At 39.7% G+C, this 57671-nt stretch carries 39 protein-coding genes, 16 tRNA genes and 3 rRNA genes (2 of these 58 only partly in view); 10 read left to right on the top strand and 48 right to left on the bottom strand.

The window, feature by feature from the left end:
- Nucleotides 1–1600, top strand: the 3' portion of a protein-coding gene (gene glmS / locus IGI49_RS03375; protein WP_429963344.1) for a glutamine--fructose-6-phosphate transaminase (isomerizing). It extends 209 nt beyond the left edge of the window; the window shows 1600 of its 1809 coding nt (coding positions 210–1809); its start codon lies off the left edge, out of view; the stop codon is at nt 1598–1600.
- A gap of 86 nt (nt 1601–1686) precedes the next feature.
- Here glmS and glmM read toward each other — a convergent pair whose 3' ends face one another.
- The 4 genes from glmM to nifJ form a co-directional block, all read right to left on the bottom strand.
- Nucleotides 1687–3042 carry a phosphoglucosamine mutase gene (gene glmM, locus IGI49_RS03370; protein ID WP_429963343.1) on the bottom strand — a complete coding sequence of 452 codons (1356 nt, stop codon included), beginning with the start codon at nt 3040–3042 and terminating at the stop codon, nt 1687–1689.
- A gap of 26 nt (nt 3043–3068) precedes the next feature.
- Nucleotides 3069–4157, bottom strand: coding sequence for a CdaR family protein (locus IGI49_RS03365; protein WP_429963342.1), 1089 nt, complete (start codon nt 4155–4157; stop codon nt 3069–3071).
- Between the two features lie 3 nt (nt 4158–4160).
- Nucleotides 4161–5042, bottom strand: a complete 882-nt coding sequence (gene cdaA, locus IGI49_RS03360) for a diadenylate cyclase CdaA (protein WP_207701626.1) — start codon at nt 5040–5042, stop codon at nt 4161–4163.
- Nucleotides 5043–5176: 134 nt separating this feature from the next.
- A complete protein-coding gene (gene nifJ / locus IGI49_RS03355) occupies nt 5177–8845 on the bottom strand; it encodes a pyruvate:ferredoxin (flavodoxin) oxidoreductase (protein ID WP_429963341.1) in 3669 nt (1222 codons plus the stop codon).
- Nucleotides 8846–9004: 159 nt separating this feature from the next.
- On the opposite strand from nifJ, the gene IGI49_RS03350 reads away from it, so the two are divergent.
- Nucleotides 9005–9520: a thioredoxin domain-containing protein gene (locus IGI49_RS03350; protein WP_429963340.1), complete on the top strand. Its 516-nt coding sequence runs from the start codon at nt 9005–9007 to the stop codon at nt 9518–9520.
- Between the two features lie 82 nt (nt 9521–9602).
- On the opposite strand, the gene whiA is transcribed toward IGI49_RS03350, so the two are convergent.
- The 7 genes from whiA to uvrB all read right to left on the bottom strand — a co-directional run bounded on the left by whiA (nt 9603) and on the right by uvrB (nt 19468).
- Complete coding sequence (gene whiA / locus IGI49_RS03345) at nt 9603–10538, bottom strand: DNA-binding protein WhiA (RefSeq protein ID WP_207701629.1); 936 nt, start codon at nt 10536–10538, stop codon at nt 9603–9605.
- 15 nt (nt 10539–10553) lie between these two features.
- A complete protein-coding gene (locus tag IGI49_RS03340; RefSeq protein WP_429963339.1) occupies nt 10554–11552 on the bottom strand; it encodes a gluconeogenesis factor YvcK family protein in 999 nt (332 codons plus the stop codon).
- Nucleotides 11549–12436, bottom strand: a complete 888-nt coding sequence (gene rapZ, locus IGI49_RS03335) for an RNase adapter RapZ (RefSeq protein WP_429963338.1) — start codon at nt 12434–12436, stop codon at nt 11549–11551. The genes IGI49_RS03340 and rapZ overlap by 4 nt, the downstream gene beginning before the upstream one ends.
- Nucleotides 12437–12547: 111 nt before the next feature.
- A complete protein-coding gene (locus tag IGI49_RS03330) occupies nt 12548–13261 on the bottom strand; it encodes an amino acid racemase (RefSeq protein WP_429963337.1) in 714 nt (237 codons plus the stop codon).
- Between the two features lie 3 nt (nt 13262–13264).
- Nucleotides 13265–14521: a carboxylate--amine ligase gene (locus tag IGI49_RS03325; protein ID WP_429963336.1), complete on the bottom strand. Its 1257-nt coding sequence runs from the start codon at nt 14519–14521 to the stop codon at nt 13265–13267.
- Between the two features lie 94 nt (nt 14522–14615).
- Complete coding sequence (gene uvrA, locus IGI49_RS03320; protein ID WP_429963335.1) at nt 14616–17444, bottom strand: excinuclease ABC subunit UvrA; 2829 nt, start codon at nt 17442–17444, stop codon at nt 14616–14618.
- A gap of 32 nt (nt 17445–17476) precedes the next feature.
- Nucleotides 17477–19468 (bottom strand): excinuclease ABC subunit UvrB, encoded by a 1992-nt coding sequence (gene uvrB / locus IGI49_RS03315; RefSeq protein ID WP_429963334.1) that lies wholly within the window; start codon nt 19466–19468, stop codon nt 17477–17479.
- Nucleotides 19469–19725: 257 nt separating this feature from the next.
- Here uvrB and IGI49_RS03310 point away from each other — a divergent pair, with 257 nt between their 5' ends.
- Nucleotides 19726–21888, top strand: a complete 2163-nt coding sequence (locus IGI49_RS03310; protein ID WP_429963333.1) for an amino acid ABC transporter substrate-binding protein/permease — start codon at nt 19726–19728, stop codon at nt 21886–21888.
- A gap of 1 nt (nt 21889) precedes the next feature.
- Nucleotides 21890–22627, top strand: coding sequence for an amino acid ABC transporter ATP-binding protein (locus IGI49_RS03305; protein ID WP_429963332.1), 738 nt, complete (start codon nt 21890–21892; stop codon nt 22625–22627).
- 42 nt (nt 22628–22669) lie between these two features.
- Here IGI49_RS03305 and IGI49_RS03300 read toward each other — a convergent pair whose 3' ends face one another.
- Together IGI49_RS03300 and tuf are read right to left on the bottom strand one after the other, a co-directional pair.
- On the bottom strand, nt 22670–23707 hold the full coding sequence (locus IGI49_RS03300; RefSeq protein ID WP_429963331.1) for an iron-containing alcohol dehydrogenase: 1038 nt from the start codon (nt 23705–23707) through the stop codon (nt 22670–22672).
- Between the two features lie 87 nt (nt 23708–23794).
- Entirely contained in the window at nt 23795–24982 is a 1188-nt protein-coding gene (tuf, locus tag IGI49_RS03295) for an elongation factor Tu (RefSeq protein WP_207701639.1), read from the bottom strand.
- Nucleotides 24983–25204: 222 nt separating this feature from the next.
- On the opposite strand from tuf, the gene IGI49_RS03290 reads away from it, so the two are divergent.
- Genes IGI49_RS03290 through IGI49_RS03275 form a run of 4 tightly spaced genes read left to right on the top strand, consistent with a single transcriptional unit; the run spans nt 25205 to nt 27620 of the window.
- Nucleotides 25205–25915, top strand: coding sequence for a DNA alkylation repair protein (locus IGI49_RS03290; RefSeq protein ID WP_429963330.1), 711 nt, complete (start codon nt 25205–25207; stop codon nt 25913–25915).
- Between the two features lie 33 nt (nt 25916–25948).
- On the top strand, nt 25949–26209 hold the full coding sequence (locus tag IGI49_RS03285; protein WP_207701641.1) for a hypothetical protein: 261 nt from the start codon (nt 25949–25951) through the stop codon (nt 26207–26209).
- Between the two features lie 18 nt (nt 26210–26227).
- Nucleotides 26228–26881: an ABC transporter ATP-binding protein gene (locus IGI49_RS03280; protein WP_429963329.1), complete on the top strand. Its 654-nt coding sequence runs from the start codon at nt 26228–26230 to the stop codon at nt 26879–26881.
- The gene (locus IGI49_RS03275) at nt 26862–27620 is read left to right on the top strand and encodes an ABC transporter permease (protein WP_429963328.1); all 759 of its coding nucleotides are present in this window, start codon (nt 26862–26864) and stop codon (nt 27618–27620) included. Before IGI49_RS03280 ends, IGI49_RS03275 begins: the two co-directional genes overlap by 20 nt.
- Nucleotides 27621–27668: 48 nt before the next feature.
- On the opposite strand, the gene ilvA is transcribed toward IGI49_RS03275, so the two are convergent.
- The 7 genes from ilvA to IGI49_RS03240 all read right to left on the bottom strand — a co-directional run bounded on the left by ilvA (nt 27669) and on the right by IGI49_RS03240 (nt 37808).
- Complete coding sequence (ilvA, locus tag IGI49_RS03270; protein WP_207701644.1) at nt 27669–28925, bottom strand: threonine ammonia-lyase IlvA; 1257 nt, start codon at nt 28923–28925, stop codon at nt 27669–27671.
- Between the two features lie 20 nt (nt 28926–28945).
- A complete protein-coding gene (ilvC, locus tag IGI49_RS03265; RefSeq protein ID WP_207701645.1) occupies nt 28946–29941 on the bottom strand; it encodes a ketol-acid reductoisomerase in 996 nt (331 codons plus the stop codon).
- 51 nt (nt 29942–29992) lie between these two features.
- Nucleotides 29993–30469 carry an acetolactate synthase small subunit gene (gene ilvN / locus IGI49_RS03260; RefSeq protein WP_034694235.1) on the bottom strand — a complete coding sequence of 159 codons (477 nt, stop codon included), beginning with the start codon at nt 30467–30469 and terminating at the stop codon, nt 29993–29995.
- A gap of 1 nt (nt 30470) precedes the next feature.
- Nucleotides 30471–32180 (bottom strand): biosynthetic-type acetolactate synthase large subunit, encoded by a 1710-nt coding sequence (gene ilvB / locus IGI49_RS03255; protein ID WP_429963327.1) that lies wholly within the window; start codon nt 32178–32180, stop codon nt 30471–30473.
- An 11-nt stretch (nt 32181–32191) separates the two neighbouring features.
- A complete protein-coding gene (ilvD, locus tag IGI49_RS03250) occupies nt 32192–33874 on the bottom strand; it encodes a dihydroxy-acid dehydratase (protein ID WP_207701647.1) in 1683 nt (560 codons plus the stop codon).
- 405 nt (nt 33875–34279) lie between these two features.
- Nucleotides 34280–36085 (bottom strand): ABC transporter ATP-binding protein, encoded by a 1806-nt coding sequence (locus IGI49_RS03245; RefSeq protein ID WP_429963326.1) that lies wholly within the window; start codon nt 36083–36085, stop codon nt 34280–34282.
- On the bottom strand, nt 36066–37808 hold the full coding sequence (locus tag IGI49_RS03240; RefSeq protein ID WP_429963325.1) for an ABC transporter ATP-binding protein: 1743 nt from the start codon (nt 37806–37808) through the stop codon (nt 36066–36068). The genes IGI49_RS03245 and IGI49_RS03240 overlap by 20 nt, the downstream gene beginning before the upstream one ends.
- 75 nt (nt 37809–37883) lie before the next feature.
- Between IGI49_RS03240 and IGI49_RS03235 the strand changes: the two genes are divergently transcribed.
- Nucleotides 37884–38717, top strand: coding sequence for a MerR family transcriptional regulator (locus tag IGI49_RS03235; RefSeq protein WP_429963324.1), 834 nt, complete (start codon nt 37884–37886; stop codon nt 38715–38717).
- Between the two features lie 403 nt (nt 38718–39120).
- On the opposite strand, the gene IGI49_RS03230 is transcribed toward IGI49_RS03235, so the two are convergent.
- The 27 genes from IGI49_RS03230 to dnaE form a co-directional block, all read right to left on the bottom strand.
- Nucleotides 39121–39204 (bottom strand) — tRNA-Leu (locus tag IGI49_RS03230).
- Nucleotides 39205–39274: 70 nt separating this feature from the next.
- Nucleotides 39275–39346, bottom strand: a tRNA-Gln gene (locus IGI49_RS03225).
- Between the two features lie 8 nt (nt 39347–39354).
- Nucleotides 39355–39427 (bottom strand) — tRNA-His (locus tag IGI49_RS03220).
- Between the two features lie 51 nt (nt 39428–39478).
- Nucleotides 39479–39562, bottom strand: a tRNA-Leu gene (locus tag IGI49_RS03215).
- A 20-nt stretch (nt 39563–39582) separates the two neighbouring features.
- Nucleotides 39583–39653 (bottom strand) — tRNA-Cys (locus tag IGI49_RS03210).
- Nucleotides 39654–39687: 34 nt separating this feature from the next.
- Nucleotides 39688–39759 (bottom strand) — tRNA-Gln (locus tag IGI49_RS03205).
- Between the two features lie 8 nt (nt 39760–39767).
- Nucleotides 39768–39840: transfer RNA gene (locus IGI49_RS03200), tRNA-His, on the bottom strand.
- Nucleotides 39841–39851: 11 nt separating this feature from the next.
- Nucleotides 39852–39922, bottom strand: a tRNA-Trp gene (locus IGI49_RS03195).
- Nucleotides 39923–39930: 8 nt separating this feature from the next.
- Nucleotides 39931–40011 (bottom strand) — tRNA-Tyr (locus IGI49_RS03190).
- A 1-nt stretch (nt 40012) separates the two neighbouring features.
- Nucleotides 40013–40088 (bottom strand) — tRNA-Phe (locus IGI49_RS03185).
- A gap of 31 nt (nt 40089–40119) precedes the next feature.
- Nucleotides 40120–40195: transfer RNA gene (locus IGI49_RS03180), tRNA-Asp, on the bottom strand.
- A 3-nt stretch (nt 40196–40198) separates the two neighbouring features.
- Nucleotides 40199–40271: transfer RNA gene (locus IGI49_RS03175), tRNA-Val, on the bottom strand.
- A gap of 12 nt (nt 40272–40283) precedes the next feature.
- A tRNA-Glu gene (locus IGI49_RS03170) sits at nt 40284–40355 on the bottom strand.
- A gap of 15 nt (nt 40356–40370) precedes the next feature.
- A tRNA-Ser gene (locus tag IGI49_RS03165) sits at nt 40371–40459 on the bottom strand.
- Nucleotides 40460–40507: 48 nt separating this feature from the next.
- Nucleotides 40508–40581, bottom strand: a tRNA-Asn gene (locus tag IGI49_RS03160).
- Between the two features lie 10 nt (nt 40582–40591).
- Nucleotides 40592–40707: ribosomal RNA gene (rrf, locus tag IGI49_RS03155) — 5S ribosomal RNA — on the bottom strand.
- A gap of 65 nt (nt 40708–40772) precedes the next feature.
- A 23S ribosomal RNA gene (locus IGI49_RS03150) occupies nt 40773–43684 on the bottom strand.
- 171 nt (nt 43685–43855) lie between these two features.
- Nucleotides 43856–43928: transfer RNA gene (locus IGI49_RS03145), tRNA-Ala, on the bottom strand.
- Nucleotides 43929–44035: 107 nt separating this feature from the next.
- Nucleotides 44036–45594: ribosomal RNA gene (locus IGI49_RS03140) — 16S ribosomal RNA — on the bottom strand.
- Together the 16S, 23S and 5S rRNA genes with 16 tRNA genes alongside form the textbook arrangement of a ribosomal RNA operon.
- A gap of 532 nt (nt 45595–46126) precedes the next feature.
- On the bottom strand, nt 46127–47635 hold the full coding sequence (locus IGI49_RS03135; protein ID WP_207702964.1) for a HAMP domain-containing sensor histidine kinase: 1509 nt from the start codon (nt 47633–47635) through the stop codon (nt 46127–46129).
- On the bottom strand, nt 47632–48318 hold the full coding sequence (locus tag IGI49_RS03130) for a response regulator transcription factor (RefSeq protein WP_010756141.1): 687 nt from the start codon (nt 48316–48318) through the stop codon (nt 47632–47634). The genes IGI49_RS03135 and IGI49_RS03130 overlap by 4 nt, the downstream gene beginning before the upstream one ends.
- A gap of 147 nt (nt 48319–48465) precedes the next feature.
- Nucleotides 48466–49887, bottom strand: coding sequence for an NADP-dependent phosphogluconate dehydrogenase (gene gndA, locus IGI49_RS03125; RefSeq protein ID WP_429963323.1), 1422 nt, complete (start codon nt 49885–49887; stop codon nt 48466–48468).
- A 146-nt stretch (nt 49888–50033) separates the two neighbouring features.
- The gene (gene rpmF, locus IGI49_RS03120) at nt 50034–50216 is read right to left on the bottom strand and encodes a 50S ribosomal protein L32 (protein WP_207702966.1); all 183 of its coding nucleotides are present in this window, start codon (nt 50214–50216) and stop codon (nt 50034–50036) included.
- A 59-nt stretch (nt 50217–50275) separates the two neighbouring features.
- Nucleotides 50276–50824, bottom strand: coding sequence for a YceD family protein (locus IGI49_RS03115; protein WP_429963322.1), 549 nt, complete (start codon nt 50822–50824; stop codon nt 50276–50278).
- A gap of 176 nt (nt 50825–51000) precedes the next feature.
- A complete protein-coding gene (pyk, locus tag IGI49_RS03110; protein WP_207702968.1) occupies nt 51001–52785 on the bottom strand; it encodes a pyruvate kinase in 1785 nt (594 codons plus the stop codon).
- A 72-nt stretch (nt 52786–52857) separates the two neighbouring features.
- Nucleotides 52858–53820 (bottom strand): 6-phosphofructokinase, encoded by a 963-nt coding sequence (gene pfkA, locus IGI49_RS03105; protein WP_429963321.1) that lies wholly within the window; start codon nt 53818–53820, stop codon nt 52858–52860.
- A 137-nt stretch (nt 53821–53957) separates the two neighbouring features.
- Nucleotides 53958–57245 carry a DNA polymerase III subunit alpha gene (gene dnaE, locus IGI49_RS03100; protein WP_429963320.1) on the bottom strand — a complete coding sequence of 1096 codons (3288 nt, stop codon included), beginning with the start codon at nt 57243–57245 and terminating at the stop codon, nt 53958–53960.
- 100 nt (nt 57246–57345) lie between these two features.
- Between dnaE and IGI49_RS03095 the strand changes: the two genes are divergently transcribed.
- Nucleotides 57346–57531, top strand: a complete 186-nt coding sequence (locus tag IGI49_RS03095; RefSeq protein ID WP_429963319.1) for a YjzD family protein — start codon at nt 57346–57348, stop codon at nt 57529–57531.
- 73 nt (nt 57532–57604) lie between these two features.
- Here IGI49_RS03095 and IGI49_RS03090 read toward each other — a convergent pair whose 3' ends face one another.
- Nucleotides 57605–57671 carry the 3' portion of a multidrug efflux MFS transporter gene (locus IGI49_RS03090; RefSeq protein WP_429963318.1) on the bottom strand. It continues 1136 nt past the right edge of the window, so only the last 67 of its 1203 coding nucleotides appear in the window; the start codon falls outside the window, past its right edge — the gene reads right to left on this strand; it ends in the stop codon at nt 57605–57607.

Genomic DNA, 57671 nt, shown 5'->3' with positions numbered 1-57671 from the left:
CACAAGATGGGCCACTCATGGAGAGCCTAGTGAGCAAAACGCTCATCCGCATACTTCTGAAACAGGACGTTTTGTTTTAGTTCATAACGGAGTAATAGAAAACTACGATGAATTAAAAGAAAGTTTTTTATTAGATGATGCCTTCTATGGCGAAACAGACACCGAGATTGCTGTTCATTTAGTCGAATACTTTGTAAATCAAGGCTTAGAAACAAAGGAAGCTTTCAGAAAAGCTTTGCAAGAAATTCATGGTTCTTATGCTTTCGGATTGATTGACAAGGAAAACCGCGATCTTATTTACGTTGCTAAAAATAAGAGTCCATTATTAGTTGGATTAGGTGACGGATTTAACGTAATTTGCAGTGATGCAATGGCTATGTTGGAACAAACCAATCGATTTGTCGAAATTAACGATGGCGAAATGGTAATTGTTGCAAAGGATCTTGTACAAATTGAAAATCAAGATGGCGAACAAATTGAACGCGCTCCGTACGAAGCAAAAATTGATCTATCAGACATGGAAAAAGGAACCTATCCATATTACATGTTAAAAGAAATTGACGAACAACCTGCTACAATGCGCCGAATCATTAGTGAATATACTGATAATGCTGGAAATGTTGTTATTGAAGACGAACTGTTAGAAAAATTACTAGATAGTGACCGAATTTATATTATTGCTTGTGGTACTAGCTATCATGCTGGCCTAGCTAGTAAGCAAGTCCTAGAAAATCTTGCACACATTCCAGTTGAAGCTCATTTATCAAGTGAGTTTGGCTATAATATGCCCTTGCTTTCAGAAAAACCATTTTTTATTTTCTTAACCCAAAGTGGTGAAACTGCGGACAGTCGCCAGGTATTGGTTAAAACAAATGAACTGAATTATCCTTCATTAACCATTACTAATGTTGCTGGATCAACTCTTTCACGTGAAGCAAGCTACACAATGTTGTTGCATGCCGGTCCGGAAATAGCAGTTGCTTCGACTAAAGCCTATACCGCCCAAATCGCAGCATTGACTGTATTAGCTAAAGCTGTTGGGGAAGCAAAGCAAGTAACATCTGCTAAAGAATTTGATTTTGTTAAAGAACTAGGAATTGCTGCGAATGCAATGGATGCAATGATAAGCGAAAAGGATTTAATCAGTCAGCTAGCCATTGATTACCTGAGTGACACTCGTAACGCCTTCTATATTGGTCGAAGTGAGGACTACTATGTAGCAATGGAAGTGGCTTTAAAACTCAAAGAGATTTCTTACATTCAAGCGGAAGGCTTTGCTGCTGGTGAATTGAAACATGGTACAATCGCTCTAGTTGAAGAAGGTACACCAGTAATTGGTATAATTACTGACGAGATTACTGCAGCTCATACTCGTGGAAACTTGCGTGAGGTAGAAAGTCGCGGCGCTCATACTTTTATCATTGTTTCGGAAGAACTAAGCAAGGATGGCGACCAAATTATTTTACCAATTGTACACCACTTCTTACGTCCTTTGGTTTCAGTAATTCCAGGACAATTGATTGCTTACTTTGCTACTTTGGAACGTGGGTATGATGTTGATAAACCACGTAACTTGGCAAAATCAGTTACAGTTGAATAAAAATTCTAGAAAGATCAGCTTGCTGGTCTTTCTTTTTTACAATAAAAAGCTGCATTCATAAAATACAGAATGCAGCATACATTTTTTTAATCTAGTCCAATTTCCTGGCGAACAACAGTAGCAATTTTCTCAACGTAATACTCTACTTTCTCATGTGTGGGTGCCTCAGCCATGATCCGTAATAAAGGTTCTGTGCCAGAAGGTCGAACCAAAATACGACCTTCACCACCCATTTCAGCTTCGGCTTCATCAATTACTGCTTTAATAGCAGGTACATCCATAGCCCCGTACTTATTACTTACTCGAATATTTACCAGTTTTTGCGGGTAAATAGTTACTTCTCCAGCTAATTCAGATAGCTTTTTACCAGTTTGTTTCATAATATTTAATAATTGGATACCTGTCAACATACCGTCTCCAGTAGTATTGTAATCTAGGAATAGAACATGCCCAGACTGTTCACCCCCAAGATTGTAGTCATTTTTACGCATTTCTTCAACTACATAACGATCACCAACTTGAGTGATTACGTCCTTAAGCCCCATATCCTCCACTGCTTTATGAAACCCAAGATTACTCATAACTGTAGTTACAACAGTATCTTTTTTCAAACGTTTGCGCTCTGCTAAGTATTTAGCACAGATAAACATAATTTGGTCGCCATCAATAATATTACCTTGTTCGTCTACAGCGATAACCCGGTCACCGTCACCATCAAATGCTAAGCCAGCATCTGCTTTTTTCTCGACCACAAGCTCAGCTAACTTTTCAGGATGTGTAGAACCTACTCCATCGTTAATATTCAAACCGTTTGGAGATGTTCCCATAGTGTAGAAGTCTGTTTCCAAATCTGCAAATAATCGATTCACGCTAGTTGAAGTAGCACCATTAGCAGCATCAATACATACGGTTATACCTGATAGGTCACCAGGTATAGTTTGAACTAAAAATTGTGAGTATTTTAAAAGTCCTTCATGGAACTCATCTAGCGATCCCAAACCTTCTGCAGAAGGACGTGGTAGTTTATCTTCATCAGATTCTAACAACGCTTCAATTTCTGCTTCTTGATCATCGACTAATTTAAAGCCGTCACACCCAAAGAATTTGATTCCATTGTCTTCAGCGGGATTATGGGAAGCAGAAATCATTACTCCAGCAGAAGCTTTTTGTAATTTTGTAAGGTAAGCTACACCAGGTGTTGAAATTACACCTAGTTGGAATACCTCGATTCCTACAGAAAGTAATCCCGCAATTAGAGCTGCCTCTAACATCTCTCCTGAAATACGCGTGTCACGGCCTACCAAAACTCTTGGCCGTGTTTCCCGTTCTTCGTGCTGACTTAAAACGTACCCACCATATCTCCCTAACTTAAATGCTAACTCTGGCGTTAACTCCTTATTGGCAATCCCGCGGACGCCGTCTGTTCCAAAATATTTACCCATGATTCAAAATTTCCCTTCTTCATCTTCTAATTTGTTGAAGCGGTTGTCGATTCACTGTTCGTAGTTGTTTCTTCAGTCGTAATTGAAGTGGTTGTACCCTTAGTAGTACTCGAAGTGGTTTGACTAGTAGTTGTACTAGACCCTTTTGAACTACTTGAATCAGAGCTACGAAAAACTGGTGTGATTCTAGCAGTCGTAGCCACAGGATTAATTTTTATTCCATTATCGATTGGAATATCTAGTTGTCGGCTAACTGGTTCTGTAATGTTTGAAATATTCACTGGTACTTCAATTGTATCAATCCCATCAATTGTTGCGCTAGTGCCACGAATAGTAGCTAGCGTTTGATCAAGCTCAATATTATATCGCTGAACGTTTGCTGGCACAGTCCCTTCTTGCTTAGGTTCTAGTGCAACTTGTTTGCTTGATCGTTCTACCTTAAAAGAAACCGTTACTGTTTGCGGATTTGCTTGAATAGGCAAAGCCTCTCCATTAGCATTCAGTGCTTGGACCTGAGTTCTTACAGTGTCTTCTTCTCCGACTAATTGAGTTGCATCAACACTTGCGATCACTTGGCTAATCTGCTGCATCGTCTCTTCACCAGTAGTTATTTCTATCATACTAGGATCAGTAGCCAAGCTATCCACTTGTATCCCATTTTCCTCAACTCCATTACTTACAACTGGTGTAACCTCAAAAGATTTTGTTTCCTTTTTCTCGATCGTAACCGAAATTGTCTGCGGCTCCATAGAAGCATAAATAGAACTCTGTAAATTACGCGTTTGCAATTTCACTTCATGTGTACCTGTACTTAACCCATTAAGATCTGCTACAACACTAAATGTCCGAGTATCTTCATCAGCCTCTCGATCTAATTGTATTCGATTCGCACTGCTTAATCTTACGGAGACAGTTGTATCAAAGCCATGAACAAAATATTCATCTGAATCGTACTCTAAGGTTACTGGTACATTTTGTAAAGCTTCTTGATAGGTGGAATTTGATGAAAAAAATTGACTAACATTCTGGCTGTTGACATTAAAAAACAGCATCAAGCTAAACAGCAAAGAAATCAATAGATAGGGCAAATTAGATTTTTTAAATTTTATCATCATCTATTATTTGCCTCCTTTGCTGACACCGTCAATAAAGGCTTGTAATAGATTTTTTTTACCACGGTCTTTTTCGTCAGAAATCAATTCTCTACGCAGGATAGCTAAGTATTCTTCCTGGTTCAAATCATGTAAAAAGTCCGTATTGAAGGTTAAACTAACTCCGCCCGTCTCTTCAGAAACTATGATAGTCAGCGCATCGCTAACTTCACTAATACCAACAGCCGCACGATGGCGTGTACCAAATTCTTTTGGTATCAACATACTGTCTGACAATGGCAAATAAGCTGAAGCTACTGCCAATTTACCTTTTTTTACAATTACTGCACCGTCATGCAGCGGCGTATTTGGGATAAAAATATTGATCAGCAATTCTCCAGTAATGTCAGCATCTAACGGAATCCCGGTTTCAATATATTCATCTAAACCAGTGTTGCGCTGAATAGTGATTAGCGCACCTATTTTCCGTCGAGACATATATTGGATCGCCTTATCAAACGCCAAAATCATCTTCTCATCTTCGTGCTCTTCTTTTTTAGTAGGCTTAAAAATTGAGCTTCTTCCTAAGTGTTCCAATCCTCTGCGAACCTCTGGTTGAAAAATAACTACTCCAGCAATAACCCCATAGGTAATTATTTGATTCATCAACCAAGATAAAGTATGCAGACCTGTATATTCTGCTAAAATACGAATCCCAATAAATACTGCGACACCCTTAATAAGTTGTACCGCTTTGGTTCCTCGAACTAGCTGAAACAGTTTATAAATTAGAAACCAGACAACAACAATATCTAAAAGATTCGCGATAATGTCCCAAGTTGAAAGATTCTCAGAAAAGAAGCTCAGCCAATAATCCGAATTAAATAACTCGCTTAAACGACTAGGCATAGGCAACCTCTCTTTCTATACAGTTTCCCTACAATTATACCATAAGAGTAGAAAAAAATAGATAAGGCTTAACCGTTTCATTAAGAAGAAAAAAGAGTCTCAGAACAACTTGTTCTGAGAGCTCCCCAAAATTACTATTTATCTTGACGCTTTTCCGCACGTGCAGCTCTTCTCGCTGCACGACGAGCTTCTGCCTCCGGATCAGTTTTTCTTTCCCGTCGTTCCCGCTTTAGTTCTTCTGAAGTTTTTTCATTGGTTCCTTCAATTTTTGCTCGTAGCTTTTCTTCTTGACCAGCAATTCTAGCGTAATTAAAGAAACGAGTCTTAGCATCCTCTACCGTCTTCTCATACAAATGTTCAGCGAATTTTGGTTGAACAGATTGAAGTGCAGAGAAGCGAACTTGATTTTTCATAAAATCAATCATTTGCTCGAAGTTTGGTCGTTTGAAATCCAAGGACATTGGATTCCTATTTGCTTCTTTTGCAAGTGGATTGTAACGATACAGTGACCAGTAGCCAGAATTTACAGCATCCTTTGCTTCTTGAAGACTCTTGCTCATACCACCACGCAAGCCATGATTGATACATGGTGTGTAAGCAATAATCAATGAAGGCCCTGGGAATTTTTCTGCTTCTTCAAAAGCTTTAATTGTTTGTTTTTGATTAGCACCAGAAGCTATCTGAGCAACGTAAACATTGCCATAAGTCATCGCAATCATTCCCAGATCTTTTTTCGATGCATATTTCCCGTTGGCTGAAAACTTAGCAATGGCTGAAGCCGGAGTTGCCTTGGAGGTTTGTCCACCCGTGTTAGAATATACCTCATTATCCATAACTAAAATGTTTACATCTGCTCCGCTCGCTAGAACGTGATCGATCCCGCCAAAGCCGATATCATAAGCCCAGCCATCTCCGCCAAAAATCCATTGACTGGTTTTGACAAACAGATCATGATCCGCGTAAATACTTTCTAGACGGTCATTACCTGCTTTTTCTATTTCCAAAGCAGCCTTCAATTTTGCTGCTCGTTGCTGAGTTCCCTCAGAGTCATGTAAATGATTCATCCAGTCTTCCATTAAATCCTTCAGCTCTTCTGAAACTTCATTAAGAACTTGGGACATTCTGAAAGCTAGTTCTTGACGGCGCGTTTGATTGGCCAGCAGCATTCCATAACCAAATTCCGCATTGTCTTCAAATAGAGAGTTGGACCAAGCTGGTCCCTGTCCTTTTAGATTCGTAGTATACGGACTAACTGGTGCCGCTGCTCCCCAAATAGAAGAACACCCCGTAGCATTAGCAATCATCATCCGATCTCCATACATTTGAGTCAGCAGTTTTACGTAAGGCGTTTCTCCGCAACCAGCACAAGCACTTGAGAATTCCATCAGGGGTTGATTGAACTGGCTGCCTAACACAGAATTAGGTTTCACTGGATTTTCCTTTTGTTTCAATGTCATCGCAAATGCCCAGTTAAGAGCTTGTTCCTTTTGTTCTTGATAAGGCTTCATAACCAAGGCTTTTCCTTTAGCTGGGCAAGCTTCTACACATAAACCACAACCTGTACAATCTTCAATTGATACTTGAATTCGATATTTCAACCCATCAGCGCTGCGCATTTCCCGAACAATATATCCTTCCGGTGCTTCTTGCATTTCCTCATCATCGGCTAAGAATGGGCGAATTGCTGCATGAGGACACACAAATGAACACTCATTACACATAGTACAACGGTCGCTAATCCATTCCGGAACTTCTAAAGCCACACCACGTTTTTCATAGGTTGTTGTACCCACTGGAATTGTACCAGTAGTCATTCCATTTCTTACCAAAGTTCCTACTGTAAGACTGTCGCCCTCCAAAGCATTAACTGGCTCTAAAACTTCTTCAACGTAACGTGGAACAGCTGTCGGACGAACCTTTGCAGGAATTTCAGCATAATACCAGTCATCTGGAACTTTATATCGATGAAGCAACTCGATCGTGCGATCCATTGCCGCAATATTCTGTTCAACGATTTCAACAGATTTTCGACGATAATTTCGGTCTGCATCTTCCTTTAAAATATCTAAGACTTCCTCAAAAGGAATGATACCAGTCAATTTAAAGAAGGCTGTTTGCATGATTGTGTTAATTCGCTGGCCTAAACCAACTTCCATTGCCAATCTTGCAGCATTAATAGTGTAAAACTTGATATCATTTTCAGCAATAAAGCGTTTTAAGCGTGCCGGCAACAATTGATTGATTTGTTGATCATTCCAAGTAGTATTTAGCAGAAAAGTTCCTCCTGGCTTTAACCCTTTTAACAAATCATAATTATGAATATACGCAGGTGTATGACATGCAACAAAGTCAGCACTTTCCACTAAGTAGGTTGAACGAATCGGCGTATCTCCAAAGCGCAAATGAGAAACCGTCAGCCCACCAGATTTTTTCGAATCATAGTAAAAATAGCCTTGTACGTATTTATCCGTATTATCGCCAATAATTTTAATTGCGGATTTATTCGCTCCTACTGTTCCATCAGAGCCAAAACCCCAAAATTTTGCTTGGAACGTAGAAGAATTTGTTAAGTCTACCACTTCTTCAGTGTCTAATGATAAGTGAGTAACATCATCCACAATTCCAATAGTAAAACGGTTTTTTGCACTATTTTTTGGTTTCAACAATTCATTGTACACAGCAATAATTTGATCAGGAGTTACATCTTTTGAACCTAGTCCGTAACGGCCACCAATAATCATTGGACGAATATCAGCATCGTACATAACACTTTGTACATCTAATAGTAACGGTTCTCCATCAGCACCAGGCTCCTTAGAACGATCCAACACTGCGATACTTTTAACTGTTTTTGGCAATTTTTCTAACAAGTTTTTAACTGGGAAAGGACGATATAAATGAATATTTAGAAAACCAACTTTTCGACCTTTCGCATTTAGATAATCAACAGTTTGTTCAATGGTCTGTGCCACTGATCCCATGGTAATAATAACTTCTTCCGCATCCAGAGCCCCATAATAATTTACTAGGTCGTAATCCGTTCCACGTAATTCATTAATGGCTTTCATATATTTTTGTACAATTGCTGGCAGCTTTTGATAAAACTGATTCACTGTTTCTCTTTGTTGAAAGTGGATGTCCGAGTTCTGATTGGTACCACTGATTGTTGGGTGATTTGGATTCATGCTACGCTTACGAAATTCAGTAAGCTTTTCTTGATTAATCAACGGTGCAAGCTCTTCATAGTCCAATACTTCAATTTTTTGAATTTCATGACTGGTCCTAAACCCATCGAAAAAGTTCATGAATGGCACACTAGCTTCAATTGTTGCCAAATGAGCAATCGCTGAAAGATCCATAACCTCTTGTACACTGCTTTCCTGCAACATAGCAAAACCGGTTTGACGTGCTGCCATAACATCTCCATGATCACCAAAAATGTTAAGAGCATTCGTTGTAATCGCACGACTAGCTACATGGAAAACTGTTGGCAACAATTCACCAGCAATTTTGTACATATTGGGAATCATTAATAATAAGCCTTGAGAAGCAGTATAAGTTGTTGTCAAAGCCCCCGTTTTTAAAGCCCCATGAACAACACCAGCTGCTCCGGCTTCTGACTGCATTTCAGTTATATTAACAGGCTGACCAAAAATATTTTTCTTCCCCTGAGCCGCCCATTGATCAACAAGTTCAGCCATCGTTGAACTTGGCGTAATTGGATAAATTGCTGCCAATTCAGTAAATGCATAAGATATATATGCGGCAGCGGTGTTTCCATCCATTGTTTTTGTTTTTCGCATGCGTTTCCTCCTCGTAATAAGTATTCGCAACGGTTTTATTATAAACCAAGCACAGCTTTTTTTAAATGCTCGTTTTCCCTAATTTCAGTAAAAAAGAATTTATTTGTTTTGTATTCTTAGATTTTTCTTGTACACTAGTAGAAAAGGAGGAATTAATCCATGGATATCTCTGTAATTAAACCCGAGTTTGTAAATGATTGGAATGGTATCAAAATCGGTTCTGATCACGCTCCTAAAAGAATTATTGAATTTATGAACCTTCGCTGTCCGTTTTGTAAGCAATGGTTTGAAGAATCTCAAGAAATGTTGGCACAGGCGGTCACAGATGAAAAAGTGCAGCGTATTATAAAACTATTAGACAAGGACAAAGAAAGCCTTCAACGTGGAAATATCATGCATGAATATATCAGTAATGATCCGGCAGTAACTCTTCAACAAATTCAGCAGGTTTACTTGTCTCAAGATGATTGGAAAGAACTTAGCTTAGAACAAGTTGCTGACTACGCTGAAAAAATATTGCATCTTAAGCAACAACCTAATCAAAGCTTGCAACAAGAAATCCGCAATGAAGCAGAACAAGCAAATATTAAATTTGTACCAACCGTTTTAGTCGATGAGCATATTTTTGATGAGTCTGTTACAAGGGAGCAATTAAGAGAGTACCTATCGTTATAGTTGGATAGGTGTGCCACATGCTTCCTTTCATTGTCAAAAAAACGTTAGTGGAAAAGAGATAGCCTCTGAACCACTAGCGTTTTTACATACTTCTCTTTTTCAATTCTTCTGCAAAGTCATTGATCTTACGAATCCGGTGATTAATCCCAGATTTTGAAATTCCACCAGATGGAATCATCTCACCTAACTCTTTTAAACTAACCTCTGGATGTTGAATTCGCAGCTCTGCTATCTCTTGTAATTTCTCCGGCAACGATTGAAGTCCAACTGTCGTTTCAATGAAATGAATGTTTTCAATTTGCTTTGAAGCGGCATCAATCGTCTTATTCATATTTGCGGTCTCACAATTCACCAATCGATTCACGGAATTTCGCATATCCCTGACAATACGAACATCTTCAAATTTTAACATCGAATTAGTTGCACCGATCAAAACTAAGAAATCTGCAATTTTTTCGGCACCTTTCAAATAGGTAATATAGCCATTACGGCGAGCCAAAGTTCGGGCATTTAAATCAAACTGATTTAGAAGATCACAAATATCCTGATTATGTTCTTCATATATCGAGGATATTTCCAAATGATAACGACTTGTTTCAGGGTTGTTAACCGACCCTGATGCCAAGAACGCCCCTCTTAAGTAAGCTCGAACTTTTTCGTCCTCAGATTTTAGTTCTTCTGAAATATGTGATTGAAACATCATGCCATCCATAATATTCAGATCTGTTAAAATGCTTTGCGTTTCTTGTTTCAAACGAACAATGTAAACATTGTTCTTCTTTAACTTCATTTTCCGGCGAACTAGTAACTCGCTACGTACACCGTAATTTTCCTTTAATAATGTAAAAAGTCGGCGTGCAATGGCAGCATTTTCCGTTTGCACATTTAACACAAACTGGTGGTTACTTAAACTAAGCGAGCCATTCATACGAATTAAGGCGGCTAACTCAGCTTTAGCTAATTCTTTTTGTACGGCCAATCCAGTGAGCTCTTTTTTTACTTCTGCCGCAAATGACATTATCTAAGCCCCCTATTAAATTTTAGCACCGAAAACAATTCGAAATAACTCATCCACTACTTTATCTCCATCATGAAAAACACCGCCGTCTCGTAGTTTCAAAAAATCTGTAGAAACAACTCGACATCCTTCTTCTCTTAGTCCGTTGAAATCATGGGTTACTTGAACTAAGTATTCATCATAGATTTCAGGATTCATGTAATCTTCTGGTACTTTTTCAGTATTGACTAAAACCGTATCAACAAAATTATCTGCTAAATGCTGATGAAGCACTTTTACGTGATCTGCATCGCTAAAGTGTTCGGTTTCACCTTTTTGAGTCATGATATTACAAATATAAACCACTTCCGCATTTGTTGTTCGGACGGCTTCGCCGATCTCACTAATCACTAAATTAGGTAAAATGCTTGTAAACAAGGACCCAGGTCCTAAAACCACCATATCAGCATCCTTGATTGTTTGAACAACTTTTCGGGCAGCATGTATATCATGGTCATTGTCATGTCCGGTAACATAAACCCTTTTAATAATTTTACGGTCTAACGCAATTTTCGATTCGCCTGCAACGGTAGTACCATCTTCAAATTCTGCGTGTAAAATTAGAGGCTTCTCAGAGGATGGAAAAACATGACCATCCACATGCATCATATGAGATAAGAGTTGGATTGCTTCATAAGTACTCCCTCGCATCTCAGAAAGGGCAGCAATTATCAGATTGCCTATCGTATGGTTTGCGAGAAACTTATCTTCTTCCCTAAATCGATATTGAAACAGATCTTCATACAATCTAGGCATATCTGATAATGCTGCTAGCACATTTCTTAAATCTCCTGGCGGTGCCATGTCGATTGAATTCCTTAATTCACCGCTGCTTCCACCATCATCTGCTACCGTAACAACTGCTGTAATATCCGCACTCTGGTTACGTAAACTTTTTAGTATGACCGGTAAACCAGTTCCGCCTCCAATCACAACAATTTTAGGTTTACGGATTCGATAGGTTTTCATTCTCATGAACGATTCACCGTCTCTTTCCGTTTGTCTTTATCGCGATGAGTGATATTGACTCGATAATCTAATTCTTTTAAAGCTTTACCAACCCGCTCGCTCAAAGCCACAGAGCGATGTTGACCACCGGTGCAACCAATAGCAATTGTTAACGAACTTTTACCTTCCTTAACATATCCAGGTAAGATATTTTTGAGTAAATGTACAAAGTCATTATAAAACTCTCCTGTCTCTGGAAAAGACATTACATAGTCATAAACTTCTTTGTCTAAACCAGTTTTAGGACGCAGTTCAGCAATATAATGAGGATTTGGTAAAAACCGTACATCCATCACAATATCTGCATCAATTGGCAACCCATATTTAAATCCAAATGAAAGCATTTCAATATGGAAACCAAGATCATCGGTTTGTTTGAACTCATGATTTATTTTTTCTCTCAATTGACGCGGTGCCAAATTTGTTGTGTCAATAACCAATGTTGCTCGTGTTTTTAAATCTTCTAAAATCGCACGTTCTTTTCGAATCCCCTCAGTCACTAATCCATCCATTGCCATTGGATGTGTCCTTCTAGTTTCTTTGTACCTGGAGACTAATTCTTCATCAGAAGCATCTAAAAACAGTAAACTAGTATCGATGAAACCTGTATTATCAATCTCGACTAGCATATTTTGAATCTCTTCAAAAAAAGCTCGTGAGCGTAAATCAACTACTAGTGCAATTTTTGTTACTTTTCCTGATTCGCGGATCAGTTCCCAAAACTTTGGAATTAATCCGGGAGGCATATTGTCTACGCAAAAATACCCCATATCTTCAAAACTTTGAATAGCTACAGTTTTACCTGCTCCACTCATTCCAGTAATGACCACTAAATGTAAACTATCTGTCATTTGGTGTCACTCCTCTCCATCCTGTACATTGTATCATTCCGGGCGTGTCTTTACTACATATTTAATTATTAAATTCCTTTAAAAAAAGGAAATCATAAAAAAAGACCTTCTTTATTTAGAAGATCTGTTTTCCAAAGCTAATTCAATTGTCCGATCAGCTAAGACTGATTGGGCATCAATCACAGGATAAGGATTCTCTCCTATATTCTCTTGCACTAATGATAACTCTGTACAACCTAGAATCACATTCTGACATCCTAATCCATCAAAAACATCAGATAAGATTTCCAGATAAAGATTCGTGTTAATATAATCGTTCTCTTTTACATCTCGGTAAATTAAGTTGTTTACTTTCGTTTGTAATTCCTTGTCAGGAATGAGTACATCAAATCCTTGATTTTCCATTTCACTCTGATAGATACCCGCTTTGACACTTCCTTCAGTTCCTAAAAATGCGACTTTTCCTCCACCTGGATTTGTCTGTTTCAATTTCTTAGCAGCTTCTCTTGGCATGTGCAAAACTGTTATATCGGTAGCACCTTGAATAGCATCAAAAAAATAATGCGCAGTATTGCAAGTCAACACAATAAAATTAGGCTTTAGCAAATTTTGCTTTTCGATATCATCCAGCAGAAATGGTAGTGGGCTATCCACAGTATGATCCAAAATATAGTCCGTTCTATCCGGAACCGTCGCATGATTAAATAGAACATAATTCAAGTAATCCTGATCTTTGTGTGCTATGATCCGATGATTAATTAAGCGAACAAAGCTTTCAGTTGCCATGGTGCCCATTCCACCTAAAATGCTAAAGAAGTTCTCCAATCCTTACCCTTCTTTCTCTTTAAAGAACATTTCAAATCGTCCTTTGTATTTACTAAACATATACTTCATCAACATCCAACGCATTGGAGACATGTCTTTCTTATAAAAAACTGTTGTTCCCCACTTGTCCTTTTGGATAAGGTCAAGCGCTCGCCTTTTATCCTCATTATCTCGTGCGAACTTTGCAAAAACTTCTTTCGGTACCCCCATCCAGAGCATCTCAGTATCCTCTTGGGCTTTTCCGTAAATTGTTTCAGCATAAGGTATTTCAAAAACACGATCCTCCGTAACAAATTGAGCCAGGTTCAGTCCATTCAAAGTAACAAAGAAACTGCTGCGGCCCTGACGAAGGTTAATTTCAAACAACTTGTACTCCCCATCCCGAGGATCATATTTCATATCAAAATTAGCAAATCCAGTGTAAGATATTTTTTCTAAAAAAGACTTAATTGTTTGATAAATTTTTTCATTGTATTCAGGCATGATCGCTACATAATTCCCAATTGCTTCGGGTGAAGGATCTTCCAGAAGAGGATGGCCCAGGCACATCATTCGAACTTGATTTTGCTGATCCACATAAGCATTCAACACACGCATATTGCTGTCATCACCAGGGATGAAATCTTGAGCAATCATTTCGCTTTTGTAGCCTGCTTGATAAATGCGTGCTAAAATTGTATCGAATTCTTCTCGTGTATCAAAAATAAACGCCTTTTTACGTCCTTCAAAATCAACCGAGAGCCACTCTACACTATTCGCTGGTTTCAATGCCACTGGGAATGAGAAAGGTAATTCTTGATTTAAAAAACCATTTTCTAGCATATCTTCCCGAATAATCAATGTGTTAGGGTATGGAAGCTGATATTCTTCACAAATGTCATAAAAACTAACTTTGCTGATTAAACGTTCCAACAAAGAAAAATCAATATAAGGACAAATAAACCACTCTGATAATTCATTTTTGTGTAAAGAAACTAATTCAGCATAACCATCTCCACAAGCTATCAATAAATATTTAGTATCTGGATCGTTAAATTTTTCTTTTCCCAATTTTCGCATTTCTTCGATGAAAACAGGATCTTTATCGAAATCTCGTAGAGTATGGACATTTACTATTTTTGAGTGTTTTGTTGGAGCCAATTGCAACCCAGCATAAGCCTCGCTAACTATTCCATAAGCTTCATGAAAAGAGCGGGCCATTCCATAGACATTGATATCACTTCCTAGTAAAATTGGTACAAATTTTTGCTGTTTATTCATTTTCACTACACCTTCTCGTCTTAATCCTTGATTATCATACCATAAAGAAAAATGCAAGCAAAGCTAAGTCTTTGAATTGCATTTTTCTTTACAACTATTTGGCGTTTTCTAACGCTTTTTTCAAGTAATGACCTGTGTAGCTTTCAGATACTTCTGCAATTTCTTCGGGCGTTCCAGTGGCCAAAATCGTTCCTCCACCGTCACCGCCTTCAGGACCTAAGTCAATAACGTAATCGGCAGACTTAATGACATCCAAATTATGTTCGATAACCAATACCGTATTACCAGCATCAACAAACCGCTCCAACACCTTCAGCAAACGAGCGATATCGTCTGTGTGCAAACCAGTAGTTGGCTCATCTAAAATATAGAAATTTTTACCATTAGAGTTCTTATGCAACTCACTGGCTAACTTCATACGCTGAGCTTCGCCTCCTGATAAGGTCGTTGCTGGTTGCCCCATCGTGACATATCCTAAACCGACATCCACAATTGTTTGTAATTTACGATGAATTTTCGGAATGTGTTTAAAGAATTCTACTGCATCTTCGACTGTCATTTCTAAAATATCAGCAATGTTTTTCCCTTTATAATGTACTTCCAAAGTTTCAGAGTTGTATCGTTTACCATGACAAACTTCACAAGGGACATACACATCTGGTAAGAAATGCATTTCGATTTTGATAATTCCATCGCCGCGACAAGCTTCACAGCGACCGCCCTTAACATTAAAGCTGAAGCGTCCTTTTTTGTACCCACGAATCTTGGCTTCGTTGGTTTTAGCAAACAAATCACGAATATCGTCAAATACGCTGGTATACGTCGCAGGATTGCTTCGTGGTGTTCGTCCGATTGGGCTTTGATCAATATCAACTAGTTTTTCAATACTCTTATAGCCGGTAATCTTTTTGTATTTACCTGGCTTATTAGAATTTCGATTTAACTTTTGAGCCAGCGCTTTTTTCAATATCTGATTGACTAGTGTCGATTTCCCAGAACCAGAAACGCCAGTTATCGCAACAAATTTTCCTAATGGAAACTCTACATCCAAATTCTTCAAATTGTTTTCTGCTGCTCCAGTAACCTTAATGTTCTTACCGTTACCCTTGCGACGCTCTTTTGGAACTGGAATTTGTCGTTTACCAGATAAATATTGTCCTGTTAAAGAATTCTCATTTTTAGCAACTTCAGCAGGTGTTCCAGCCGCAACAATCTCACCGCCTTGGTCTCCCGCTCCTGGTCCCACATCGATTAAATAGTCTGCTGCTCGCATTGTATCTTCGTCATGTTCAACCACAATTAATGTATTTCCTAAATCTCGCATTTTTTGCAAGGAACGAATTAAGCGATCATTATCCCGTTGATGCAAACCAATTGAAGGCTCATCAAGAATATACAGTACACCAGATAAATTAGATCCAATTTGCGTGGCCAAACGAATTCGCTGCGCTTCTCCGCCTGATAATGTCCCAGCAGCACGGCTTAAAGTTAAATATTCTAATCCAACATTCTGCAAGAAAGTTAAACGATCCCCAATTTCCTTCAGGATTGGACGAGCAATCATTGTTTCTTGTTCACTTAGACTCAATTCATCAAAGAAGTCCAAGGCTTGATTAATTGAATCCTCACTAACTTGACCAATGTTGGTTCCATTAACCTGCACTGATAATGCTTGAGGATTTAACCGCAAACCGTGACAAGCCTGACATGTCAATTCAGTCATGTATAGGCGCATTTGTTCACGAGTAAAATCACTATTGGTTTCTCGATAACGCCGATCAATATTGGGTAAAATGCCTTCAAAGGGAACTTCTACATCTCGGACTCCACCAAAATCATTTTCATAGTGGAAATGGAAATGTTCACCATTTGAACCGTGTAATACGATTTCTTGATGTTCGTTTGGTAGATCCTCAAAAGCGGTATCCATATCAATACCAAAGCTAGTACAAGCTTGCTCTAGCATTTGAGGATAGTATTGAGAACTAATTGGATTCCAAGGTATGAGCGCTCCTTCTCTAAGTGTTTTAGTCGGATCAGGAATCACTAGCTCTGGGTCAACTTCCAGCTTCACACCTAGCCCATCGCACTCTGGACAGGCACCAAATGGCGCATTGAAAGAAAAGAGTCGAGGTTCCAATTCGCCAACAGTAAATCCACAATAAGGACAAGCATAATGTTCACTGAATAGCATCTCTTCTTGATCAATCACATCGACTAGAGCATAACCATCCGCTAAACGTAAAGCTGCTTCAAAAGAATCGAACAATCGGGAACGAATCCCCTCTTTTACAACAATCCGGTCAATAATAATCGCAATATCATGCTTTTTGTTTTTTTCTAGTTCAGGTGCTTCGGATACATCATAAACTTCGTCATCAACACGCATTCTTACGTAGCCCTCACGTTGGATCATTTCAAAAACTTTTTTATGCTGGCCCTTTTTCTTGACTACAACAGGAGCTAAAATTTGGATTTTTGTTCGCTCAGAAAGCTCTAAAACTTTATCAACCATTTGTTCAACTGATTGTGAAGTAATTTCAATGTGATCATTAGGACAGATAGGGTGCCCTACTCGCGCATACAGTAGACGAAGATAATCATTGATTTCAGTTACAGTCCCTACGGTTGAACGTGGATTTTTACTGGTTGTTTTTTGGTCAATTGAAATCGCTGGGCTTAAACCGTCGATGCTATCTACATCCGGCTTATCCATCTGTCCTAGGAATTGACGAGCATATGCTGATAGACTCTCTACATAACGACGTTGTCCTTCAGCATATAACGTATCGAAGGCCAATGAACTTTTTCCTGAGCCAGATAATCCCGTGACAACAACCATTTTGTCACGGGGAATAGTTACATCAATATCTTTCAAATTATGGGCTCTAGCGCCATGAATTACTATTTTATCGTTTGCCATAATTCTCTCCTTTACAAATGAAATGACTATTTTTATTCTGCTGCTTTTAATTCTAGGATAGTATCCCGCAAAGTAGCAGCTGTTTCGAAATCAAGTGTTTTCGCAGCTTCTCGCATTTCGTCCTCTAGTTTTTCAATCATCAAGTTACGTTCTTCCTTAGACATCTCATCATAAGAACTAAGGTCATAAGCACCGACTTCCTCAGCAACCTTACTGATAGCAATCAAATCGCGGATTTCCTTAATAATTGTTTTCGGCTCAATTCCATGATCTTCGTTGTATTGATTCTGAATTTCACGACGACGTGATGTTTCATCCATTGCTCGTTGCATTGAATCGGTTATTTTGTCAGCGTACATGATCACCTTACCAGCTGAATTACGGGCAGCTCGACCAATCGTTTGAACTAATGATCGTTCGCTTCGCAAGAATCCTTCTTTATCAGCATCTAAAATGGCTACGAGTGACACTTCTGGCACGTCAATCCCCTCTCGGAGCAAATTAATACCAACTAAGACGTCAAACTTGCCTAAACGCAAATCACGGATGATTTCGGTCCGCTCCAAAGTTTTGATATCACTGTGAAGGTACTTAACCTTTATACCCAGTTCTTTAAAATAATCAGTCAAATCTTCAGACATTTTCTTAGTTAGAGTCGTCACAAATACTCGTTCGTTTCTTTCAGCGCGTTCATTAATTTCACCAACTAAATCGTCAATTTGACCCATAATTGGACGAACTTCAACGACCGGGTCTAATAAACCCGTTGGTCGAATGATTTGTTCTACTACAGTATCTGTTTGGGTATCTTCATACGGACCGGGAGTAGCTGACACATAAACGATCTGGTTAACGCGTTCCTCAAATTCCTCTAAGCGCAAAGGTCGATTGTCCAAGGCAGAAGGTAAACGGAATCCATAATCAACCAACATTTGCTTTCTCGCACGGTCACCATTGTACATTCCGCGAACTTGCGGCATCGTAACATGGGACTCATCAATAACCATTAGAAAGTCATCTGGGAAGAAATCAATCAAAGTATATGGAGGCTCACCTTCTTTACGCCCATCCATATGTCGCGAATAGTTCTCAATTCCTGAGGTATAGCCCATTTCTCGCAACATTTCAATATCATAGTTCGTACGCTGTTCCAGGCGTTGAGCTTCTAAAAGCTTATTTTCACCACGTAAAACAGCTAAACGGTCCTCCAACTCTTTTTGAATACCGCTAATAGCAATTTCTAAATTATGTTCATTGGTCAGAAAGTGTGTAGCTGGAAAAATTGCAACATGCTCCGTCTCACCCACCACTTCTCCTGTCAAAGCATCAACCTCACGAATACGATCAATTTCATCGCCAAAAAATTCTACCCGCAAAGCTCGTTCATCCCGAGATGCTGGGAATATTTCAACCACGTCTCCACGAACACGAAAACGTCCGCGTTGAAAATCAATATCGTTCCGTTCAAACTGAATATCAATCAGGCTCCGCAGTAACTGATTGCGGTCCATTTCCATACCAACTCGCAAAGAAACCACCTGCTCTTGATATTCCTTAGGGGATCCTAAGCCAAAAATACAAGATACAGATGCTACCACAATAACATCATTCCGCTCAAGTAAAGCACTTGTTGCCGAATGACGAAGTTTGTCTATTTCATCGTTAATACTAGAATCTTTTTCTATATAAGTGTCACTAGATGGTACATAGGCTTCAGGTTGATAATAATCATAATAACTTACAAAATATTCAACAGCATTGTTAGGGAAAAATTCCTTAAACTCACCATATAGCTGTCCTGCTAAGGTTTTATTGTGCGCAATGATCAACGTAGGCTTATTAACTTCCTTGATTACGTTAGAAATGGTATAGGTTTTACCTGTACCGGTCGCTCCCAAGAGAATTTGGGCTTTCTTTCCGCTCACAACACCTTCTGATAATTGGCAAATCGCCGTTGGCTGATCACCTGCAGGTTCGTAATTGGAATGAAGGTCAAAAGTGTTCTCTGTTTCTCTTTCTATCACACAACCGTCCTCCTTTTTCTTCATTCGAGAGAAGAATTTCTCAGTCACAAATTATAGCATACCGAACATATTTTCGCCATTTTTTCTTCTTATTTCCTCATTCATCTTACAGTTTCCTTAAAATTAGATATGTGAGATTTCGTGACATTACGTGTTAGGATTATTTTATTTTTTTCATTTCAAATGCTGGAAGCACTTGTTTTCTTTAGGCGGTCTAACATATAATAGATCAATGATAATACTATAGGAGGTTTGTTATGAAAAAACGAAGACTTTTATCATTCTTAATACTGTTGGTGGCAAGTATTATAACGCTCGGCTTCAGTGAGAAAAGTCATGCTGAGACGACCTATAAGATAGGAACTGACCTAACTTTTGCTCCCTTTGAATTCCAGGATTCAGATGGTAATTATATCGGGATTGATGTAGATTTACTTAATAAAATAGCGGAAGATCAAGGTTTTAAAGTAGATCTACGCCCTTTAGGTTTCGACAGTTCGATCCAAGGTGTTCAGTCCGATCAACTAGACGGAATGATCGCTGGAATGAGCATTACAGATGAGCGTAAAAAAACATTCGATTTCTCTGACCCTTACTTTGACAGCGGAATTCAAATGGCCGTTCACAAAGATAACAGCGACATCACAAGCTACGAAGATTTGAAAGGAAAAACAGTTGCTGCTAAAATTGGGACTGAAAGTGCTGCTTTTTTAGAAGAAAATAAAGACAAGTATGGCTACAGCATTAAACAGTATGAAGCAGCCGATGCTTTGTACAATGCATTAGGCAACGATAATGTTCAAGCCATTTTTGATGACTATCCGGTTTTAGGTTATGCAGTAAACAATGGCCAACCTTTCAAAATGGTGGGCGACTATGAAGTCGGAAGTTCTTATGGTTTTGGTGTAAAAAAAGGTCAAAATAAGGAACTGCTGGAAAAATTCAATCAAGGATTAAAAGACTTAAAAGCTGACGGAACATATGATGAAATTGTCAGCAACTATATTTCAACTGGCTCAGGTACGGCTGCTCCTTCTGGCAAAATGAAGAAGGTAGAGCCGAAAAAAGACACTTACATTATCTCAAGTGATTCCGCTTTTGCTCCATTTGAGTACCAAGATAGCGATGGCAAGTATAAGGGAATCGACGTGGATTTGTTAACTCGTGCAGCTGAAATGCAAGGATTTAATCTTCAATTCAAATTTATCGGTTTCTCTTCTGCTATGCAGGCATTAGAATCAGGTCAAGCTGATGGAATGATTGCCGGAATGACGATTACTGATGAACGAAAAGAAAATTATGATTTTTCTGAGCCTTATTTCCAAAGCGGTATTCAATTAGCTGTTTCAAAAGATAACAACGACATTAAATCCTATAAAGACCTTGATGGAAAAACGGTTGGTGCTAAAGTAGGGACTGAAAGTGCTGATTTTCTAAAATCTCATCAAGATGAGTACGGTTATAAGATTAAGAATTTTGACGCTGCTGACCAATTGTACGATGCATTAAAGGTTGGTTCTATTGATGCTATGATGGATGATTATCCAGTTATTGGCTACGCTGTTCAGCAAGGTCAAGACCTTAAAACCCCAATCGAACGGGAGTCAGGCGGCTCTTATGGATTTGCTGTTAAAAAAGGAGAAAATCCAGAACTATTGGAAATGTTTAATGAAGCATTAGACGAAATGCATCGTACTGGTGAATATGATCAAATTCTTAGTGAACATATTGGTGATGGTAGTACTTCGAACAGTAAAGAAATTGTTGACGAATCAACAATTGGCGGCTTGTTAAAAAATAACTACCCTGCTCTGCTAGAAGGCTTATGGAAGACGATCGTTCTTGCATTAGTTTCTTTTGTTCTTGCTTTAGTTTTAGGTGTCATTTTTGGTCTGTTCCGTGTTTCACCAGTTAAGGCACTTCGCCTATTTGCTGGTATTTATATCGATGTAATTCGTGGTATTCCTATGATGGTATTGGCCTTCTTCATTTTCTTTGGTCTTCCAGGCATTACCGGAATAACTATCCCTGACTTTATAGCGGGTATAATTACTTTAACCCTAAACGCTAGTGCCTATATTGCTGAAATCGTTCGAGGTGGGATTAATGCTGTACCAATTGGGCAAATGGAAGCCTCGCGTAGTTTAGGTTTATCCTACAATAAAACGATGCAAAAAATTGTTTTACCGCAAGCAATTAAGATCATGATCCCTTCTTTTATCAATCAATTCGTTATCAGTTTGAAGGATACGACCATCATTTCAGCAATTGGTGTAGTAGAATTGCTTCAAACAGGGAAAATTATTGTGGCCCGTACTACACAAAGTTCGTACGTTTACTTGATCATTGCAATCATGTATTTAATATTGATTACTCTGTTGACTAAATTGGCGAATCGCCTAGATAAGAAGGTGAACTAAGATGAGTGAAAAAATTGTTGTTAATCATTTAGTAAAAAAATTCGGTGACAACACTGTATTGAATGATATTAACGTAACCATAAAAGAAGGTGAAGTTGTCTGTATCATCGGCCCTTCAGGTTCAGGTAAATCAACCTTTTTGCGTTGTATGAATCGTCTGGAAGATCCGACAGAAGGACAAATTATCATTGACGGTCAGGATTTAACTGACAAAAATACCGATATTAACTTAGTGCGTCAGCATATAGGTATGGTATTTCAACACTTTAACTTGTTTCCTCATTTGACTGTATTGCAAAATATTACTTTGGCTCCGCTAGATTTGAAGGGTGAAGCAAAAGAAAAAGCGATTGAACGGGCGATTGAATTATTAGAACGTGTTGGACTTGCTGAGAAAAAAGATGTTTATCCGGACAGTCTTTCTGGCGGACAAAAGCAGAGGGTTGCAATTGCGCGAGCTTTAGCAATGAATCCGGATGTTATGCTATTTGATGAACCTACCTCTGCTCTCGACCCTGAAATGGTTGGAGATGTGTTGAAGGTTATGAAAGATTTAGCTCATCAGGGAATGACGATGGTCATCGTTACTCATGAAATGGGCTTTGCTAAGGAAGTAGCAGATCGAGTAATGTTTACTGATGGTGGAAAAATCTTAGAAGACGGCACACCAGAACAAATCTTTAATAACCCGCATAATCCGCGGACAAAAGACTTCTTAAATAAAGTATTGAATATCTGACAAAAAAGCGAAGTTGCCTGCAAATAAAGGCAACTTCGCTTTTTATTTAAATGCTTGGATTGCTTCAATTAGTTCAGATTTGGTTATTGTACTGCCACTCCGTACAATCCCATCATTGGCAGTAAAGGCCAACTCTGCGATTTGTCCAATTGCAGCATCATCTAATTGAATTCCTAACTCTTTAATCGTAATTGGCAAAGAAAGTTTTTGAAATAGTTGCTGATACGCATTCAATTCTTTTCTGGTTTCAACCTTTAAATGAATCAGTGTAGTTACCGCAATTATTTGTCCGTGACTGGCTTTTATCTTCTTTCCAAACTTGCTCATCAAGGCATTGTGCAAAGAATGAGCAATGCTTAGTCCCCCTGATTCAAAACCAATACCGCTTAATAATGTATTAGCTTCCACCACTGCCTCAAATTCCGGAGTCACTTTTTGCTCTTTATTTGTCTCAACAGCGTCCACTGCATTAGCTAATAAAACGTCTTTGCACTTTTCTGCTAGAACTTGTGCCGCTATAGTTGGTCGAACTCCTAATGTATTAAGTCCATGATTTTCCCAAACAGTTCGAGCCTCAACAAAAGTTGATAGCCCATCTGCGATTCCAGCAGTTAAAAGGTGAATTGGACTATTGACTAGAATTGCTGTATCAACGAAAACAAGATCCGGTCCTTTAGAAAAATAGTGATATTCTTGAAAATAACCTTTTTCATCATATGCTACTGAAATACGCGAAACTGGCGCATCGGTTGATGCAGATGTTGGTAGAACGATATACGCTTTCTTTTCTCGCAAAGCTATTGATTTTCCAAGGTCAATAGCTCGTCCTCCACCTATTGAAAGCACAAAGTCAGTTTTTTCAGGTAAATTAATTTGGTCTCCCGTGTCCACTAGCCAAACAGTCAGCTCGCAACCAGATTTTGTCATACGATAGATAATATCTTCTCCAATTAGTTGATAAACAAAAGTATCCGTTACAATTAAGCCTCGTTTGCCATATTGCAATAATTCTTCAAAACGAGACGTTAAGATATTCTCCCCTTGCAAATACATTCCGGGACTAACAAAAACTTTTTCCATTACTTATCCTCACTTTTTATTTTAATCATAGCTTAGTTTTTGAGGGAAGAAAAGAAAAAAAGTGCCGCCTAAGGGACACTTTTTATATTAACCTTCTATTTCTGTTACGATACCTGAACCAACAGTCCGTCCGCCTTCACGAATGGAGAAAGTTGTTCCTTTTTCTACCGCAATTGGATGAATCAAGTCAACATCGATAGTTACGTTGTCTCCAGGCATTACCATTTCAGTGTCAGCCGGCAAGACAATGTTTCCTGTTACATCTGTTGTACGGAAGTAGAATTGTGGACGATAGTTATTAAAGAATGGTGTGTGACGACCACCTTCTTCTTTCGACAACACATACACTTCAGCTTTGAACTTGGTATGTGGTGTAATTGAGCTTGGTTTAGCAATAACTTGACCACGCTCAATTTGGTCACGAGTAATCCCACGCAACAAAATCCCCACATTGTCTCCAGCTTCACCATAATCCAATGTTTTACGGAACATTTCTAATCCAGTAACTACTGCTTTTTGAGTTTCAGGTTTAATCCCAACGATTTCAATTTCATCACCCACATTTACTTTACCACGATCGATACGACCAGAAGCAACAGTACCACGACCAGTAATTGAGAACACATCCTCAACCGGCAACAACAAAGGTTTGTCATTATCACGTTCAGGTGTTGGAATATATTCATCAACTGTGTCCATCAAATCCATGATTACTTGTTCTTGTTCAGTATCGCCTTCTAAGGCTTTCAATGCAGAACCCTTCAAGACAGGAATATCATCACCTGGGAAACCGTATTCTGATAACAATTCACGAACTTCCATTTCAACTAAGTCAATTAGTTCTTCATCGTCAACTAAATCAACTTTATTTAAGAAGACAATCAGATATTTAACACCAACTTGACGTGATAACAAAATGTGTTCACGTGTTTGAGGCATAGGACCATCTGTTGCCGATACAACTAAGATTGCTCCGTCCATTTGTGCAGCACCGGTAATCATATTTTTTACATAGTCCGCGTGTCCTGGTGCGTCAATGTGAGCATAATGACGTTTTTCAGTTTCATATTCAACGTGCGCAGTATTGATAGTAATTCCACGTTCACGCTCTTCAGGTGCAGCATCGATACTTGCATAGTCCTGAGGGTTTGCAAGACCTTTTTTGCCTAGTACCGTTGTAATTGCTGCCGTTAATGTTGTTTTCCCATGATCGACGTGACCAATGGTACCAATATTAACGTGTGGTTTACTTCTATCATAATGTTCTTTTCCCATAATAATACAAACCTCCTAGATGAATTGAGCTCTTATGAACTCACGGCTCAATTATAAAGCTTTTCGTGAAAAAATGAAAAGATTTATACTTTTTTACTAACTGTAAGTAACCGTGAACATATAATACATCAAAATTGGTCAAACTCAAAATATTTTGTCTTAAAGTTTAAATAGACGAATATTCAAGAGTGAGAGATAATAGAATATAAAAAGAGGTGTGTTATGACAATTGATAGAATTCTACAATACTTACAAGATGAAGCTTCCGACAAATACAAACAAAATATAATAAAATTAGGAATCCCTGCTAGAGATGCTATTGGTGTTCCTACCTCAGAACTAAGAAAATTTGCTAGAAAACTACCGAAGGAAAAAGGCTTCCTTTTTGAACTGTGGAGAACTGGTTATCACGAATGTAAGATTCTAACCGTCTTATCGTTAAAACCACGGGAGTGTACAAAAAAAGATATTACTGCTTTAATAGACGATGTGTATTCTTGGGATCTTTGTGATCTTATCTGCAAAACAATCCTTATTAGGATAAACTTTGAAGAATACATTCGTGACTGGATTAATTCAGAGGAACTTTATAAGAAACGAGCAGCTTTTACTTTAATTGCCAGTACTTCCACCCATGCTAAGTTGTCCCTAGACGAAATTGACGACTATCTGAATCTAATTAAAGTTTATACAGACGATGAGCGCCTTTTAGTTAAAAAGGCTGCTTCCTGGGCCTTAAGGGAGTTAGGCAAAATCAGTTTGGAAAGTAGAGAACTCTGTATTCAATCGGCAATGGAATTGCAACAAGAAACTTCCAAATCAAAGCAGTGGATTGCTACTGATGCTTTGAAAGAGCTAACCACTTTAGTTCAGGTCGAAGGTCGGGCCCGCTTAATATCCAATAAATCAAAAATGGGAAAGCAAACTCTTTGATAATCGAAAATGCACTTAACAGGAGGAAACTAAATGAAATCTTTTGAAGAACAACTGGCGATGGTTCCATCAGAGATTAAAAATGCTTGGAGTTCAAACTTTGTATTTATCCTAGATATAGAGAAAGAAAAATTCTGGCATTTTCCTGCAAGACAATGGTCAGAAGAACAAATCAAAAAATATTTTTTTGATCGCTATCAGGCAGATAGTCATTTTATCACTTATCCTGCCTATCAAGTTAAGCATCTGATAATTGAGAAGCACCCTGAATTATTTGTCATTATTCCAGTATAAGTAGAAAGGATTTTTTTGATGCCTTTGTTAGAAATAAAAAATATTAGTTATCAACCCGATCAACAACTAATTATTAATCACATCAGTATGCTGGTTGAAGCCAACGACTTCTTAACTATATCAGGTCCTTCTGGTGGTGGAAAAAGTACACTTCTCCGCTTAATTGCCTCATTGGCTACACCAACCTCTGGTGAAATCATTTTTTCTGGAAGAAATCAATCTGATTATCCTTACACTGAATATCGAAGACACGTTTCTTATTGTTTTCAACAACCTACCCTTTTCGGTGACAGTGTCCGCGATAATCTAATTTTTCCATACCAAATACGAGGGAAAATAGTGAATGAAGAGTCTATGCTCGAACACCTCCAAATGGTAGATTTACCTAAATCTTATCTTGATAAACCGATTACCCAACTTTCTGGTGGTGAGCGGCAACGTGTTGCTTTAATTCGCAATATTTTGTTCTTACCACGAATTTTATTATTAGATGAGGTTACAGCAGGTCTGGATGAAAGAAATAAAACAATTATTCAGCAGCTGTTTGCACAGATTCATCAAAATAAGGTAACTATTTTGCAAGTTACTCATGATGAGGCTGAAATACAGGCGGCTGATACAATTATGTGGATCAAAGGAGGACAATTAACAGATGAACCTGTCCGTCAATAATTTATCACTAGTTCTTTCTTTCGGGTTAGTGCTTATCGCTATAGCAATAAGCCAAAAAGAAAAATTAGATTTGTCAAAGGATATTTTCTATAGTATCTTTCGAGCGGTTATCCAATTAGTCATTGTGGGTTATGTATTGAAGTACATTTTCCAGGCAGATAATAATTTTTTAACGACTGCTATGAGTTTATTTATTGTATTTAACGCTGCTTGGAATGCCCACAAACGTAATCCTAGTCGGCATAAGAAATATATACATTCTTTGTTAGCCATTCTAATTAGCACTTATGTGACTTTGGGCGTATTGATTCTGTCGGGAGCTATACAATTTATCCCTTCACAAATTGTTCCTATTACTGGGATGATTGCCAGCAACTCGATGGTTGCGATCGGCTTGTGCTATCGCAACCTGAATACACAGTTTCATGATCAGCGGCAGCAAGTTTTGGAAAAACTAGCTTTAGGGGCCTCCGTAAAACTAGCCGCTCAGCCAATTCTACAACACAGCATCAAAACGGCAATGCAGCCTACCATCGATTCTGCTAAAACAGTAGGCTTAGTAAGTTTGCCGGGTATGATGTCCGGGTTGATTTTTGCAGGTTTAGATCCTGTCCATGCCATCAAATATCAGATCATGGTTACTTTCATGCTTCTGTCTGCTACTAGTTTAGGTTCAATTATTGGGGGCTATAGTGCTTATAAAAATTATTTTAACGAAATGCATCAATTAGTTGATTAGGTTTAGAAAAAAAGGTTTACGATCCTTTTACCGATCGTAAACCTTTTTTTAGACTAATAATCCATATAATGTTTGATTCTCACTTAAATCAATGTAGTTAGGATCAAATTGTTTAATATTTTTTAGCAGAGCAGGCAAATCCTCTTTACGTTTAAGTAAAATCCCTAAGATAACTGGTCCAGCACCTCGATTAATTTTCTTCGTATATTCAAATCTAGTAATATCGTCATCTGGTCCCAGAACCTCGGTAACAAATTCCTTCAATGCCCCTGGACGTTGTGGGAAGCTTACTACAAAATAATGTTTTAAGCCTTCATACATTAATGAACGTTCTTCAATTTCTGCCATACGATTAATATCATTATTCCCGCCGCTGATGATGCATATGACCGTTTTCCCTTTGATCTCATCCTTCAACGGCTCCAAAGCTGCTACACTCAAAGCACCTGCCGGTTCAGCAACAATCGCTTGTTTGCCATACATTTCTAGAATTGTTGAACATACTAAACCTTCATCTACTGTTACTAAATTGTCAACGTATTTGTTAGCATGGACATAGGTAATCTCTCCGACCCTTTTAACTGCAGCGCCATCAACAAATTTATCGATTTCGTCTAGTTCAATCGGTCCTTCATTATCAAAAGCCGCTTGCATTGAAGGAGCCCCTGCCGGTTCAACACCAATTACTTTAGTTGTCGGCGAAGTGTTTTTTACATAGGAAGAAACTCCACTAATCAATCCCCCGCCTCCAATAGCTGCTAAGATATAATCTGGCTTGAATCCCTCTCGTTCAGCATCAGTCATCATTTCCAAAGCCAAGGTTCCCTGACCAGCAATGATATTAGGATCATTAAAAGGATCAATAAATGTCATTCCATTTTCTTCGCAATACTTCTTTGCTGCTGTTGCAGATGCATCAAACGTATCCCCTACTAAAAAAATTTTGGCGTTATCTCCACCAAAAAATTGAACTTGAGACACTTTTTGCTGAGGAGTTGTGCTAGGCATAAAAATCGCTGCTTGAGTATTTAACTCATGACAGGTATATGCAACACCCTGCGCATGATTTCCCGCACTGGCACAAACAACCCCTTTTTGCAATTGAGCTGTTGATAACTTTTTAATTGCATAGTAAGCACCCCTTAGTTTAAACGAGCGCACCTTTTGCAGGTCTTCTCGTTTAAACAGAACATTGGCCTGATACTTTTCTGATAGATAACGATCATATTGGAGCGGGGTATGTGTGACTGCGTTTTTCAACAGCTGATAGGCAGTTCGCACATCACTATCTTTGACGATTTCCATCTTCCACACTCCTTGTCTAATTAGTCTTTACGAGAAACAAATGGCATCATTTTACGTAATTCAGCACCAACTTTTTCAATTTGGTGTCCAGCATTTTCTTCACGCATTTTCTTGAATTCAGGGAAGCCTTTTTTGTTGTCTTCAATAAATCCGTTCGCAAAGTTACCATTTTGGATATCTGTCAGAACTTCTTTCATATTTGCTTTTGCTTGTTCAGTGATTACACGAGGTCCTGATACATAGTCACCATACTCAGCAGTGTTAGAGATAGAATCACGCATTTTCGCGAATCCACCTTCATAAATCAAGTCAATGATTAATTTCATTTCATGACAAACCTCAAAGTAAGCCAATTCTGGTTGGTACCCTGCTTCAACTAACGTTTCAAAGCCCGCTTCGATCATGCTTGTTAAGCCGCCACATAATACTGCTTGTTCACCAAACAAATCAGTTTCAGTTTCTTCTTTAAAGGTCGTTTCCAAAACACCCACTCTTGTCGCACCAATACCTTTTGCGTAAGATAATGCAACTTCTTGAGCAGCTCCTGTTGCGTCTTGATAAACAGCGAATAAAGCTGGCACAGCAAATCCTTCAGTGAAGGTACGACGAACCAAGTGACCGGGTCCTTTTGGAGCTACCAAGAATACGTCAACATCCTTTGGTGGTTTGATAACATCAAAATGAATGTTAAATCCATGAGCAAACGCTAAAGCATTACCAGCTTCTAAGTTAGGTTTTATTTCATTTTCATATAAAGAACCTTGAATTTCATCCGGTGCCAAAATCATTACTACTTCAGCTTTTTTGGTTGCTTCACTCACTGGTAATACTTCAAAACCATCTTCCCGGGCTGCATCGGCTGATTTCCCTTCGCGAGCTCCAATAATTACTTCATGACCTGTATCACGTAAATTTTGAGCATGGGCATGGCCTTGAGAACCATAACCAATAATTGTAATTGTTTTTCCTTCTAATACGTCTTTTGCTACTGCATCATCATAATAAACTTTAACCATAAATTTATTCTCCTCCGTTTTTCAACTATCTATTAAAAGCAAAATTTGCGATTAACCTCTGGTAAATCCGGTAACTCCGGTACGAGCCATTTGTTTAATTCCATATGGCTTTAAAACATCAATACATGCATTCACTTTATCGGTCGATCCAGCAACCTGGACTACTATAGATTTTAGCGAAACATCGACAATATCAGCACGAAACGGATCAATCATTGCTTGAATTTCAGAACGAATCGGGGCTGGCGCATTAACTTTAACCAAAGCCAACTCTCGTTCTAAATGCGGTTCATCAGTAATATCTGAAACTTTGATTACCGCAATTTGTTTGTTAAGCTGTTTCGTTACTTGCTCTACTTCAGCAAGTGTATCCGCCTGAATAATCATAGTTAGACGCGAAATTCCCTCTACTTCGGTTGTACCAACTGAAATATTTTCAATATTTACTTGTCGACGATTTAAAATACTCGTAATTCGACTTAGTGTTCCTGATTGGTTGTGAACTTTTGCTGTAATCATTCTTCGCATTCTATTCCACCCCCAACATTTTATCGTTTGGTTGTCCGGCAGGAATCATAGGAAGGACATGCTCGCGATTATCAACCACTACTTCAATCAGCAGTGAACCTTTTGTAGCAAATGCATCTCGCAACTGCTTATCCAAAGTTAACGGATCAGTGATCTTAACCCCGTTAATTCCATATGCTTCCGCCATTTTCATGAAGTCAGGCTGTACATCCAGAACCGATTGAGATCGTCGTTCATTGAAGAATTTTTCTTGCCACTGGCGAACCATTCCTAACGAGTGATTGTTCATCAAAACAAATTTGATATCTAAGTCGTAAATATTTAAAATCGCTAATTCTTGATTCGTCATTTGGAATCCGCCATCTCCAACAAATACAACTACTGAACGATCCCTTTCACCAAACTTCGCACCAATTCCAGCCGGTATACCGTAACCCATAGTTCCTAATCCGCCACTAGTAATTAACTGGTTAGGAAAACTGAATGGATAAAATTGCGCAACCCACATTTGATGCTGTCCTACATCTGTAACTACATAAGCATCCCCTTCAGTAATATCAGCTACAATTTCAATTACTTTTTGTGGTTTGATGACCTCAGAGCTATCCTTATAGTGCAACGGATATTGTTCTTTCCGCTCATGGCAAAGTTCCAACCACTCACTGCAGTCAGGTTTATCTACCTTCTTTTCCAGCATTTGCTGCAACGCAATTTTTGCATCCGCTACAATTGGAATATCGGTAGGCATGATTTTTCCAATTTCTACTGGATCAATATCAATGTGTGCAATCACTGCCTCTTTTGCAAAAGCTTCGGGGTTACATGCCAACCGATCATCAAAACGACAACCAATGCTCAGTAGAAAGTCTGATTCCATCATGGCCATATTTGCAGCGTACGTACCATGCATACCACCCATTCCCAAAAATAGTTCATGGCTATTAGGAAACACACCCAGCCCTAACAAACTGGAAACTACTGGTACTTGGTAATAATCAATTAGCTTACGGAGTTCTTCACTGCCTTCCGCCGCGGCGACTCCTCCACCTATTAATACAATCGGCTTTTTAGCCTTTGAAAGCTGCTTCATCAATCGATCAATTTGAATTTTTGAAGGAACCGTATTGGGCTGGTAACTTTCTAAATGGACAACATTGTCACATTCTGCATAGGCCTCTAGAACCGTCATATCCTTCGGCAAATCAATAACAACTGGACCTTTTCTGCCAGTGGTAGCTATATGGAATGCCTCATGAACAATTTTGGGCAATTCTTCAATATCACGAACCTGGTAGTTGTTCTTAGTAATTGGTAAAGTAATTCCTAAAACATCCGCTTCCTGAAAAGCATCTTTTCCAATCCCAGGGGTTGTTACCTGTCCAGTAATAACTACGAGAGGAACTGAATCTCCCATGGCATCAGCAATTCCAGTTACTGCATTCGTAGCTCCTGGACCACTAGTTACAATTACGACACCTGGCTTTCCTGTCGCTTTGGCATATCCTTCAGCCGCATGGACCGCGCCTTGTTCATGACGAGTCAAGATATTGGGAATCGTTGTTTCATCATAAAGAGCATCGTATAGAGGCAATACGGATCCTCCAGGGTAGCCAAAAATAATTTCTACGCCTTGCTTATGCAAACAATCTAAGAGCAAGTGAGCCCCTGACATCTTTTGCCGTTGCTGTGTTTGAGTCTCTACTTTTTCCATAACGATTCCTCCTATTCTTCTGGTAATTTCATAACTCCACCGGTATGAGCCGAAGTAACAAGTGCTGAATAACGTGCCAACCATCCTTTTTTCACTTTTGATTTGAACTTAGGCAATTGATCCTTGCGTTTCATCATTTCCTCTTCAGAAATATCTGCATTTAATGTACGATTAGTGAGATCAATAGTAATCGTATCCCCATCTTGTACGAAGGCTAAAGGTCCACCTGCTGCTGCTTCTGGTGATACATGTCCTACCGCAATTCCTCGAGTAGCTCCTGAGAAACGCCCATCCGTGATTAAAGCAACATCTTTTCCTAAACCTCGTCCAACAATACTTGAGGTTGGTGCCAGCATTTCCGGCATTCCTGGGCCACCTTTTGGTCCTTCATAACGAATTACTACTACATGGCCTTTACCAACAGTGTGGTTATCAATTGCTTCAACTGCTTCATCATGAGAACTGAAACAAATTGCTTTTCCTTCAAAGACCTTGATGCTTGGATCAACACCACCGACTTTAATAACACTTCCTTCAGGAGCAATATTACCGTACAGAATGGACAAACCGCCTACTGGACTATAAGGATTTTCCTTAGGATGAATAACTTCTTCATTTTTGATCGTCCAATCTTTAACACTTTCTCTTAATGTTTCTCCTGTGACTGTTATACGATCTGGATGGATTGCTCCGTCAATTGAAACTAACTCGTTGATAATTGCTGGAACACCTCCTGCTTCATGTACATCATGCATAGAATATGCTGAAGATGGTGCAATTTTAGATAAATAAGGAACTCTTTTAGCTATCTCGTTAATATCTTCTTGGTTATAGTCAATCTCAGCTTCGTTAGCAATTGCCAATGTATGCAATACTGTATTGGTTGAACCTCCCATTGCCATGTCTAATGCAAAAGCATCATCAATTGCTTCTTTCGTCACAATATCTCGTGGTTTAATTTGCTTTTTAACCAATTCCATCAATTGAACTGCTGATTTTTTCACTAATTCCCGTCTTTCATCAGATACTGCTAAGATAGTTCCGTTACCAGGAAGGGCCAAGCCTAACATCTCAAGCAGGCAATTCATCGAGTTAGCAGTAAACATTCCGGCACATGAACCGCAAGTAGGACAAGCATTTTGTTCCATGAAAGTAAAATCTGCTTCTGACATTTGACCTTCCTTAAAGGCACCTACGGCTTCAAACATGGAAGACAATGTCGTTTGGTGACCAGTTGGATCGATTCCTGCTTTCATAGGACCTCCGGAACAGAAAATTGCAGGAACGTTGGTACGCATAGCAGCCATTATCATTCCTGGTGTAATCTTGTCACAGTTAGGAATGTAGAAGACACCGTCAAACCAATGAGCATTGATTACTGTTTCAGCAGAATCGGCAATCAGCTCCCGACTTGGTAAAGAATAGCGCATACCAATGTGTCCCATCGCTATACCATCATCTACACCAATTGTATTAAACTCAAACGGAATGCCACCCGCTTCACGAATCGCTTCTTTAGCGACATCAGCCAGTTCTCTCAGGTGCACATGACCGGGCACAATATCAATATAGGAATTACATATTGCTATAAATGGTTTATTCATATCTTCAATATTCTTGACTTGTCCAGTAGCATAAAGTAAACTACGGGCCGGTGCTGCATCAATTCCTTTTTTTATTTGATCACTTCTCATATGTTTCATCTCCCATTCAATTTAAAAAAGCATCCCAACAATAAAGTGGGATGCTTTTGCAAGAATCCCATTCCTTAACGCAAATAGGACTCAAACATTCGGATAAACATTCCTCCGGCGTTCTAAGTCCTGTACTCAATAATTAATAAGACGATTTGATTCATTTGAGTGTATTTGCGCATAAAAAACGGCTCCTTATCATTAAGTTTATCTAATGATTTTCTCATTAATTTCATTAACTATACCGCTAACAAAATTAAAAGTCAATGAGTTTTCAGAATATTTTTTACACTTGCGTAAAACGGGATGATTTTTTTCATTTCGTAAACGAAAAGAAGCTTTTTGACAAATCTTTCTTTGAGATTTTGGCATAAGAAAAAGCCCAACAACTGTCGAGCTTTTGTCTTACGATTGAGCGAATTGGCTATTGTAAAGATTCGCATAAAAATCATCTTTTTCCATCAAGCTATCATGACTACCTTGCTCAATAATTGATCCATTCTTCATGACTAGAATCAAATCAGCATTTTTAATCGTTGATAAACGATGAGCAATTACAAAGCTTGTCCGCTCACTAGTCAACCGACCCATTGCTTGTTGAATCATTTCTTCTGTTCTGGTGTCCACACTTGAAGTTGCTTCATCGAGAATTAAGATTTGCGGATCAGCTAAGATAGCACGAGCAATCGTCAGCAACTGTTGTTGTCCTTGAGAGATTTGCCCATCCTCAGAAGAAATAATTGTGTCGTAACCATTTGGCAATGTACGAATAAAATGGTGACATTGTGCGGCTCTCGCTGCCTGAATTACCTCTTGACGAGTAGCTTCTGGATTACCATAAGCAATATTTTCTGCTACTGTTCCTTCAAACATCCAAGTATCCTGCAGCACCATACCAAACTTGCGACGAATAGCTGCACGTGAAAAGTGATTAACATTCTTGCCATCAATTTCAATCTTCCCACGATTTAAATCGTAAAAACGCATTAATAAATTGATCATCGTAGTTTTTCCAGCCCCGGTTGGTCCAACGATTGCTACCATTTGCTTAGGTTTAACTCTAAAATTAACATCTTCCATCAACAAATGCTCTGGCTGATAGCCAAAAGCTACGTGCTTAAATGTAACCTCCCCAATAACTTTTTCTGGTACAGATAAAGACAATGGTTCTTCGCTTTCTTCTTTCTGATCCAAAATCTCGAAAATTCGTTCTAGCGCTGCAAAAGCACTTTGCAAACTATTGATCACATATGAGACTTGCGTAATAGGCTCAGAGACTTGATTAACATATTGTAAATACGCTTGAACTAAACCAATTGACATCTGACCATTAATCACCATAATCCCACCGACAACAGCGCTCGTAACAAAGCCTAGTTGATTGACTAATCGGATCAACGGATTAATAGCGAAGCTGACAAACTGAGCCTTTTTAAAGGCTTGGAATTGCGCTTCGTTTAATTCGTCTAATTCTTTCATCGTTTTTTTTTGACGATTATAGGCCTTAATTACTAAATTACCTGAATAATCTTCTTCAGCCTTAGTTCCTACAGCTCCTAAAGCAACTTGGTTTTGCGAAAAGTATTCTTGATTCTTATTAGCCAAATAATTAGTCAGAAATAAACTAATTAGGAGAATCACGACAATACCAATAGTCAGCAACGGACTCAAATAAATCATCAAACATAAACCAATTAAGATCGAAAGAACTGCCGAAATCAGTTGCATTAAACCAACTTGTAAGACTTCAGAAACTTTGTCTAAATCTAAAGTAGCTCTAGTTAAGATATCACCAGTCTTGTATTGGTCAAAAAAGTTCATTGGTAATCGGTTCAATTTTTCAGTTAGTGTTCTTCTTAACCTTAGAGTCAATGTCTCAGCAACACTAGCCATTGTATATTCCTGCAATAATGAAAACAGTGCTACACCTATCCAAGTCAGGAAAAGGAAAAGAACCGGTTGTCTTAAAGCCGCCACTAAACTATTTAATGAAAATTGATTATTTTGGAATAGCGCAATAATTGCGTCTAAACCCCAGCCCAAGATTAAAGGAGTGACTCCCATTAAAGCAGCAAAACAAATTGCAGAAGTAATGATAATCAAGAAACGTCCTTTTTGAATCGCTAGTAGTTTAAACAAACGAAGGCCAGTTTTTTTCATATCTTTTGGCACTTCTGTATCTACAGTTTCATCAACTTGCTTCATGCTCATACTTTTCCTCCCCCATTCCTTGAGATTTGGCAAACTCTTGGTAAACCCGGCAGGTTGTCAGCAACTCTTCGTGAGTGCCCTTGCCTACAATTTTTCCTTCTTCTAAAACAATAATTTGATCGGCGTCTTTAATAGTAGAAAGACGTTGTGCAACAATTACTACAGCAGCATCTTTTAAAAAAGTCTTCAATGCATGTCGTAATTTTGTATCTGTTTGATAATCCAATGCTGAAAAACTGTCATCAAAGAAATACAGATCCGCAGGCTTAATCAATGCTCTGGCAATACTTAGGCGCTGCTTTTGCCCACCTGAGAAATTATTACCTTTTTGCGCAACAGTTGCCTGATACTGTCCATCTAGTCCCTCAATAAACTCTTCGGCCTGAGCAATTCTGGCAACCTGTTGGATCTCTTCGGTAGTTGCTTCTGGATTCCCGAACAAAAAATTATCTTCAACAGTTCCACTAAATAAGAAAGCCTTTTGTGGAACATAACTAATGCGATCTCTTAAAGCATTCTGCGAAACATTTTTAATCGAATCCCCTAAAAAATGAATTTCACCTTTCGAAGTGTCTTTAAAACGCAATAACGCCTTGGCGATTGTACTTTTCCCTGAGCCAGTTCCTCCGACGATTGCAGTAGTTCCTACCGGTATATCAAAGGTAATATCAGATAAAACAGCTTCCTCTGCTCCGCTATAAGCAAAATCCACCTGATTAAATACAGCAACAGGCCCTTTTTCTCGGGATTGAAAGTCATCTTTATATCCATCACTGATTTCTTCTTCTTTTTCCACTACCTCTCCGATACGTTCTAAGGATGCTAAAGCTTTAGGAATCATCACGATGACCATTGCTGCCATGGTTAAGAACCATAAACTCAAAATCGTATACTCGCTAATTGCTGTTAAACTCCCGATTGGAACGTTGCCCTGTAGAACTAAAACTCCACCGAAAGCCAAAACAGCCGTCATTCCAAGCCCCATCACCAAATTGACAGTTGGATTTAATATAGCAAACAACTTATTTACACGAATCATTACGTCAGCATAAGTACCAAATGTTTGATCTGTGCGTTCCTTCTCAAATTTGGTTTTATCAAAGGCCCTAATAACACGGACACCTGTATAAAATTCTCGTAGTACTTGCATCATCTTATCCATTCTTTGCTGCATAACATCAGCTAAAGGGATCGCTTTTTTAATAACAGCTAAAGAAATAATTGAAAATAGAATGATTGATAGTGTAGGTATCCAAACAAAGCGCCAAGAAATTGCTCCTGTCAGCATAATGGATGCAATACATATCAATGGAGCAGGGATAATCATTTGGAACACCATCATCAAAATCTGTTGGATATTAGTGATATCACTAGTCGTCCTAGCTAATAATGTTGGAGTACCAAATTCTTCCATTTCTGCCAGTGACAAATACTGCGTCTTCTCAACTAAGCGTTTACGCAAAAAATAGCCGAAGCGTCCGGCTAAAATGGCTGAATAATAACTAGCAATAATAGAAACAATTCCAGTAAGTACAGCTACTCCCAACATTAAGCCTCCATTACGCCAAATAGCTCCTTGATCCTTAGTTAGTATACCTTTATCAATAATTTCAGCAACATAGTAGGGAATCATTAATGTTCCCACAGCTTGTAAGATCATTAAGATGAAGGTTGCCAAAAACATCTTTCGATAATCCTTGAAAAAAATTTTAAATAATTTCATCTTCTATTCCTCCTTCTCAAATGATAGAATAAACTGTAACGTAACGTTACAGTCAAGAAAAAAGAGGAGTTTCTCATGAAAAAATATCTCTCGGTCAGTGAAATGGCAAAATATGCAGGCATTAGTCGACGAACGCTAATTTATTACGATCAGATCGATCTATTTAAACCCATAAAAGTTGGAGTTAACGGGTATCGTTATTACGGTATTGATCAATATTTCGAATTAGATGTCATCTTACTTCTTAAAAATATAGGAATGCCTTTAGAAGAAATTCATACTTTCTTGAATAATCGTAATGTTGATTACGCTGTTCAAGAATTCTATCGTCAACGATCGAAGGTGGATAAACAGATTGTCATTCTCAAAGATATCCGTACTTCTTTAGACAGCTATATTAAACGTTATGAAACTTTAAAAAATTTTGATCTAGAATCTATTACCTACAGTTATCGTGAGGCCGAGTCTTTTGTTATTTCGGATGTCATAGACAGTATTGATGGTATAGACTCTGTTGAAATTTATGGCCGTTTTTATTCTTCTGTTGACAGTAAAGACTTATTCAGTGGATATCCAATTGGCTTTTTGGTGGATGGTGCAGCCTTTTATGAAGAAAATTTCCATGTAGCTCCATACCGCGCTTTAGTAAAAATCTCTGATGAACGTTTACCGCTTTATAAGTCTCAGAAGATCGTAACACGTCCGGCTGGTTATTATGTATCTGGATTTATGAAAGATGAAATTCATCATATTAATATTTTCAACAACCATTTTAGAAATTACTTAAAGAAAAATAACTTAGTGCTTGATGGTGATATTTGGGAACTGCTTTGGCAAGATGAAGCTACCTCGGAACACCCCGAAGATCAAATTTTTGAAGTACTAATTCCCGTTAAGGAAATGGCATGAGCTCCCGAAAAAACATACTGTGACATGCGACTTTAGAAGAAACAGTTACTTTGGCAGAAATTTGTACATTTAAATATTTTTTGAAAAAAAATAGAGGATAGTTAGCTGTGCTTATAAATCCAAATTAACTGAACCATAGCATAGTTTAATACTTCTAATTATGAGAAAACATTTAGATGATGATAGTTCAAAGATTTTAGCTTTGTTTGTAAAAGAGTACCATCTACTACGATCAAATGAAGCATAAACTGATCTTGGTTTTGATGGCATAACTAGAGGATTTTTCACATAGAAACTTGGAACATATCTAAATATCTAACATTAATTTTCCATAAAGTATCACAAAAAAATAGGCTGAAAAATAAAAAGACCTATCAGCAATCAAACTGCTGATAAGTCTTAATACCGGCGGCCGGGGTCGAACCGGCACGCCCGTGAGGGCACTGGATTTTGAGTCCAGCGCGTCTGCCAATTCCGCCACGCCGGCATGTTAATAAATGAGTGCTAAGTACTAGTTATTATACTATTTTATGCTCTTAATCTCAAGAAAATAGTAACTGGGGTAGCTGGATTCGAACCAACGCATGAGGGAGTCAAAGTCCCTTGCCTTACCGCTTGGCTATACCCCAATAAAAAGGGCGAACGATGGGAATCGAACCCACGAGTGCCGGAGCCACAATCCGGTGCGTTAACCACTTCGCCACGATCGCCATAACGTTATTCAAATAAAAAACTAAGATGAAATTACGCATCTTAGTTTATACCGGCGGCCGGGGTCGAACCGGCACGCCCGTGAGGGCACTGGATTTTGAGTCCAGCGCGTCTGCCAATTCCGCCACGCCGGCATGTTAATAAATGAGTACTAAGGCGGTAACCGGATTTGAACCGGTGATGAAGGTTTTGCAGACCTCTGCCTTACCACTTGGCTATACCGCCATATTTAATTTCACTTTACTTAAAAATTAAGTAACTGGGGTAGCTGGATTCGAACCAACGCATGAGGGAGTCAAAGTCCCTTGCCTTACCGCTTGGCTATACCCCAATAAAAAGGGCGAACGATGGGAATCGAACCCACGAGTGCCGGAGCCACAATCCGGTGCGTTAACCACTTCGCCACGATCGCCGTAATAAGAACAGGGGCAGCAGGAATTGAACCCACACTAACGGTTTTGGAGACCGCTGTTCTACCTTTAAACTATGCCCCTAAAAGAAATGGAGGAGAGTGGATTCGAACCACTGAACCCTAAGGAACGGATTTACAGTCCGTCGCGTTTAGCCACTTCGCTACTCCTCCATGGTGGCGCGGGACAGAATCGAACTGCCGACACACGGAGCTTCAATCCGTTGCTCTACCAACTGAGCTACCGCGCCATAATGAATAGTTTAAATTAATTTAATTAAATGGCGGTCCCGACGGGATTTGAACCCGCGATCTCCTGCGTGACAGGCAGGCATGTTAACCCCTACACCACGGAACCGAATGGAGGTTAACGGGTTCGAACCGCTGACCCTCTGCTTGTAAGGCAGATGCTCTCCCAGCTGAGCTAAACCTCCATAATTAATTAATGACCCGTACGGGAATCGAACCCGTGTTACCGCCGTGAAAGGGCGGTGTCTTAACCGCTTGACCAACGGGCCAAAAGTAGATTGAAACGGAGAGTAAGGGATTCGAACCCTTGAGACAGGATTACCCGCCTACATGATTTCCAATCATGCTCCTTCGGCCGCTCGGACAACTCTCCAAGACTGGAGCATAAAAGCCCTACACCCTTAATTGTCTCTTGCGAGAACTCCGGCAGTAGGACTCGAACCTACGACATCATGATTAACAGTCATGCGCTACTACCAACTGAGCTATGCCGGAATAATAATACGCGTGGCGGCGTCCTACTCTCACAAAGGGAAACCCTTCACTACAATCGGCGCTAAGAAGCTTAACTTCTGTGTTCGGCATGGGAACAGGTGTATCCTTCTTGCCATCGCCACCACACTATTTACTTGAGTAAACTTCGCTCACTCAAAACTGGATCAGAAAATAAACTCTCCCGAGTTTTTTTGGTTAAGTCCTCGATCGATTAGTATCAGTCCGCTCCATACATCACTGCACTTCCACTTCTGACCTATCTACCTGATCTTCTCTCAGGGATCTTACTTTCTTAAAGAAATGGGAAATCTCATCTTGAGGTGGGCTTCACACTTAGATGCTTTCAGCGTTTATCCCTTCCCTACATAGCTACCCAGCGATGCCTCTGGCGAGACAACTGGTACACCAGCGGTAAGTCCATCCCGGTCCTCTCGTACTAAGGACAGATCCTCTCAAATTTCCAACGCCCGCGACGGATAGGGACCGAACTGTCTCACGACGTTCTGAACCCAGCTCGCGTGCCGCTTTAATGGGCGAACAGCCCAACCCTTGGGACCGACTACAGCCCCAGGATGCGACGAGCCGACATCGAGGTGCCAAACCTCCCCGTCGATGTGGACTCTTGGGGGAGATAAGCCTGTTATCCCCAGGGTAGCTTTTATCCGTTGAGCGATGGCCCTTCCATGCGGAACCACCGGATCACTAAGCCCGACTTTCGTCCCTGCTCGAGTTGTAGCTCTCGCAGTCAAGCTCCCTTGTGCCTTTACACTCTGCGAATGATTTCCAACCATTCTGAGGGAACCTTTGGGCGCCTCCGTTACTCTTTAGGAGGCGACCGCCCCAGTCAAACTGCCCATCTGACACTGTCTCCCAGCCCGTTTAGGGCTGTGGGTTAGAGTGGCCATAACACAGGGGTAGTATCCCACCATTGCCTCAGCCGAAACTGGCGTCCCGGCGTCTAAGGCTCCTACCTATCCTGTACATGTGGTACAGACACTCAATATCAAACTGCAGTAAAGCTCCATGGGGTCTTTCCGTCCTGTCGCGGGTAACCTGCATCTTCACAGGTACTAAAATTTCACCGAGTCTCTCGTTGAGACAGTGCCCAAATCGTTACGCCTTTCGTGCGGGTCGGAACTTACCCGACAAGGAATTTCGCTACCTTAGGACCGTTATAGTTACGGCCGCCGTTTACTGGGGCTTCAATTCGTACCTTCGCTTACGCTAAGCACTCCTCTTAACCTTCCAGCACCGGGCAGGCGTCAGCCCCTATACGTCATCTTTCGATTTTGCAGAGACCTGTGTTTTTGATAAACAGTCGCTTGGGCCTATTCACTGCGGCTGATCGTTAGATCAGCACCCCTTCTCCCGAAGTTACGGGGTCATTTTGCCGAGTTCCTTAACGAGAGTTCGCTCGCTCACCTTAGGATGCTCTCCTCGACTACCTGTGTCGGTTTACGGTACGGGCCGTTGTTTTCTCACTAGAAGCTTTTCTTGGCAGTGTGACATCAGGAACTTCGGTACTGTTATTTCCCTCCCCGTCACAACTTGTCCTTAAAGAAGTAAGCATTTGACTCACCTCAAGACTCATTGCTTGGACAGACATTTCCGATCGTCTGATTCCTTAGCCTACTGCGTCCCTCCATTGCTCAAACAAAAACAACGGGTACAGGAATATCAACCTGTTATCCATCGCCTACGCCTTTCGGCCTCGGCTTAGGTCCCGACTAACCCTGGGCGGACGAGCCTTCCCCAGGAAACCTTAGTCATACGGTGGACAGGATTCTCACCTGTCTTTCGCTACTCATACCGGCATTCTCACTTCTAAGCGCTCCAGCAGTCCTCACGATCTACCTTCAACGCCCTTAGAACGCTCTCCTACCATCGTACCATTGGTACGATCCACAGCTTCGGTAGTATGTTTAGCCCCGGTACATTTTCGGCGCAGGGTCACTCGACTAGTGAGCTATTACGCACTCTTTAAATGGTGGCTGCTTCTAAGCCAACATCCTAGTTGTCTGTGCAACCCCACATCCTTTTCCACTTAACATACATTTTGGGACCTTAGCTGGTGGTCTGGGCTGTTTCCCTTTCGACTATGGATCTTATCACTCACAGTCTGACTCCCAGAGATGAATGAATGGCATTCGGAGTTTATCTGAATTCGGTAACCCGAGATGGGCCCCTAGTCCAAACAGTGCTCTACCTCCATCATTCTCACTCTGAGGCTAGCCCTAAAGCTATTTCGGAGAGAACCAGCTATCTCCAAGTTCGTTTGGAATTTCTCCGCTACCCACACCTCATCCCCGCACTTTTCAACGTACGTGGGTTCGGTCCTCCAGTGCGTTTTACCGCACCTTCAACCTGGACATGGGTAGATCACATGGTTTCGGGTCTACGACCACTTACTCATTCGCCCATTTCAGACTCGCTTTCGCTGCGGCTCCGTCTTTTCGACTTAACCTCGCAAGTAATCGTAACTCGCCGGTTCATTCTACAAAAGGCACGCCATCACCCATTAACGGGCTTTGACTTGTTGTAGGCACACGGTTTCAGGATCTATTTCACTCCCCTTCCGGGGTGCTTTTCACCTTTCCCTCACGGTACTGGTTCACTATCGGTCACTAGGGAGTATTTAGCCTTGGGAGATGGTCCTCCCGGATTCCGACGGAATTCCTCGTGTTCCGCCGTACTCAGGATCCTCCTAGGTGCTATCCAAATTTCATCTACGGGGCTTTTACCCTCTCTCGCAGACTTTTCCAAGTCCTTCGATTATTTGAATAAACTACCATATCGGAGTCCTACAACCCCAAGATGCAAGCATCTTGGTTTGGGCTTTTCCCGTTTCGCTCGCCGCTACTCAGGGAATCGAATTTTCTTTCTCTTCCTGCAGGTACTTAGATGTTTCAGTTCTCTGCGTCTACCTCTAATCAGCTATGTATTCACTGAAAAGTAACATCCTATCAAAGATGTTGGGTTTCCCCATTCGGAAATCTCCGGATCAAAGCTTACTTACAGCTCCCCGAAGCATATCGGTGTTAGTCCCGTCCTTCATCGGCTCCTAGTGCCAAGGCATCCACCGTGCGCCCTTATTCACTTAACCTTATCAACCTTACGGTTGGTTCTTGATCTTCTCTTCTAGCGATAGAAGTCCGATCAATAAAAAAAGCAATTGAACGATTAAAAACTCATTCAACGCGGTGTTTTTTCTCGGTTTGTTTGTTTATTTTCTGTATCCAGTTTTCAATGAACGAATGATGAACAATATCATCAATGGAGCCTAGCGGGATCGAACCGCTGACCTCCTGCGTGCAAAGCAGGCGCTCTCCCAGCTGAGCTAAGGCCCCGGGTATTTTCTTGAAAGTAAACCTCTCAAAACTGAACGAATAAAAGCAAGCCTGTGTAGTCTTCCGTAACGCTAGGCTGGCATTGCTGCATCCTAGCTTATCCTTAGAAAGGAGGTGATCCAGCCGCACCTTCCGATACGGCTACCTTGTTACGACTTCACCCCAATCATCTATCCCACCTTAGGCGGCTGGCTCCAAAAGGTTACCTCACCGACTTCGGGTGTTACAAACTCTCGTGGTGTGACGGGCGGTGTGTACAAGGCCCGGGAACGTATTCACCGCGGCGTGCTGATCCGCGATTACTAGCGATTCCGGCTTCATGTAGGCGAGTTGCAGCCTACAATCCGAACTGAGAGAAGCTTTAAGAGATTAGCTTAGCCTCGCGACTTCGCGACTCGTTGTACTTCCCATTGTAGCACGTGTGTAGCCCAGGTCATAAGGGGCATGATGATTTGACGTCATCCCCACCTTCCTCCGGTTTGTCACCGGCAGTCTCGCTAGAGTGCCCAACTAAATGATGGCAACTAACAATAAGGGTTGCGCTCGTTGCGGGACTTAACCCAACATCTCACGACACGAGCTGACGACAACCATGCACCACCTGTCACTTTGCCCCCGAAGGGGAAGCTCTATCTCTAGAGTGGTCAAAGGATGTCAAGACCTGGTAAGGTTCTTCGCGTTGCTTCGAATTAAACCACATGCTCCACCGCTTGTGCGGGCCCCCGTCAATTCCTTTGAGTTTCAACCTTGCGGTCGTACTCCCCAGGCGGAGTGCTTAATGCGTTAGCTGCAGCACTGAAGGGCGGAAACCCTCCAACACTTAGCACTCATCGTTTACGGCGTGGACTACCAGGGTATCTAATCCTGTTTGCTCCCCACGCTTTCGAGCCTCAGCGTCAGTTACAGACCAGAGAGCCGCCTTCGCCACTGGTGTTCCTCCATATATCTACGCATTTCACCGCTACACATGGAATTCCACTCTCCTCTTCTGCACTCAAGTTTCCCAGTTTCCAATGACCCTCCCCGGTTGAGCCGGGGGCTTTCACATCAGACTTAAGAAACCGCCTGCGCTCGCTTTACGCCCAATAAATCCGGACAACGCTTGCCACCTACGTATTACCGCGGCTGCTGGCACGTAGTTAGCCGTGGCTTTCTGGTTAGATACCGTCAAGGGGTGAACTTTTTACTCTCACCCTTGTTCTTCTCTAACAACAGAGTTTTACGATCCGAAAACCTTCTTCACTCACGCGGCGTTGCTCGGTCAGACTTTCGTCCATTGCCGAAGATTCCCTACTGCTGCCTCCCGTAGGAGTTTGGGCCGTGTCTCAGTCCCAATGTGGCCGATCACCCTCTCAGGTCGGCTATGCATCGTTGCCTTGGTGAGCCGTTACCTCACCAACTAGCTAATGCACCGCGGGTCCATCCTCGAGTGACGCAAAAGCGCCTTTCAAAAGAAAACCATGCGGTTTTCTTTGTTATGCGGTATTAGCACCTGTTTCCAAGTGTTATCCCCCGCTCGAGGGTAGGTTACCCACGTGTTACTCACCCGTTCGCCACTCCTTTTCTTCCGGTGGAGCAAGCTCCGGTGGAAGAAAAAGCGTTCGACTTGCATGTATTAGGCACGCCGCCAGCGTTCGTCCTGAGCCAGGATCAAACTCTCATAAAAAGTGTTTGAAACAGTCTTGCGACTGTTAAGCTCAATTTAAAAATTGATTCGCTAGCAATTGCTTGCTATGTTGTTTGCTTCTATATAATAGAAGCGCCCTACACATTTGGTTTGTTTTATTCGTTCAGTTTTCAAAGGTCTACTTGATAAAATCGACTGTTTCTTGTTGCATCAGCAACTCTTAAATCTTATCATTTCGCCGTTTAAAAGTCAATAAGTTTTTTTGCTTTTTTTGTTTTAAAAAAACATGATTACTATCTATCGTTATCAGCGACTTTATAAAAATACCATAAGTGAAATCATCCGTCAACAAGTTTTTGAAAAAATATTTTCAGAAGATTTCATCTCATTGGAACAAATAATAATATAGCAATTTTCATCATTTAATGCAACTATAAAATAGAATTCTTCTACATTTTTTCTTAATGCGAACAAAATGTCCCTATACTAAAATAACGTTCGATTTTTGAAGCAAAAATAACAGTATACTGAAGCCTATTCATAAAAATAATTGCATAAAAAAATCAGCCGATTATTGTTCGACTGATTCTTCTTCCACCATAGGTATAAAAATTCTAAAGATCGTACCTTGACCAAGGGAGCTTTCTACACTAATGTGACCTTTGTAACTTTCAATTAGCTTATGAGCTATCGATAAACCTAACCCATTTCCTCCTTTTGTTCGTGCACGTGCCTTATCCACTCGATAAAAACGATTGAACACTTTATCAATGTCTTCATCTGGAATACCTTCACCAAAATCTTGAATCGCAATTTCAAACTCATTCAAAGTCGAAGAAATCGATATATGCACTTCTTTACGATCCGTTGAATACTTAACTGCATTGTCCATAATGATAATCATGATTTGTTCCAAATGATTTCGGTAGATTTTTAACTGACGCTCGTTTTCTAGATCATCATCTAAAGTAAATGTAAACTCTGGATATAGTAATTTAAAGTTGTTAAAGACTTGGTAAGTTACTTCTTTTGCATTGGAAGTCTCATTTCCATAATATACATCTACTTGTTCCGCACGGGATAGATCTAACATTTCTTGTACTAAGCTCTTCATTCGTTCAATTTCTTGAAGACTGGCTTGAATTGACTCTTCTAAAATTTCAGGATCATCTTTCCCCCATCGATTAAGCAAGCTGAGATGCCCTTCAATCACTGCTACAGGAGTACGTAATTCATGTGAAACATCTTCAACAAATTGTTCTTGCTGCTTAATATACATTCTAATACGATCAATTACGTCATTAAAAATCATTGCTAAATCTGCCAATTCATCGTTTGTAGTGATTTCAGGTACATGTACATCTGCCTGTGGATCCTGACGAATAATCTCCATTGTATCTCGCAAAATTTTAACAGGCTTTAAGAAGTATGAAGATAATAAGAATCCTAAAAAACTGCTAAGTACTAAAGAAACAATTTCTAATACAATCAGAGTTATTAACAATTTGCTTCGCATTTCATAAAAGTCAGAAAGTTCATAAAAAACCTGAGCATATCCTATCTTCTCTCGGGTTTCCTTAGAGTAGATTGGTTCAATGGACAAGAAGCCATTTCGATTATCAAGTGTAACGATTGTAGGGCTTTTGTGCTCTGTCTGTACTAAAGGATGATATACTTCCTGCGTTTTAAAAATTAACTTTTTATCCAAATTATAGATATCTAATGAAAGCTGCGGTTGGCCTAATTCAGCTACAAAGCTGTCAATTCGCAACATATTGCCCTCAAGTGTCATATTCCGATCATACAGAGCGTTGTCGAGATTAGACGATTCTGTTAACGTACGGTATGTATTTACTAAAGTAAGCTCTTCATCCGAATTCGCTAAACGTGACGATACGTCTGAGATTGTCTGCTCAACATTATTTCTTTCTTTAGCAACAATAAGATTGACTGAAGATTTATAAGTGATCACTGCAAAGATTGTAAATACGACGAATATAAAGAAAGAACTTGTAAAGGCCCACTTAATAGTAAGTGAAGGCCCCTTCAGTTCTCCGTGCTTTTTGAAAAGCTTTCTCATGATCTCATTACATATCCTGTTCCACGAACAGTCTGAATGTAGCTGTCTTCCCCATTAACGTCGATTTTGTTGCGCAGATAACGGATATAAACATCGACTACATTTGTTTCAACTTCAGTTTCGTAGCCCCAGACTTTATTTAATAAAACATCTCGTGCTAAAACGACATTTACATTTTCCATTAAAGTCAGTAAAAGTTCGTATTCACGTTTTGTTAATTCAATAATGTCGTTGCCGCGACGAACAACTCGGTTCTCTTTTTCAATTGTCAGGTCACGATAAGTAATGGTAGTTTGTTTAGCAACATTTTTATCGCCTTCGATATCGATCCGGCGCAATAAAGCTCGCAAACGAGCCAATAACTCCTCAATAGCAAACGGTTTGACAATGTAATCGTCAGCTCCATGGTCTAAGCCAGAAACCCGATCAATTACTGAATCTCTCGCAGTCATCATAATGATTGGTGTATTCTTTACTTGTCGTACGCGACGGCAGACTTCTAAACCATTCAGCTCTGGCAGCATCAGGTCTAATAAAATAGCATCCCAGTCATTCTCTAGAGCTGCTTCAAGCCCGGTACGTCCGTTATAATGAACATCTGTATCGTAACCTTCATGCTTCAGCTCAAGTTCTACGAAACGAGCTAAGTTTTTTTCATCTTCAATGATTAGAATATTACTCATTCTTTTTATTCCTTTCCAAATCGTTCTTGCTTAACCCCTTTGTTTCAGTGGTCTAAGCCTTCAGAAGCTACTGCCATTTTATCATGAAATCCCTAATAAAAAAACTAGGGACTATTAAACAGTTAAAAATCCCTAGTTTTAGTCTAATTATTCTTCGTCATACCAGCTATAGTGATAAATACCCTCTTTATCAGTGCGTTCATAAGTATGGGCACCAAAGTAATCCCGCTGAGCTTGAATTAAGTTTGCTGGCAAGCGTTCAGCACGGTAAGAATCGTAATAAGAAATTGCTGAAGAGAAAGTTGGAACAGGAATACCTGCTTGAACAGCAATTCCTACAACTTCACGAACAGCTGCTTGGTACTTGCTTCCAATCTCTTGGAAATAGCTGTCTAGCATTAAGTTAGCTAAATCAGTATCTTTTTCGTAAGCATCTGTAATCTTTTGCAAGAATCGGGCACGAATAATACATCCAGCACGCCAGATTTTAGCAATATCACCAAATGGCAGATCCCAATCATACTCTTTTGAAGCAGCACGAAGTTGTGCAAATCCTTGCGCATAACTCATAAGCTTACTGAAATATAACGCTTCACGGATTTTTTCAACTAATTCTTGTTTGTCGCCATCGTATTTATACGGAGCAGGACCGCTTAAAACTTTACTTGCTTCAACACGTTCTTCTTTGTAAGCTGAAATGAAACGCGCAAAAACTGACTCAGTAATCAACGGAAGCGGCACACCCAAATCTAAAGCACTTTGAGAGGTCCATTTTCCGGTTCCTTTATTTCCTGCAGCATCTAAAATTACATCTACTACCGGTTTATCAGTACCTTCATCGTCTTTTCTAGTTAAAATGTCTGCGGTAATTTCAATTAAATAGCTGTCTAATTCACCCTTGTTCCATTCGGCAAAAACATCAGCCATTTCATCAACAGACAGACCTAACAATTGTTTCATTAAGTCATAAGACTCAGCAATTAATTGCATGTCTCCGTATTCAATACCATTGTGAACCATTTTAACGTAATGACCGGCACCATTTGCGCCAATGTAGGTTACACATGGTACGCCGTCTTCAGCCTTAGCAGCAATTTGTTCGAAGATTGGGGCTACTAGGTCATAAGCTTCCTTTTGACCACCAGGCATCATAGAAGGACCTTCTAAGGCACCCTTTTCACCGCCAGAAACTCCTGTACCGATAAAGTTGATCCCTGAGTTAGCCAATTCTTCATTTCTGCGCATTGTATCCTTAAAGAAGGTATTTCCTCCATCAATTAATACATCGCCTTTATCTAAATGAGGCAACAACTCTTGAATAGTGGCATCCGTTGCCGGACCCGCTTTAACCATTAACATAATACGACGAGGTTTCTCAATCGCATTTACGAATTCCTCAATAGAGAATGTTGCTTCAAAGTTGCGGTCTGGATGTTCATCCACCACTACTTGAGTTTTTGAGCCCGTACGGTTATACAAGGCAACAGTGTAACCTCGGCTTTCGATATTTAGGGCTAGATTCTTACCCATAACCGCCATTCCGACAACACCAAATTGTGCGTTTGACATAATATACCTCCTAATTATTCCGCTATCTTCTACATTATAGCCTAAGGTGCAAAAAATGAAAAAGGAATTGTGCGTAATAAATAAAAAACCTCAAGACTCCATGGTTAGTCTTGAGGTTTTTTGCTTTTCTATCATTAAAAAAGCTATTATGCTTCTTCTTTAGACATAACATCTTTTCCATCGTAGTAGCCGCAGTTGGCACATACGTGATGACTCTTTTTCATTTCACCGCAGTTTGGACATTCGTTCAAACCTTTGATGGTTAATTTGTAATGAGTACGACGTTTTGCTTTTTTTGCTTTTGAAGTTCTTCTAGCTGGTACTGCCATTGGTGTTACACCTCCTTGTAAAATGAAGTATCTTAAAATAGATACGTATTATTCCAATCTTACTTGTTATCCTCTTCGTTAAAAAGTTCGGACAATTTTGCAAGACGAGGATCAATTGCTTCTGCTTGTTCCTTTTTCGCGAAGTATTCTTCTTCAGAAACCACTTGCCAATCATTTCCCTTAGGTAATTCTTTAGCACTTTTCTCTTCATCTGATAATACTTGCAATGGAATTGCCAGCAGTATGTTGTCTTCGACAGAATCCGTAAGATCGATTGTGTCACTCTCTAACACAATGACTTCTTCTTCACGGTCTTCTTCCTGCGCCGACCATTGCTCTTTTGTCATGAATATCTCATCCACAGAAAGATCAAGTGGCAGGTCTACTGGTTCAAGCGAACGGGAAGACGGAACAGTTACAGTTGTCGTTAACCGATAATGTAAGATATATTCTTTTTTCCCGACAGACAAGATTCCTGTAACCTTTACAGGTGCTACTGCCAAAATTTCTGAATCGCGTTGTTTTAAAGAGTCATTAACATCCATTGTTTCTGAGAAATTTAATGGTTCTTCTTGATAACGTCGCAATTCTATAATGGACCATTTCATTATTCATCACCTCTAAGCAACAATCGATATTATACAGGTGGAAAAATTCTTTGTCAATGAAATTTTCTTGACACCTTAAAAAAACTGATGCTACTGCGTTTTTTTATCATCATTTTTATGAAAACAAGAGAAAAGGGTGAACCAAATTTAATTGGCTCACCCCAAGAAAGACAACCTTAGATGGCTGTAGTTTCTCCACGGTAAACAATTCCACGACGAGGGTCTACTGTTACTAACTCGCCATCAACAATAATTGTAGTTGCATCTTTAGCGCCAACAATAACTGGAATATCTTGTGCAATGCCGACAACAGCAGCATGAGAAGTTAATCCGCCATCTTCAACGATTAAAGCAGCAGCTTTTTCAATTGCAGGCATATATTCTTTATCAGTTGTTGGTACAACTAGAACCATGCCTTCTTTAGCGTTTTTCACAGCTTCTTCAGCAGAAGATGCGATCACTGCGTTTGCAACAACAGCTTTTTCACCAACACCTTGTGCTTCTAATAATTTAGAGCCAATTAATTGGATTTTCATAACGTTAGTTGTTCCGCGTTCGCCAACTGGAACACCTGCAGTGATTAGAATTAGGTCGCCTTCTTTAGCGAAGCCTAAATCTACAGCTTTTTTAGTAGCTAATTCAAACATATCATCTGTTGTAGTTGGTTTTTCTGCAACAGTTGGGTAAACACCCCAGTTTAACATCAAGCCGCGTTTTGTGCGTTCGTCAAAGGTTACAGCCAAGATGTCTGCATCTGGACGATATTTTGAGATCATTTTAGCAGTGTATCCTGATTCTGTTGCAGCAACAATGGTTTTAACACCTAAATTGTGTGCAGCGCGTGCTACTGACAAGCTGACAGTTTCAGTTACATCTGTTTTATCAAATTCATTGATTTGGAAAGTACCCATTTCTTCAAGTGCTTTTTCTGCTTCTTGGTCAATCCGAGCCATAGTTGCAACAGCTTCTACTGGGTAGTCACCGTTTGCTGATTCACCTGAAAGCATAGTAGCATCTGTTCCGTCGAAAACAGCGTTCGCAACGTCAGACGCTTCAGCACGTGTAGGACGTGGGTTGCTTTGCATAGATTCCAACATTTGTGTAGCGGTAATAACTGATTTACCAGCAGCATTACATTTTTTGATAATTGATTTTTGAACCATTGGAACTTCTTCCGCTGGAATTTCAACACCCATGTCGCCGCGGGCAACCATGATACCATCAGAAACTTTGATGATTTCGTCAATGTTGTCAATACCTTCTTGAGATTCAATTTTAGAGAAGATTTGAACATGCATCATGTCTTTTTCTTCTAAAATTTCACGAATTTCTAAAACGTCTTGTGCTTTACGTACAAAGCTGGCAGCGATGAAGTCAATGTCGTTGTCCAAACCAAAACGAATATCTTCTGCATCCTTTTCAGTGATTCCTGGCAAGCTGATTGAAACGCCTGGTGCATTAACACCTTTGCGTGAACCTAACATACCAGCATTTTTAACGACAACAACTAGCTCACGTGCTGCTTCATCTTTTTCGATAATTTCCATGTCAATTAAGCCATCATCGAATAAAACGTGTCCGCCAACGTGAACATCCTCGAATAAGCCAGGATAAGTAACCGCAATTTTTTCTTTTGTTCCTTTATGTTCAGGGTTCATTGAAATACGAGTTTTATCTCCAACTTCAAATTGGATATAGCCCGCACGACCATAATCTGCTTCTGTAGTGTCTTGTACCGTTGTGCGAATTTCTGCACCTTTTGTATCTAAAAGAATACCGACGTCTTTTCCTGTTTTCTTAACAGCTTCACGAACAAGAGTCATACGACTTAATTGTTCTTCATGGTCACCGTGAGAAAAGTTGAAACGAAAGACATTTGCACCAGCCTCGATCAACTCTGAGATGATTTCAAGTGTATTACTTGCTGGTCCTAATGTACTAACGATTTTTGTTTTTTTCATTATATAAACGCTCCTATTCTTGTTGTCATTGCTTTTATAATTAAATAGCCTCGGGCTACCTAGTTAACGAGATTAAAATGAGATTGTTTGGTTCAGTTCATACAGAGATAAGTCAGGTTTATGTTTATTGTTTTCTAAAGTATCAATAATATCAGCTGCAACCACTTTATTGTTTAACATACCAATACACAATCCACCTTTTTCCTGTTGCAACAATTCGACTGCATACGAGCCAAATTTACTTGCTAATACGCGGTCGCGGGCGCTTGGAGATCCCCCACGCACAACATGGCCAAGCACACTAACTCGGGTATGGAAATCACCATACTCTGATAACTTATCCGCAAAATCATTGCCGCCCATGACACCTTCAGCAAGAACAATTAGACAATGTTTTTTTCCACGATCACGTCCCGCTTTAATTTTTTCAGCAATCTGAGCCATATTGAAGTCATGCTCTGGAATGACAATTTCATCTGCCCCACCAGCAACACCTGACCATAAAGCAATATCACCGGCTCCACGCCCCATTACTTCAATTACGAAAGTGCGTACATGAGAAGTCGCTGTATCACGAATTCTATCGATTGATTCCAAGACTGTGTTGATGGCTGTATCAAAACCGATAGTGAAATCTGTTCCTGGAATATCATTATCAATTGTCCCTGGAATACCCACTGCTGGGAAACCGTGTTTAGTTAATGCCATTGCTCCATGATAAGAACCGTCTCCACCAATAACTACTAATCCTTCGATCCCAAACTTTTTCAATTGTTCGATCCCTTTTAATTGACCTTCTTCAGTCGCAAATTCTGGGTAACGAGCAGAATATAAAAATGTTCCTCCACGTTGGATTTTATCACCAACATCAGCAACATCCAAACGTCGAATATCACCTGCAACCAAACCTGCAAAACCGTAGTTGATTCCATAAACTTCAAGACCTTCATAGATCCCTTTACGAACCACGGCACGAACAGCTGCGTTCATTCCTGGAGCGTCTCCTCCACTTGTTAAAATTCCAATGCGTTTCATTTTCTCACCTCAAAAAATTATTAATCAAGCATTGTTCTCAATTCATGGTACATTCTACCATCAAAGCCGCTAAAAGTCTTGGAAAGATGTTAGGAAAGTTTGATATACCTGAAAAAAGTTTTGAAAGTTACAAGAAATCATCGTAATACGACGTTTTTATTACCCAATATGTCACGTAAATCGGTCAATAAGTCCTCATTACGCCCTATCCAATACTCCTTTCCTAACACAATCTTTCTTTGATCTTTTTCAAAATAAAGAATTACCGGAATATTCCCAGGAGCGGTTTTCAGCTTTTCTGCAATTTCTTGATGAAGCGTACGGCTATCCTGTTCACTGGAAATTCTCAGATAAAGAATTTCTTCTGAGAGACTGTTTTCTACCGTGTCAGCTGACTCAAATTCTTCCACCAACAATTGCAATGATTGATCATAACTACTTTTTTCAATTTTTCCGGAGACAAGATAAACTTGGTCTAAGTGAATCATATTGCGAACTTTGCGATAAAGAATCGGAAAAATAGTTAGGGAGAGTTCTCCGCTTTGATCATTTCCGTTAAGAAATGCCATCTGCTCTCCTTTTTTTGTCCTTATTTCCCGTAGCTCTTTCAAGTAAATAAGTATGGTTGCATTTTGACCTGGCACAACATCACTGGTTAAACGAATATTTCTCTGTCGTTTTAGTTTCGGATAGTTTTCAGTTGGATGTCCCGATACATACAAGCCCAAATATTTTTCTTCATAATCAAGTTTTTCTGCTAATGAATATTCTGGAACTTCGTGCTCCTTCAGACTCATAACGTCTAGCAGAGAATCACTACCGCCACTATACAAAACATTTTGAATTTTTCCTTCCAATTCAACTTGCAATTGACGACGATTTTCATGAAGCTCATCAAATGCACCTACTACGATTAACGGTTCAATATATTCTTCCTTTAGCCATCGATCTTCAATTCTCAACAAGAAATTGTCTAACGATTTATAAAAACCTTGCGCTTTACGTTCAGCAAGAATACTCGCTACATAATCGCGCCTGATACCTTTAATCGCATCTAGGCCAAAGCGAATCGTATCCTTCTCGACTAAAGTAAAACTATAAAAGCTTTTATTGATATCTGGAGCCAATAAGCTAACTCCGGCCTGATTTGCCTCGGCTATATATTCACGCATCTTTTTAGCGTCGCTCCGAACTGATTTAAGTAAGGCCGCATAGAAAGGTCCTGGATAATGAACTTTAAGATAAGCCATTTGGTAGCCGACAAAAGAATAGGCAAACGCATGTGATCGGTTAAACCCATAATTGGCAAAACGCTCTATATAATCGTATACCTCTTCAGCGCTACTTTGTGTATAGCCTTGCTGAATTGATCCAGATACAAAGTGCTGCCTCTCTTCGTCTAATAAATCCTTTTTCTTTTTGCTAACAGCGCGCCGCAATATATCTGCCTGTCCTAGACTAAATCCGGCCATTCGCGCAGCAACTTGCATAATTTGTTCTTGGTAAACAATGATGCCATAAGTGTTTTCCAAAATTGGTTTCAGCGACTCTTCAGGATATTGAATGGCTTCTTTTCCTTTTTTCCTAGCGATAAAATGATCTATGTTTTGCATGGGTCCTGGTCGATACAACGCATTTACGGCTGCGATATCCTCAATCGAAGTTGGACCTAGGCGACGTAACACATTTCGAATGCCCGCAGATTCAAATTGAAAGACTCCGCTGGTTTCGCCTCGCTGAAAAAGTTCCAAAGTTTGAGGATCATCTAATGGAATCTGCTTAAGATTGATTTCTTGTTGATAAACTTTTTTTATATTGCGTAAAGCAGTATCAATAATCGATAGGTTACGCAGACCTAAAAAGTCCATCTTCAGAAGTCCAATTGTTTCGATATCGCTCATTGTAAATTGAGTTAGCAGAATATCTTCCGAACCATTTTGCAAAGGGACAATTGAAATTAATTCTTGATCACTAATGACTACACCCGCAGCATGAGTGGATACATGTCTAGGCAAACCTTCTAAACTTAAAGCTGTTTGAAACATCAATTGGCTTTTGGAGTTTGTGTTTACTAATTGTTTCAGCGTTTCAGATTGCTCGTAAGCATCTCGCAAAGTAATTTTCAACTGATTGGGAATGGATTTGGACCAACGACTCGCTTCACTTTGAGATAAACCGAAGACTCGTCCCACATCTCGTAAGACCATTTTGGCTGCCATTGTTCCAAAAGTCGCAATTTGAGCTACATGAAAACGACCGTATTTTTCTTTTACGTAATGCAAAATTTCATTACGTCGATTATCGGGAATATCCAAGTCAATATCAGGCATACTGTTTCTTTCTGGATTTAGAAAGCGTTCGAAGAGCAGGTTATATTGAATAGGATCTACATCCGTGATTGACAAAACATACGCTACCAAAGAGCCTGCGGCAGATCCACGTCCGGCTCCCGTCACAATTTGATTGCGGTGAGCATAATCCATCACATCCCATACAATCAGAAAATAATCATCAAATCCCATTGTGTGTATGATAGACAACTCTTTAGCCAATCGTTCTTGATAAACCGTTGATATATCGTTGACTCGAAGTGGCAACCGTTCCCAGCACAGTTTTTCTAAAAACTCTTTTGCATTTTGGTCAGTTTCCAACGGATAATGCGGCAGCAGCTTTTGATGCAAAGGGATTTCGAATTGGCAGCTTTCTGCTAATGAAATGGCATTACTAATAGCTTCTTCTCTTTTTTCCTCTTGAAAATAGTGATTAATTTCTTCTTCTGACAACAAGTAGCTGTTGCCTTTTTTTTCTACTAATGCGTCTTTGCTTATCTGCTTCCCGGACTGAATTTTTTTCATCACGTCGATAGCAAAAGCTTCTTCTGGCTTTAAATACTTTACCTCGTGCAAAGCAAGAAGAGGCAAACCGTGTGGTTGCCTAATAGCATCAATTTGTCTGCTGTTAGTCAAAGAACAGCCTAAAAATACTGTATCGTGGAAGGTTTCTTTTACTTCATCCATTATGTAATCGATGTTCTCTTCTAAAGTAATTTTACTTATAGGTAAAACAACCATCAAATTCTGGCTGTTAATTTCATACTCAGCTAAATGCTGTGACTTCTCTTCAATCATTCTTTGAGAAGAAATACGCATCAAGTTTTGATAACCTGCTAAATTTTTAGCATATAAAAGAAGTGTAAATGCCTCTTCAGCTTTTGATAAGATATCTAGTTCCATGCCAATGATTGGTTTTATATCCTGATGTATGCACGCCTGATAAAATTCAACTGCTCCATAAAGTACATGCTCATCCGTTAAGGCCAAAGATTTATAGCCCAACTCTTTCGCTTTTTTGACATATTCTGAAATTGTCAAGGTACTTTTCAGCAATGAATAGGAAGTTTTAGTATATAGTTGTGGAAAATTCATGGGGCCCTCCTATAAAATATTTTCATGAAGACTTTTCTTTACTTTTTTTGAAAAAATGCTAAACTAGTTCTAGAAATCTGCAAGAAAAGAGGTTTTGTTAATGAAATATCTCGTTACTTTCTTTTGGGCATTTGCCATTGGTCAGGCAGTTTGTTACCTGGGCGGCGCCTTGCAAAGTGCTACTTATGACTTCCAGCTTTCAACGATTGTTTCGCTAATTATTGGTGTTATTACAGTTTTACTTTCTTTTGCAATGAAGCCAACTCATCGATCAGCTAACCACTAGAAAATAAGCCAGTTACTTTATTGTAACTGGTTTTTTCTTTCTGTTGAACCTGTAAAAAAATCTTCCACTTAACTTATATTTTTGTTTTACTCATCAGAAGCCCTCGGAAGTTGAACAGACTAAGCAGAATATTCCCGAAT

Origin of the sequence: Enterococcus sp. AZ071 (assembly GCF_050499065.1) — a bacterium.
Lineage (GTDB): Bacteria > Bacillota > Bacilli > Lactobacillales > Enterococcaceae > Enterococcus_A > Enterococcus_A ferrettii.
The sequence above is the reverse complement of the archived record's forward strand: the minus strand, read 5'-3'. Positions and strand labels throughout refer to the sequence as shown.

What these genes read in the sequence shown, in the direction of transcription:
- IGI49_RS03340 (WP_429963339.1), bottom strand. Translation starts at nt 11,552, where the DNA reads ATGAGAATGAAAACCTATCGAATCCGTAAACCTAAAATTGTTGTGATT.
- rapZ (WP_429963338.1), bottom strand. Translation starts at nt 12,436, where the DNA reads ATGACAGATAGTTTACATTTAGTGGTCATTACTGGAATGAGTGGAGCA.
- rpmF (WP_207702966.1), bottom strand. Translation starts at nt 50,216, where the DNA reads ATGGCAGTACCAGCTAGAAGAACTTCAAAAGCAAAAAAAGCAAAACGT.
- ilvD (WP_207701647.1), bottom strand. Translation starts at nt 33,874, where the DNA reads ATGAGAAGTGATCAAATAAAAAAAGGAATTGATGCAGCACCGGCCCGT.
- IGI49_RS03365 (WP_429963342.1), bottom strand. Translation starts at nt 4,157, where the DNA reads ATGATGATAAAATTTAAAAAATCTAATTTGCCCTATCTATTGATTTCT.
- IGI49_RS03275 (WP_429963328.1), top strand. Translation starts at nt 26,862, where the DNA reads ATGAACCTGTCCGTCAATAATTTATCACTAGTTCTTTCTTTCGGGTTA.
- tuf (WP_207701639.1), bottom strand. Translation starts at nt 24,982, where the DNA reads ATGGGAAAAGAACATTATGATAGAAGTAAACCACACGTTAATATTGGT.
- gndA (WP_429963323.1), bottom strand. Translation starts at nt 49,887, where the DNA reads ATGTCAAACGCACAATTTGGTGTTGTCGGAATGGCGGTTATGGGTAAG.
- IGI49_RS03135 (WP_207702964.1), bottom strand. Translation starts at nt 47,635, where the DNA reads ATGAGAAAGCTTTTCAAAAAGCACGGAGAACTGAAGGGGCCTTCACTT.
- IGI49_RS03325 (WP_429963336.1), bottom strand. Translation starts at nt 14,521, where the DNA reads ATGAATAAACAGCAAAAATTTGTACCAATTTTACTAGGAAGTGATATC.
- ilvA (WP_207701644.1), bottom strand. Translation starts at nt 28,925, where the DNA reads ATGGAAATCGTCAAAGATAGTGATGTGCGAACTGCCTATCAGCTGTTG.
- ilvB (WP_429963327.1), bottom strand. Translation starts at nt 32,180, where the DNA reads ATGGAAAAAGTAGAGACTCAAACACAGCAACGGCAAAAGATGTCAGGG.
- IGI49_RS03300 (WP_429963331.1), bottom strand. Translation starts at nt 23,707, where the DNA reads ATGGAAAAAGTTTTTGTTAGTCCCGGAATGTATTTGCAAGGGGAGAAT.
- dnaE (WP_429963320.1), bottom strand. Translation starts at nt 57,245, where the DNA reads ATGAATTTTCCACAACTATATACTAAAACTTCCTATTCATTGCTGAAA.
- IGI49_RS03285 (WP_207701641.1), top strand. Translation starts at nt 25,949, where the DNA reads ATGAAATCTTTTGAAGAACAACTGGCGATGGTTCCATCAGAGATTAAA.
- glmM (WP_429963343.1), bottom strand. Translation starts at nt 3,042, where the DNA reads ATGGGTAAATATTTTGGAACAGACGGCGTCCGCGGGATTGCCAATAAG.
- IGI49_RS03245 (WP_429963326.1), bottom strand. Translation starts at nt 36,085, where the DNA reads ATGAGCATGAAGCAAGTTGATGAAACTGTAGATACAGAAGTGCCAAAA.
- nifJ (WP_429963341.1), bottom strand. Translation starts at nt 8,845, where the DNA reads ATGCGAAAAACAAAAACAATGGATGGAAACACCGCTGCCGCATATATA.
- IGI49_RS03115 (WP_429963322.1), bottom strand. Translation starts at nt 50,824, where the DNA reads ATGAAATGGTCCATTATAGAATTGCGACGTTATCAAGAAGAACCATTA.
- IGI49_RS03240 (WP_429963325.1), bottom strand. Translation starts at nt 37,808, where the DNA reads ATGAAATTATTTAAAATTTTTTTCAAGGATTATCGAAAGATGTTTTTG.
- IGI49_RS03290 (WP_429963330.1), top strand. Translation starts at nt 25,205, where the DNA reads ATGACAATTGATAGAATTCTACAATACTTACAAGATGAAGCTTCCGAC.
- cdaA (WP_207701626.1), bottom strand. Translation starts at nt 5,042, where the DNA reads ATGCCTAGTCGTTTAAGCGAGTTATTTAATTCGGATTATTGGCTGAGC.
- IGI49_RS03310 (WP_429963333.1), top strand. Translation starts at nt 19,726, where the DNA reads ATGAAAAAACGAAGACTTTTATCATTCTTAATACTGTTGGTGGCAAGT.
- IGI49_RS03280 (WP_429963329.1), top strand. Translation starts at nt 26,228, where the DNA reads ATGCCTTTGTTAGAAATAAAAAATATTAGTTATCAACCCGATCAACAA.
- pfkA (WP_429963321.1), bottom strand. Translation starts at nt 53,820, where the DNA reads ATGAAACGCATTGGAATTTTAACAAGTGGAGGAGACGCTCCAGGAATG.
- IGI49_RS03235 (WP_429963324.1), top strand. Translation starts at nt 37,884, where the DNA reads ATGAAAAAATATCTCTCGGTCAGTGAAATGGCAAAATATGCAGGCATT.
- IGI49_RS03095 (WP_429963319.1), top strand. Translation starts at nt 57,346, where the DNA reads ATGAAATATCTCGTTACTTTCTTTTGGGCATTTGCCATTGGTCAGGCA.
- IGI49_RS03130 (WP_010756141.1), bottom strand. Translation starts at nt 48,318, where the DNA reads ATGAGTAATATTCTAATCATTGAAGATGAAAAAAACTTAGCTCGTTTC.
- whiA (WP_207701629.1), bottom strand. Translation starts at nt 10,538, where the DNA reads ATGTCATTTGCGGCAGAAGTAAAAAAAGAGCTCACTGGATTGGCCGTA.
- ilvC (WP_207701645.1), bottom strand. Translation starts at nt 29,941, where the DNA reads ATGGTTAAAGTTTATTATGATGATGCAGTAGCAAAAGACGTATTAGAA.
- ilvN (WP_034694235.1), bottom strand. Translation starts at nt 30,469, where the DNA reads ATGCGAAGAATGATTACAGCAAAAGTTCACAACCAATCAGGAACACTA.
- IGI49_RS03305 (WP_429963332.1), top strand. Translation starts at nt 21,890, where the DNA reads ATGAGTGAAAAAATTGTTGTTAATCATTTAGTAAAAAAATTCGGTGAC.
- uvrA (WP_429963335.1), bottom strand. Translation starts at nt 17,444, where the DNA reads ATGGCAAACGATAAAATAGTAATTCATGGCGCTAGAGCCCATAATTTG.
- IGI49_RS03350 (WP_429963340.1), top strand. Translation starts at nt 9,005, where the DNA reads ATGGATATCTCTGTAATTAAACCCGAGTTTGTAAATGATTGGAATGGT.
- pyk (WP_207702968.1), bottom strand. Translation starts at nt 52,785, where the DNA reads ATGAAAAAAACAAAAATCGTTAGTACATTAGGACCAGCAAGTAATACA.